Origin of the sequence: Streptomyces sp. ISL-87 (genome assembly GCF_018614095.1) — a bacterium.
GTDB lineage: Bacteria > Actinomycetota > Actinomycetes > Streptomycetales > Streptomycetaceae > Streptomyces.
The window spans coordinates 14,932-70,786 of the sequence record NZ_JAGGOY010000036.1 but is presented as its reverse complement, the minus strand read 5'-3'; the positions used below and the strand labels follow the sequence as shown (position 1 = coordinate 70,786).

Below are 55,855 nucleotides of genomic sequence, written 5' to 3'. Positions count from 1 at the left end.
TCGCTTACGAAAGCTGCTGCTTGACGACGGCGGCGACGCGGCCGCCCTCCGCCAGGCCGGCCACCTTCGGGTTCACGATCTTCATGACGGCACCCATGGCCCGCGGCCCCTCGGCACCCGCCGCCTTGGCCTCCTCGACCGCCTGCGCCACGATCGCGACGAGCTCGTCGTCGCTGAGCTGCTTGGGCAGGTACGTGTCGAGGAACGCGCCCTCCGCGGTCTCCCGCGCGGCCTGCTCGGCACGGCCGCCCTGGGCGAAGGCCTCCGCGGCCTCGCGACGCTTCTTCGCCTCCTTGGCAATCACCTTGAGGACCTCCTCGTCGGAGAGCACGCGTGCTTCCTTGCCCGCGACCTCCTCCTTGGTGATGGCGGCAAGGGTCAGTCGCAGCGTGGACGAGCTGAGCTCGTCGCGCGCCTTGATGGCGATGGTGAGGTCTTCCTGGAGCTTGGCCTTGAGCGTGGTCATGGACCTGATTCTGCCAGGTGCGGGGCCTGTGGCGCCCATTGGTTTTGCCGGTCTGCGACCATAGGGGCCATGCGTGCGCGTTACGGAGTACCTCTGAAGGTCACCGCCGGAATCGCGGCGGTGGGGGCCGCGGGTCTGGCCTATGCCGCCGGTTTCGAGGCGCGGTCATTCCGCCTGCGCCGGGTGACGGTGCCGGCTTTGCCCCAGGGGATGCGCCCGCTGCGCGTGCTCCAGGTCTCGGACATCCACATGGTCAGCGGCCAGCACAAGAAGCGCGCGTGGCTGCAGTCCCTGGCCGGCCTGCGCCCGGACTTCGTCGTGAACACCGGCGACAACCTCTCCGACACGGAGGGCGTGCCGGAGGTACTCGACGCGCTCGGGCCGCTGATGGAGTTCCCCGGCGTGTACGTCTTCGGCTCGAACGACTACTACGGGCCGAAGCTGCGCAACCCGGCGCGCTACCTCCTCGAAAAGGCCCAGGGCCGGCACGGGCTGAACGGCAACAAACCGGTCGTCGGCGCCGTCCACAACCCGTGGGAGGGGATGCGGGACGCCTTCGACGCGGCGGGCTGGCTGAACCTCACCAACACGCGGGCGCGCCTGAAGCTGGACGGGCTGGAGCTGGCCTTCACCGGCCTGGACGACCCGCACATCAAGCGGGACCGCTACGAGATGGTGGCGGGCGGCCCGGAGGCGGACGCGGACTTCTCGGTCGCCGTGGTGCACGCCCCGTACCTGCGCACGCTGGAGTCCTTCACGGCGGACGGCTACCCGCTGATCCTGGCGGGGCACACACACGGCGGGCAGCTGTGCATCCCCTTCTACGGGGCGCTCGTCACCAACTGCGACCTGGACACCGACCGGGTGAAGGGCCTCTCCACGCACGAGGCCGCCGGGAACCGCGCGTACCTCCACGTCTCGGCGGGCTGCGGCACCAACCGCTTCACCCCGGTCCGTTTCGCCTGCCCCCCGGAGGCGACCCTTCTGACACTGACCCCGAAGGCGTGACCGGCTCGCGGGCCTCCAGCGAAAACCGGATTTCGTCTCCGGCCAAGGGTCCGCTAAAGTAATCGATGTCGCCAGGGCAGCAAGACTGCAAGGCGGCGATCGGGGTGTAGCGCAGCTTGGCAGCGCGCTTCGTTCGGGACGAAGAGGTCGTGGGTTCAAATCCCGCCACCCCGACTTCGTAAGACCAGGTCAAGGGCTTGATCCGCATCGCGGGTCAGGCCCTTCCTGCGTTTACGGGCCTGTCTTGGGAGCCATCGGGGAGCCGACCTCGGAATGGGCTCCCACCTACTCCCGAAAACGTCCGCGATCTACTACAACGAACAGGCGGAGACCGACCCATCGAGGTGACCCATGTGGTCGTCCATGAGGACCTTCGCCGCGTAGAGGGCCGGACCGGATCAACGGCCCAGCCCTCTACTCCCTTCTCCGGTTCTGCCGTGCGACTCAGCCCTGCTCAGTGCGCGCCAAGTGCTCCCACTGCTCGAAGTAGGAGGCTGACCGGCGGAAGAGGCTCAGCGCCGCCCCGATCTCCCGTCCCGGGGCCCGCAAGGAACGGCTGAGCGAGGAGAAAGCCTTGAACATGGCCTCGAACAGGGTGATGGCCTCGACACCTTCCCGGACCGACGCTGACAGCCCTGTCAGCTGCTCCAGGAGATCGGCCGGGCCTTCCGTGGCATTGTCAGAAGCCTGCAAGGACATGCTCCGCTGAAAAGCGAGACCCGCCCGTACCGCGGCGTCGAGGGAACCCATCTTGTCCGCGAACCGCTGGGCACAACTCTTCAGGTCTGCGGCTGGCTCCTCGATCGCCCGCGCGAACTGGTGCAGGATCGCCTGCTGAGTGCTGGAGGGAGCATCGGGCTGCCAGAGTGTCGGGAGGAACTTCTCGGCGGCAGCGGTGATGCGCTGGAGGGCGACAGTGGCACCGTCCAAGTCCTCCGTCATCGCCTCCATCTGCTCCTCGACAACGGCCATGTGCTCCACGAGGCCGGGCGAGTCCTCATCTTCCTCGTCCTCCCCCAGGCGGGCCGGGGAGAACTGGCCGGTGGGCAGGCCACGGAGGATCCTGGCCGGCGTCAGCGGTTCGAAGGCACCACGAAGCACGGTCTCCAGGGCGGCTTCGAGCTTCTTCCGGGCATCGACCAGACCGCTTCGGGTGGTGGCCTGGAACTGGATGGTCCTGATCGGCGATATGTCGAACGGCAGCCGTCCGTGTTCGCCGATGTGGATGACCGGCTTGCCTGTGGCGTGGCGCAGCCCGAGCTCGTACATGACGTTGGGGTTGCCGCCGCCCACATCGGCGATGACGAGGTCGTCATGGAGCACGTGGCGGCAGATCTGGTCGGTAATCTCGCCCGCCTCGGCGATACCGTCCGAGCGGACCGGTGTGACCCCGTATCGGGAGCAGGCAGGCAGGACGACCTCTTCGAAGATCCGCAACGAGTGCTCGTAGGCCTCTCGTTCGGGGCTTCCCTGCTCTGCGTGCTCGTTGCCGATCGGGGTGATCACGAAGCACGACCAGGTGCGCGGGGGTTCTGGCAGGTCTTCGGTCGTGCGGACTGCGGCGGGCGTGACGGTGGTCATACGCGGTCCTCCGTTCGGGGACGGTCATCGCGGTGATTGGACGGATCGGCCAGGTCCTGCTCGAGTGGCACGGCGTACAGGGGCCTCTCCTCAATGCCGAGCGCGCGCAGGAGAAAGGCCGTCGGGATGCGGTAGCAGTGGCCGACCCTCAGGACGGGGCAGGGGAACCTGCCGAGACGGATGAGCTTGTAGGCAGTCGCGGAGCAGATTCCGAAGGCTCGAGCGGCCGTCCGCAGGTCGACGGAGAGCGGCAGGTCGAAGGCCTCTGAGAAAGACAGCGACCGTCGTGGTTCCCATGCGCTCACCGTCGTACTCCCACCGGGCGCAGAGACAGCGTGCCGATCGGCGGGCCCTCACCGGGCCTCCGAGCCCGGAACACGATGTCGCTCAGCCCCATCCGGTCCGCAAGGGCAGTGAGGCGGACCTCTTCGACCGCGCTGGACGACAGGGTGAAACGCAGCGGCGCGGAGAGGCCGTCCTCCCGGTCAAGGGGAGCCACGTAGAGGTCCCAACCTGCCTCGTCGGGCAGGTCCTCCTCAGCGGGCAGGTCCGCGGTCCGCGCCGCTGCGATCGCCGCGATATCGACGACGGGGACCTCGCGCAGCGCGCGGGCTCCATACGCCCAGAGCCGACGGCACGCCGTGTCCGCCATCACAGAGCCCAGCCGGGGGTCCTCCGGATCGGCGGCCGCCAGTGCTTCCAGGAACGCGGCCGCCGCCTCCGACTCGGCGTCCGCCGTGTCCAGGAAGAACCGGCGCACGGCGAACGCGACGGGGCCACGCAGCCTCGGCAGGGCCAGCCACAGCGCGAGCAGCGTCCAGCGGCCGGATACCTCCGCTTCTCCCTTCGCGGCACGGACGACCTCCCGCCACACTGCGACAGCCGCCTCCGCGAGCGGCTGCCGGATCAGGTCCCGGGCCGCCCACGGGGTCAGACATGCTGGTCCCCCGGCGAGGGGCGCGGTGATCAGGAGGGGGCTGCCGGCAGCAGCGGCTGCCGCGCCGATCTCCCGTTCCAGGGAGTTGAACAGGGTCATTCCCATGTGTCGTCGTCTCCTTTCGTCATGTGCGGGGGTAGGAAAAGCCGAACGGACAGGGAGGCGGTCCGACTCAGCGCGATGAGGGCCTCCAGCCAAAAATCGATTGGGCCGGACGGTGGGTGCTGCGCAACGGGGGCGGTCTGGGGCGGTGCCAGGCCGACGACGATGTGGAAGGTGTTCTGCGTGATGCCTCCGTTGACTTCGCCCTGGACGCCGATGCCGTGGCCGACCACTTGGTGCGGGAGCGTGGTCACCGGGGCGCATCGGCAGGAGGCGTGGCGCCTCGTCCCGTCTGTGGAGCCGGGCCGTTCTGGTAGCTCAGGCCACCCGAGACAGATCCCATGACCGCGACTCCGTGACCCACGTGCTGGGTTCCGGAGGTGGGTTTCGGGGCGACTTCCGGGGCTCCGTCGGGTGCAGGGGCAGCGCCGTCCGAGCGGCGCAGCCCGTCCCCCAGAAGGTCGCCGGAGGGGCTGGGTACGTAGAGCCAGGCCGGCTGCCGGAAAGCCTTGCCTGGTACGGCAGCCTCGACGCGGGTACAGCGGTCGGGGTGCAGGCCCGCGAAGCCGCTGAGGATCACGTCCTCGTAGACCCTCTGGGAGAAAACTGCCGCCAGCAACGTGGCCCCCGCGCTGGAACGGGCGAGGGCCTCCTTCACAGGCTCGGAGTCCAGAAGCCGGTGGGTGTCGTTGCGCGCCGTACCCTCGCCGTCGCCGGCGTGCCCGGCATCGGGGAGGGGGCCGACGTGCACGCTTGCACGGAGCCGGAGGCCGAAGCGGCTGTCGGCGCGTGCGTTGTGTTCGGCGAGAACGTCCTGCAGCCGGTTCATGAAGGGCCAGACGACGAAGGGCAGAAGAGCGGTGGGCACACCAAAGGCGATGCCGTCTCCGGTGTGGGTCGGAAACCGCTTGGTGCCTGTCAGTTCAGCGAGCCCGGCAGCACGCAAGGCCCGGTCGACGAGTTCCGGGATGCGGCGGCTGATATCGGGGTGTGCGAGGGCCGGGAGGCAGGTGAAGTCCTTGGCGTCGACGGCGAGGACACCGACGTATGGGTGCAACGTGCGGCTTTCGCCCCAGGGAACGAGGTGCGGTTCGGACACGGATGTCCTCCTGACGAGGGAAACGTCGGATCAGGCGCTGCTGCGACTGATCCGAGGATGCGCGGCGGCCGCCGCCCGCAAGCGGAAGAGTTTCCAGCAGGCGACCGGCTGCCTGTGCTTGCCCTCCGGTCCCCTCAGCGGACGCCGAACCCCGCGATCTCCTGGCGCAACACCCTCTCGTCCGCGATCGTGACGCGACAGCGACTACGGACGACGGCGCCGGCCTGCTCCAGGGGCTGTAGAGCCTTGTCCCTTAGAGTTCGGCCGGATACGTGGAAGAGTGCCGCCAGATGGTCTTGGTCCCAGCCCTCCAGGCGTCCGGAGGTCACTTCTCCGGCCACGGTCAGCAGGAACGCAGCCAGCTGACTCCGCAGAGGCAGGACACGCTCTTGTGCCCGCTTGAGATCCTCTCGATAAGTCCAGTCGAGCACTTGAGCGAGCAGCTGACCCGGCAGTCCAAGGCCGTTGAGGTAGTCCGTGAAAGCAGGAGCCGTGATCCGCACGGCGGTCGCATCCGTGACCGCCGTCACCCAGGCGCTCGTACGGCCGCCGCGGAGAGCCGACAGGTCACCCAGAACGCACGGCGGCTTGCGCCACGCAAGCTGCAGCTCCCGCCCGTCGGCTGTGGTGACGGTTGCGTTGACCAGTCCTTCAGTGAGGGCCAGGACGTAGCCCAGCTCCTCGTCTCCGGGGACTAGGACGTCACCCGAGCAGAATGCCTTCTCCTGCTTCGGGGCCAGCTCCAGCAGTCCGCGCCAGCGCGTGTCGTACAGCCACATGCCCGCTCCTCTCGGCGCGCGCAGGGCCGGTTGCCCTGCGCGGTCAAGAGAGTTGTATGGCTCGCGCTCCTCGCCGTGGACGCCATCTGGGGCCGATGCTCCCATCCCCCGGCGCGTGCTCCGGCGCACGATGGAGGTGGATAGTGGGCCCAATAGGGTCCGGGGTGTGTCCTCGGGCTCGATCGGTCAGGTCACGCGTCCGCTGGGTGTGAGCCCGAATCCTTCTGCACCCAGGTCATTCAGGTGTATTGCAAGGGATCACGGGCGTAACGACGTCGGCTATCGGGAGCCGGTCTGCTCCCCGAAGGCCCCCATGCCCCTCAGACCGTCCGAGGCCATGGTGCTGGCCGGGGGAACCGTCGTTTGGGGTGGTGAGGATCTTGGGTCGGCTCCTCGGGGACGAAGAAGTCGTGGGTTCAAATCCCGCCACCCCGATCTTCGTACGACCAGGTAAAGGGCTTGATCTACATCGCAGGTCAGGCCCTTCCTGCGTTTACGGGCCTGTCTTGGGAGACATCTGGGAGCCGACTCGAGGGGGTCGTCATGAGCGGGTCTCGTTCCGTTCGGAGCCGTGCGGCGAAGACGCGGACCGCACCCGGATGACCCTGCGCAACCGCGGCGAGCCGGCCGGCTTCGCGTCGGTCGCGGCGCCCGTCATGACCGCCGCCATGCGCCGCGCGCAGCGCAAGGACCTCGCGCAGCTCAAGGTCTTGCTGGAGCGGCGGTCCGCCGGCACGGGGTGATGGCCGGACCTTGCGGAGACCCGCCAGCGACCGTCACTTCGCGGCGCGGCGCGCTTGCCGCCGCTGCTCCCGTGCGGCCCGGCGCCGCGGGGCCGAGCCGTGCCACAGGCGTACGAGGAGGATCACCGCCGAGGCCCCGAACAGGGCGGCGGAGATCAGCAGCCAGCGTTCCAGGAACACCCCTGCAGGGAGCCCGGTGGCCAGGGTGAAGCCGCCGGCCTGGCGCAGGATCAGCGGCCACCAGACCAGGAGCAGAATCCCCGAGACGAAGGCCGGAACGCGGACGTAGTTGACGCTCGGCCTCGGAGGCGGCGTGGCCGTGGCCGTGCGCGTGCCCGCGTCCGCGTCCGTGCCCGTGTCCGTGTCCGTCCTCGTCCTCGTCCTCGTCCGGAACAGGGTCTGCGCGGCCCGGTCGGTCACCGCGTACAGCGGGAGCAGCACCAGGTCGTGCAGGAGCGCCGCCCCGACGAACCACAGGGCCACGCCCAGGGTGTCCCCCTTGAGCAGCCGCACGCCCGCGTAGGCGGCGAGCGCGAAGGAGGCGAGCACGAGCAGCAGGTGGAGGGGGGAGGCGCCGTAGCGGTGGCGGAAGGCGGTCGCGCTGATCACGCCGGCTCTCCGAAGGTGAGGCGGGTGACCCATTTGGTGTTGTTGACGCCGGGTGCGCCGGGAACGATGACGCGGGCCGGGTAGCCGTGGTCCGGGGACAGAACCGCTCCGTTGACGCGTACGGCCAGCAGCGAGCGGTGGTCACGGACCTGGTTGTCCCGCAGGACCACCGAGCTGAAGGACCCTCCCCGCTGCACGGATTCCACCAGCACCCGGGGAGTGTCCCTGCCCTGCCCCACGAGCGCGGCCAGATCGGTGAGCCGTACGCCGCTCCACAGCTGGTCGGGCGTCGACCAGCCCTCCACGCAGGCGATGGGCAGCGCGGCCTCGTACTGCTTCATGGCCAGCACTTCCTCCCGGGTCAGGACAACCTGGCGGCCGGCGCCGCGTACGGTCAGCCGCCAGGCGGGGCCGATGTCGCTCGCCCGGATGCCGACCGAGGCGGCGGTCTTGTTGATCTGGAAGCCGTTCGGCCCGGAGCCCGGCTCCTGACCGTGCGGGGCCAGCAGCGCCGTCTGCCGCCACCATCCGCCGATGCTCTGTCCGGCCGTCACCACCAGCAGGGCGAGCGAGCCCAGCCCGACCATGCCCACCGCCCCCCGGCGGGAGATGGTCGGCTCGGCCGGGCGGGGCGAGACCAGCCCGGCCGCCTCGTCGGAGCCGGCCTCGGGCTGGGCGTGTCCGGCGCGTACGGCACGGATCGCCCGCGGCAGCCGGAAGGTCACGTGCACCACGAAGGCGCCGATGAACACCCAAGCGCCGTAGAAGTGCAGGGTGTAGAAGGAGCCGGGGAAGATGTAGTGCAGCTGCACGTTGAGGATGCCGGTGACGAACTCGAACCCGGCGCCGCCCACCAGCAGGAGCAGGGACAGCCGCTCGATGCCGTGGCCGGCCGACCTCACGGGCGGCCACTCGAACAGCTTCGGAATGACCGACCAGAGCTTGGCCAGCAGCACGGGCACCAGCACGATTCCCAGGACGACGTGCACGCCCTGGGTGAGCCGGTAGAGCCAGTACGGCGAGGTGGGCCAGGCGAAGAGGTAGAAGCCGAGCCACCCCTTGTCGGGCGTCTGGTCGTTGAGCGCCGCCAGGTCCGGGTTGTACGCGATGTACGACAGCAGCCCCGTCACGAACAGGACCGTGATCCCCACCAGCAGGATCAGTCCGAACACGGCGGTCAGCCAGGGCCCCCGCAACGGGCTGCGCCAGAACCCGGGACGCGCCGGGCCCGGCGGAGGCCCGGCGGCGACGGCGGAATCCAGAGCCGTACGCAGCCGCGCCCCCCGCTTCGGCCGCGGCACGGCCTTCTTCCCCGCCGCCGCCGGCGTCGCGGCGCCAGGCGGCCGCTCCCCGTCACCCGCGCCCATCGGGACACCTCCCCGCATTCCGGCATTCCGGCATTCCGCACTCGACGGACATTGCCCACCGGGGAGAACATCCCGCATCGGGGCCCGGACCGGCCTTGTGACACGCGGGCGACGCGCCGTCCCGCAGGCGGCGGCGCTCGGCTCGGCACACCATGGGGAGATGGAGCGGCCTTCGCTGAGCGAGATCAGCACCCCGGCGCGGGTGGCCGGCGCAGGGGAGGGCGTCGGCCGGGACGAGCTGGCGCTGGCAGCGCGCAACCACGGACTGCCCCTGGAGGCGCTGCGCTACGAGGTCACGCCGGCCGGACTGCACTACGTACTGGTGCACTACGACATCCCCGCGGCGGAGGAGGACGGCTGGCGGGTGAGCGTCGGGGGGCGGGTGCGGACGCCGCTGGACCTCGGTCTGACGGACCTGCGGTCCCGGCCGGCCGTCACCCGGCGGGTCACCATGGAGTGCGCGGGCAACGGCCGGGCCCGGCTGTCCCCGCGGCCGGTCAGCCAGCCCTGGCTGGTCGAGGCGGTGGGGACCGCCGACTGGACCGGGGTACCGCTGCGGGACGTGCTCGCCGAGGCCGGGGTACGAACCGATGCGGTCGAGGCGGTGTTCACCGGCGCCGACCACGGCGTCGAACGCGGCGTCGAGCAGGACTACCGGCGCAGCCTGCCGCTGCCGGTCGACGCGGACGTGCTGATCGCCTACGCGATGAACGGCCGGCCCCTGCCGCCCCAGCACGGGTTTCCGCTGCGGCTGGTCGTCCCCGGCTGGTACGGCATGGCGCACGTGAAGTGGCTCAGGGAGATCACCCTGGTCAACGCCCCCTTCACCGGTTTCCAGCAGACGGTGGCCTACCGCTACCGGCAGAACCCCGAGGACCCCGGCACTCCGGTCACCCGGATCGCGCCGCGCGCCCTGCTGATCCCGCCGGGATTCCCCGACTTCATGTCCCGCACCCGCGTCGTGCGCCCCGGGCCCGTACCGCTGGAGGGGCGCGCCTGGTCCGGATACGGGCCGGTCGTGCGGGTGGAGGTGAGCACCGACGGCGGACTGAGCTGGGCCGACGCCGAGGTGGCGCCGCCGGGGCCGGACGCCGGGGCCTGGCAGGCGTGGCGGTCCGCCTGGACGGCGACTCCCGGCAGCCACACGCTGCTGGTCCGCGCCTCGGACGCCGACGGGCGCAGCCAGCCGCTCGAACAGCCCTGGAACCGGGGCGGCTTCGGGAACAACACCGTTCAGGAGGTGCCCGTGCTGTGCTGCTGAGCGGCTACTCCGCCAGGGCGGTGAGTTCGGCGCGGGTGAGGGTGACGAACGCGGTGGAGAGGGGGGTCTCGTGCACCCCTCGGTCCCGCGCCACCGCCCGGATGTGGTCGAGGACCGCCTCGACCGTGGGGAAGGGGCCGACCGGGCGGAGGAGCCACAGGCGGCCCGGCGGGCTCGGCGGCAGCCCGAGGCCGGTGAGTGCCTCCTCGGCCTCCCAGTCGAGGTCGTGGAGGTCCGCCTCCGGGAGCGGGGCGGATTCCACGTCGAGGATGTGGCCGTGGCCGTCCAGGCGGGTCTCCACCGCCCAGTGGGTGGAGCGGTCCGGGATCCAGGTACGTGCGGCCGGGGGCCAGACGTACGGGAGGAACACCCAGGTCAGCCCCTCGGGCGCGGGCTCCCAGCCGAGTGCCTCCAGCTCCCGGATCTCGGGCAGCCGGTCCGGTTCCTGCTCGCTGCGGCCGGTCCGGCGCAGGGCGAGCGGGTGCGGTGTTCCGTCCACGTCCCACGAGCCCAGCGGTTCCGGTGATTCCGGTGATTCCGGTGATTCCGGCGAATGCCCCGACATGCGCGCAGGCTACCGCAACTCGGGCCCGGGGGTCCGTGCCCGACGACGCGCCCTACGCCCTACCCCAGCGGGTTCGCCGCGATGCGTACCGCCGCGCCGCCCGCGACGTACGCCGCCGCCGCGCACTCCGGTTTGCGGGCGGCCTGGTCCTCGACCAGCGAGAGGAACTCCGCGCCGAAACCCAGCCGGGGGTACGCGCCGAGCAGTTCGTCCACGAAGGCCGGGTCGAACTCGGCCACGCGCAGCCCCGAGACGTCCGCACTCGTGCCGACCTGGAGGAGGTGGCTCTCCACATCCTCGGCCGCGGTGACGTCGTCCCGCATGTGCAGCACGATCACCTCCTCGGCGCGGGCCCGCCTGGCCGGCGTCCAGCCCAGGCCCGCCGTCAGCACCCGGGCGACATGGCCGCCCGCCTCCTCGAAGGGCAGGGTGTGGCTGTCGAAGGGGGCGGTCAGTCCCATGTCGTGCAACAGGGCGCTGACATAGAGGAGTTCCGCGTCGTACGAGAGCCCGAGCCCGGCGGCGTACTCCGCGGCGAAGGCGTAGGAGCGGACGGAGTGGTTGAGCAGGGCCGCGTCCGCGTACTCCGAGGCGACGTCGAGGGCGGCACGGGCTGAGGCGATGTCAAGGGTCCACGTTTTCATGGGCGTCAGCCTAGGCTCCGGCTGAAGTCCACCTCCGACGAACCCTCCCCCGGCCAGGACAGCCGGGTCGGAGCGGGCGGCGTCTCGGCGAGGACGCTGCCGCGCGAGACGACGTACCGCGGCCGGACCTGGCGGCGGATCGCCTCGGCGGGCGACGGGGCCGGGAGGAGGACGAAGGAGGCGGGCGCGCCTTCCGTGATGCCGTACTCCGCCTCCGACAGGCCCAGTACGCGCGCCGCACGCTCCGTCACCATCTCGAAGGCCAGCGGGATCTCGTCCGTGCCGGTGAGCTGGGCGGCGTAGAGGCCGATCAGGGCGGTCTGCAGCGGACTGGCGGTGCCCAGCGCGTTCCACGGGTCCATCACGTCGTCGTGGCCGAAGGCCACATTGACGCCCGCCGCCAGCATCTCCTTGACCTGGGTGAGGCCGCGCCGCTTCGGGTAGGCGTCGAAGCGGCCCTGGAGGTTGAGGTTCGCGAAGGGGTTGGAGACCAGGTTGATTCCCGAACGCGACAGCAGGCGTTGGAGTTTGAAGCTGTACGCCCCGCCGTAGGAGCCCATCGCCGTCGTGTGCGAGGCCGTCGCGCGCTCGCGCAGCCCCGAGCGCAGGGCGAGCGCGGCCAGTACCTCCACGAAACGGGACTGCTCGTCGTCGATCTCGTCGCAGTGGGCGTCCACGCGCAGCCCGTGCTCCTCGGCCACCGCGAAGGCGATCCCGAGCGAGGCGACCCCGTCCTCGCGGGTGTCCTCGAAGTGCGGGATCGCGCCGACGACGTCCGCGCCGCGGGCGACCGCCTCGCGCAGCAGCGCCTCGCCGTCCGGGAAGGAGACGATGCCCTCCTGCGGGAAGGCGACGATCTGCAGGGTCATGAACTCCCGTACCCGGTCCCGCACTTCGAGCAGGGCGTCCAGCGCGGTGAGCGACCGGTCGGTGACGTCGCAATGGGTACGGACGTGCAGTACGCCCTGGGCCGCCTGCCAGCGCAGTACCTCGGTCGCCCGCGCGATCACGTCCTCGCGGGTCAGGGTCCGCTTGCGCTCGCTCCAGCAGGCGATGCCCTCCCAGAGGGTGCCGGAGGCGTTGGGGCGCGGCTCACCGGCGGTCAGGGCGGTGTCCAGGTGGATGTGCGGTTCGACGAAGGGGGCCGACAGCAGCCCTCCGTGGGCCTCGATCAGCACACCGGTCGCCGGTGGTTCCTTCTGGTCGTCGTACGGGATCACCCGCGCGATCCGGCCGTCCTCGGCGACCTCCACGTCGTAGAGACCATGGCCGTCGCCGTCGGTGTGCAGCAGCCGGGCGCCCCGGACGATCATCCGCATGCGGGCACCCTACGACGGCCTCGCGCAGCTGTCCCGCTCCCCTCGCGCGGAGGGGAGCGGGATCACTCCGGGGTGGCGGCCGACGAGAAGACAGCCGGCGAGAAGGCGGCCGGCCAGAAGGGGGCCTGCCAGAAGGCGGCTACGCCTTCTCGAACGGCGAGCGGACCGGGAAGTACGCGTTGAGGAACGCGCTCAGCACGCGGTCCTGCTCGTCGACCGGAACCTCCGCGTCGGCCGACTCGCCGATGCAGAACACGCTGTGGCTGCGGGTGGCCAGCAGGCGGCTGAGCCGCGTGTGGTGCTCGTAGTTGCCCGCGTTGATGAACGAGCACGAGATCGTCGCCGGCATCGACCGCCCGGTCAGGTACCCGTAGTGGTGGTGCAGCGACGAGGTGACGGACAGGTCCGTCGTCGCACGGAACCGGCTCGACGCCGTGCCCTCGATCTCCTCCGTGCACTCCTCGGCGATCTGCTCGAGCACGCTGCGCCGCAGCGGGTGCGGGGCGTGCAGGAACCCGTGGGTGGCGGTGCGGCCGAACTTCCGCTCCAGCAGCGAGCGGTTGTTCTTCGCCGCGGCGAAGTACCCCTCGTCGCCCTCGGCCAGCGCGACGGGCGGTACGGCGGTGGGCGAACGGAAGAAGTGCGCCATGCCGTTGCTGGCGAAGAACGACCCCGGGCTCAGCGGACGGCCCATGAACACGTCGTCGTTGAAGTAGAGGAAGTGCTCCGAGAGCCCCTCGATGCGGTGCAGCTGGCTCTCGATGGCGTGCGAGTTGAAGGTGGGCAGCCAGTTCTGGTCGGCGAAGATCTCGCGGTGGCTGACGACCTTGATCCCGGGCTGCGAGGTGTCCAGCCACTCGGGCGTCTGGTCGTCGGTGACCAGGTAGATGTTGCGCACCCAGGGTGCGTACATGGCCAGCGACCGCAGCGAGTAGCGCAGTTCGTCACGGTTGCGGAACCGCACGTCCCCGCTGTCCGCGCCGCCCTCGGTGGCGATGCCCGCGTCCCGCTTGGCGGCGTCGCGGCGCTCGCGCCACGCCGGGTCGGTGTCGTCGACCCAGGTGTAGACGACGTCGATGGGGAAGTCGACGTCCCACATGAGGTCGTCGGTGAAGGCGGCCGCCGTGGGGTACTCGCGGTCGCCGACGCTGGTCGTGGCGGTGCGCTCCAGCGAGGGGAGCCGCGGGCCGACGAGCGTGGAGCCGCGGGGGGCGGCGCGCCAGCCGGGCAGCTCGGCGTCCTCGGGCTCCTCGGTCCAGAACTCCACCTGGCAGGCGAAGGCGGGGCCGTAGCGCAGGGTCCGGCTCTCGGTGACGACGGGCTTGAAGACGCGCAGGCCCGCGACGTCGCCGACCGACCGCAGCCGCTCGGCGAGCACGGCGCCGGGCGCGGCGCCGGCCGGGGTCACGAGCTCCGCGTAGACGGCCTTGCCGTGCAGGTCGGCGGCGAGCGCGGCGAGAACGGCCTCGCGGCGTTCGACCTCCACCGCGATGCGGTACGAGGTGCCGCCGTCGCGCAGCAGGATGTACGGGACGCCGTGGGCGTCCAGCGCGTCGGTGGTCAGCTCCAGGTTCCAGTCGGCCATGCGCGGCGCCAGGATGTCGTCCCGGACCTCGGCCAGCCGGCCCGCGGAGCGCACCAGGGCACCGGTGCGGTCCTGGGCCTGGATCATGACCTCGCGGGCCTTCTGCTCGTCGGCCGAGCCGGCGAGCACGCTGATCGGCGCGGCCACGTTGAAGCTGCGGGTGCCGCCGGCGGCGATCCGCAGCGCGGTGCGGTCGGCCCGCTCGGCCAGCCGGGCGGGAGAGTCACGGCGGGCCACGAGGCGCTTGAAGAGCTCCTCCCACTGGGCGGTGATCCGCTCGGCGCCGAACCGCTGGTGCACGCCCTCGCGGGCCGCGTTGCCGTAGGCGCGCCGGGTCTCGTCGTCGCCCATCAGCTTGGACATGGCGATGGCCAGCGACTCCTTGTCGCCCGCGGGGACGAGCAGACCGTCGACGCCGTGCCGGATGATCTCGGCGGGCCCGGTGACGATGTCGTAGGCGATGACCGGCACGCCGGCGGCGAACACCTCGAGGAGCACGAGGGGGAACGCCTCGTTGCGGGACGGCAGCATGGCCAGGCCCGCCTTGGCCCACTCCTGCTCCATCTCGGAGGAGCGGCCCAGGAGCAGTACGCGGTCGTGCAGTGCCAGGCCGTCGATGATGCGCCGCAGGCGGACCTCCTGGGGCCCGTCGCCGAAGATGCGCATCGTCCACTCGGGGTGCTCGTCGGCTATGGAGGCGAAGGCCTCGATGGCGTGGTCGAGCTGCTTCTCGGGCGTCATCCGGGCGGCCAGGACGATGGTCTTGCTGTCCAGGTCGGAGCGGGGCCGGAAACCGTCGGGGACGGCGTTGGGGATGGCGACGAGCTCGGGGGCGGTGGCGCCCAGCGAGTCGGCGAACCAGTCGTTGGTGCGCTCGGTGAGCGAGGCCAGGGCGTCGATCCGGGGCGCGTACACCAGCAGCGGCTCACCGCTGACGCCGCGCAGCTGGGACGCGCGGTGCTCCTGGTGCACGGTGATCACGCGGGCGGGCACGAGCTCGGCCACCGCGGCCATGAGCGCCGGGGTGGTGGTGATCAGCACGTCGGTGTCGATCGCGCCGAGGGCGTTGGTCATCTCGATGTCGGAAAGCCGGTCGAAGGTGGCTTCCCAGGCGGGTCGGATGATCTCGCTGGGGAGCGAGGTCAGCGTGCGGCAGGCCTGCTCGGTCAGGCCGCTCTCGCGCACGGGGCGCCCGTACGGGCCGGTGCGGTCGACCAGGTACCGGCGCGGGATCGCGTGACCGGCGGAAAAGAAAGGCTCAGGCCTCGTCTTGAAGACACTGATCACCTCGACCTCGTGGCGCGGGGCCAGGTGTGCTGCCTGGGTGTAGGTGGCCATCTCGGTGCCACCCATCTCGTCGCCCCAGGTGAGCAGAAAAGTGATCTTCATCAGGCGATTTCCTTGGTGGAGATGACGGTGCTGCTTACGGTGAGGTTCCCGGCGGCCGAGAGGTGCGCGTGTACGCGCAGGAGCGCGCCGCCCTCCGTGGCGATGGTCCGGAAGGGAGTACGGAAGACCTTCTTGGGATGGCGTACGTCGGTCAGCCGACGGCCGATCCTGATCCGGTTCCGTCCGGACCGCATCTGGATGTCCCAGACGCCCTTGCCGCGGCCACGGGCGGCCATGGCGTCGAGCGGCACATCGAACGCGAACCGGTCACCGTCGAATTGTGGCCGGATCGAGACGACCGCCGATCCGCGCACCGCCTCGGCCGTGAAATCGGCCGGCGAGCCGGCGGCTATCAGCCGGCCGTGCACGGATATCCGGTCCCAGCGCAGGTCGAAGCCGGTCAGCTCGGCCCCCGTCCGCGGCGGGGTCACCTTGATCATCGACTGGCCGTCGACGGACCGCATGGGGCGGAACGTGGCACCCGAGGAATCGCTGGGCGGCGAGGAGAGCGTGGGGCCGTCACCCACGTGCGCGGGCGGGGCCGTGAGCGCGAAGCGGGCCTTGCGGCCCTTGGCGTCGGTCGCCTCGATCGCCAGCCGCCACACGCCGTCCGTCAGCCGCGGCCCGGAGGCGTCCTTGGCGTCGTAGCGCGCGTGGCGCAGCGGCGCGGTCACGGTGAGCAGCACCGTTCCGTTCGGCTGCGGCTCCAGCTCCATGGGGACGGCCTGCCGCTGGTCGCGGCGCTCGAATACGAGGAGGGCCCCGGCGAGCTCACCGGCGCGGCGGGGCGAGGGCACCGCCAGGTTGAAGGTGCGGCCACCGAGAACGGAGAGGTGCACGGGCCGCAGGGTCGTCCGGGCACGCCCGGGAGAACCCAGCGCCGGGACCGTGTTGATCCGCTCCACGCGACGGCGGATGAGGCCCGCCGTGCGCCGAGCTTGCTTGACCGCCCCCACCGCATGGGACAGCAAGGTTTCACTCATGGCGCTCCAACATCTTTCCTGTGGTGATGGCCACGTTCACTCGCACATGATGCCTGGCACGACGGCCGGCTCATTCTTTGGCGACCCATGCGCCCCACTAGAATGCAGAGAAATACCCGCTACATCCCGCTCTGCGGGCCAGACTGTGACGGGTTGCATTTCCATGGAGTTTTCTTGACTCTTACCTCGCACATGGTTTCCGTTAGCTCGCCATGATATGCGACGGATCCGTACCGAGGAGCAGGGATGAGGCGCAGCACATCGTGACCGTACCGTCGCTGAAGCAGGGCACGGCTGCCGCCAAGGCCCCCGCAGCACAGGCCGCCAACGCCGGCCGGGCCAACGCCGAGGGGTCCGCTCTCGTAGGGGTCTACCGCAAGGTGATGCCCAACCGCCTGCGCCGTGTGGTCGCCGCCCGCTACTCGCCCGAGACCCGTCGCAAGATCAAGCAGTCCATCGGCGCGACCGGCGTCACCCGTGTTCCCGGCAGGGTACGCGGTGCGAGCCTGGCCACGCTGCGCCGCTCCCTCGTCTCCGGGTCGGGCGCCCTCGTCGTCACCGTCGCCGGACGCCCGCGCATCGCCTTCGTCGACGACACCCTCTCGCCGGAGACCACCCGGCGCGCCGGGCTCGGCGCGGTCACCGCCGCCCTGGAAGCCGCGGGCATCGACTACTTCTGCGTACGCAACCAGGAGCGCGGGGCCACCACGGTGGCCGTCGCCGCCGCCGACCGCGCCCGCGCCTTCACGGCCCTGCAGGAACTGTGCCGGACGCTGCCCGCCTACTTCGGCCCCCGCGGCCCGGAGAGCAAGCGGATCGTCCCCGCGTACCAGCCCGCCAACTGGCGCCGGTTCGGGCGCGCCCGCAGCCTGCGCCTGTTCTGGTACCGGACCGACCCGGGCCAGCGCGTGGTCCTGGGGCCCGAGCACGGCTGCGACATCGAGTTCTGGGCCCGCGAGGGCGACGAGCTGACCGCCCCGCGCCGCAACTCCATAACCGAGTCCGTGCCGGTCGACGGGCCCTCCGTGCAGGTCCCCGCCACCGTGTTCACCGCGCCCTGGGGCACCCGTACCCAGACCTCCATGACGGTGCGCACCCGCCCGGAGTTCACCACCACGCTCCCCCGGGACATCTCCTTCCCCGTCGACGTCGTCTACACCTGGGTGGACGGCTCCGACCCGGCGTGGCTGCGCCGCCGGTCCCAGTACAGCGGCAGCGACTACCACTCCGAAGCGGCGAACGCGGCGCGCTACGCCAACCACGACGAACTGCGCTACTCGCTGCGGTCGCTGGCCACGTACGCCCCCTGGGTACGCAACATCTACCTGGTCACCGACGACCAGACGCCCGAGTGGCTGGACACCTCGCAGCCCGGGATCAAGGTCGTCAGCCACCGCGAGATCTTCGCCGACCAGAACTGGCTGCCCACCTTCAACTCACACGCCATCGAGAGCCAGCTGCACCGCATCGACGGCCTCGCCGAGCACTTCCTCTACTTCAACGACGACGTGTTCCTGGGCCGCGAGATGGCCCCGGGCGGTTTCTTCCTCGCCAACGGGCTGACCCAGTTCTTCCCCTCCCCCGCACTGGTGCCGCTGGGCCCGCCGTCCTCCGACGACGTCCCGGTCTCCATCGCGGGCAAGAACAACAGGGCGCTGATCCAGGCGCGCTTCGGCACCACGCCCGTACAGAAGATGCGGCACGTCCCGCACGCGCTGAGCCGCAGCATCCTCAGCGAGATCGAGGACGAGTTCAGCGAGCAGCACCGGGCCACGGCCGGGCAGCGTTTCCGCAGCCCGGCGGACATAGCCATCCCCTCGTCGCTGTACCACTACTACGCCTTCCACACCGGGCGGGCGCTCGCCAGCGATCTCGAATACGTATACATCGACGTTTCGTTGCCGAACGCAGGCAACCGCTTGGACCGTTTGCTCCTCTCACGTGACAGAGACGTGTTCTGCCTCAACGACACGCTGTCCACGGAAGAGGACTTCGACAGCAGCACACTTCTCTTGCGGCCCTTCCTGGAGTCGTACTTCCCTGTGCCGAGCCGATTCGAGCGGCCCGTGTAGCCACAAGAGAGCTTCCGTGACAGCAGCACGCCCCACCCGACGCACTGTCGTCGCCGGTCTCCTCGCCCTCACTGCTGTCGGGTGCACGGCCGACAGAGACAGCGGTCCGCGCAAGGAAGCCCCCTCGAAGACCCGCTCGGCCGTGCCCGGGCCGCAGGACGGTACGAGCGGTGCGCGGGTCATGCAGATCGTCGCCCACCCGGACGACGACCTGTACTTCATGAACCCGGAGCTCCAGCAGTCCATCAACGACAACGACCTGCTGGTCAGCGTCTACATCAACTCCGGTGAGAGCGGCGGCGTCAACAAGGTCCCCGGCGAGGACCGGCCCCCCAGGCCCGACGTCCCCGGCTACGCGGGCGCCCGCCGCCAGGGGCTGCGCCAGGCCTACGCCTTCATGGTGACCAAGTCGGAGCACGCGCCCTGGGACGTGCGTGTCGACACCCTGCCCGACGGCACGCCCGTCGAGGTCAACAGCCTGGTCGGGCACCCGGGTCTGAAGCTGGTCCTGCTCGGCGTCCGCCAGCACGACTCCAACTCGCGAGGGCCCACCAACACCCTTCCGCGCATGTGGGGCGACCCGGAGATGTCGACCAGCACGCTGATCGCCACCGGCTCTCCCGTCGGCGCCACGCACGAGGTCACCCGCGAGAGCCTGATCGCGAACCTCGCCCACCTGCTCAACGAGCACAAGCCCACGCTCATACGGACCATGGACCCCGACCCGGACATGCAGGTCCACGACTCCCAGCACCGGACCCGCCACGACCAGCCCGGCTACTCCGACCACCCCGACCACACGGCCGCCGCGCTGTTCGCGTACTCCGCGCTGGAACGCTACAAGGGGCCGGGCGACGGCCGTTCGTATTCCGTCGTCGCCTACCGCGGCTACTACAACGAGCGCTGGCCGCACAACCTGCCGCACCAGCTGGTCCGCGCCAAGGCCGACATCCTCAACGCCTACGGCGGCTCCCCCGGCACTTGCACCTTCGTGGCCGGCTGCGGTGACTACGACGTCGGCAAGAACCGGTCGATAGGGCCCGGCTGGGCGCAGCGCACCTCCCAGCGCCAGCCCACCGCCGCCCCGCGCGTCGAGCAGGGGGCGGACGGACGGCTCACCGCGTTCGCCGTACTGGGCGGACAGGCGGCCATGTGGCGGGAGTCCGCGCCCGGCAGCGGCAACTGGCCCGCCCCCAAGCTGCTCGGCGGCGACGGACTGCTGCCCGGGCTGGCCGCGGTGCGCGCCAAGGACGGCCGCTGGCTGCTGTTCGCCCAGCGTGTCGCCGGCCTCGGCCCCAAGGCGGACGAGAACCTGCGCGAGATCGTCATGGCCGAACAGCAGACCCCCGGCGGTGCGTTCCGCGCCTGGGCCTCCCTCGGCAACCCCGAGCGCGATCCGGACCGCGGCCGCCGGGTCGGTGCTCCCGTCGTGACGATCGCCGGCGACGGCACCCTCCACCTCTTCGTACGCAACTGGGGCAAGGGCATCTCCACCCGGCGGCTCGACGCCGGCGGCACCTGGAGCGCCTGGCGCGACCTCGGCGGCCGGGAGGTCGAGGTACAGGAAGGCCTGGCCGTCACCACCGACGCCAAGGGCCGGGTGCACCTCTTCGGCGCCGGGCACGACACCGTCCACCACTGGACGCACGACCAGCCGGGCCAGGACCTGACCCCGGTCCGCACCGGCCTGCCCGTCCCCGCGGATCCGCCGGCCGTGCTGGCGCGCCCCGACGGCTCGCTGCTCCTGGTCCTCCGCGAGCCGGACAGCGCCCGTCCCCGCGCCTACCGTCTGGCGGCGGGCAGCGGCGACTGGGCCGACGCCCGCCTCGATCTCGCGGGCCGCGGGTACGGCCCGCTCGCGCTGCACCCCCTGGGCGAGGGGGTGCTTCTCGCCGCCCGCAACAACGACGGCGGAACGAGTCTGGCTACCATCGAGGCCGGCGGCACGCCCCGCTGGGTCAGCGTCAAGGGCTGCTCCGTGGGTCAGGTCGCCCTGGCAACCGACTCCGATGAACGCCCTGTCCTCGCCCGCCTGGCGCCAGACGCGACGCTCGTGACAAGCGCCATCCCACAGAACAGACGCCCATGACTCATCCGGCCGTCCCCGCCCCCCGCCCCGCCACGGCCTCCGCCCCGGACCCGGCTACGGCACCTGCCACGACCTCCGGTTCCACCCCTGGCTCCGGCCCCGGTTGCACCCCTGGCTCCGCCGCCGGTTCCGTTCCTCGCTCCGCCCCCCGCCCCGGCTCCGGCCGGGGCGGACGGCTTTACACCCTCGACGGCCTGCGCCTGATCGCCGCCCTCATGGTCGTCGCCTTCCACTTCATAGCCTTCGACGACAGGGGCACGCCGGTCTGGGGCGTCTCGACCTCCGAGGTCTTCCCCACCGCGCACCCCTTCGCCTCCTACGGCTGGCTCGGCGTCCAGCTGTTCTTCCTGATCAGCGGCTTCGTGATCTGCATGTCCTGCTGGGGCCGCGATGTCCGGCAGTTCGCGGTCTCCCGGGTGATCCGGCTCTACCCGGCGTACTGGTTCGCCGTCCTGGTCACCGCCGCGGTGATGCTCGTGTCCCACGGCCCAAAGCAGACCGGGATCACGGCCTCCAAGATCCTGACGAATCTGACGATGCTCCAGGAGGCCATCGGCGTCGGCGACATAGACCCCGCCTACTGGACGCTCTGGGCCGAGCTGCGCTTCTACCTGCTCTTCGCCGTCGTCGCCGCCCTCGGCCTCACCTACCGCCGGGTCGTCGTCTTCTGCGGCCTGTGGCTGCTCCTGTCCGTCCTGGGGCCGCACGCCGACAACGAGCTGATCGACCTGTTCGCGATGCCGGGCGCCGCCCCGTTCTTCGTCGCGGGCGTGGTGATGTTCCTGATGTACCGCTTCGGCCCGACGCCCGTGACCTGGCTGCTGCTCGGCACGTCCTGGCTGCTGGCGCAGAACCAGCTGCGCTTCCTGATGAAGACCGCCGAGGGGTCGGTACGGCACTCCATATCGTGGCCCGTCTGCCTGGCCGTCATCACCGTGTTCTACCTGCTGGTGCTCGCCGTGGCCCTCGGCCGTCTCTCCTTCTTCAACCGCCGCTGGCTCACCACCGCCGGCGCGCTCACGTTCCCGCTGTACCTCCTCCACGAGCAGCTGGGCTGGGAGGTCTTCCGCCGGCTCCACACCTCGGTGGCGCCCGGGGTGCTGGTCGGGGGTGTGGTCGCGGCCATGCTTGTGGCCGCCTGGCTGGTGCACCGGTTCGTCGAGCGGCCGAGCGCCAAGGCCCTGAAGAAGTGGCTGGCCCCCGCCGCAGGCGGGTGAGAATGGGGTCATGACCAGCGACACCGATGTGACCCCCGACGGCGACGGCACCCCCGACTGGGAGAAGCGGTTCCGGGCACCACGCGTCGGGCTGCCCGACTGGGCCGAGGACGCCCCGGACCGCTCGCTCTTCGTCTCCAACGCGACCGGGACCTACGAGCTCTACGCCTGGGACCGCGCCACCGGCGCACAGCGGCAGGCCACCGACCGCCCCAACGGGACCACCGACGGCACCCTCTCCCCCGACGGCGAGTGGATCTGGTGGTTCTCCGACACCGACGGCGACGAGTTCGGCACCTGGGTGCGCCAGCCCTTCACGGGCGGCCCCGACGAGCCGGCCACCCCGGGGCTGGAGCCCTCGTACCCGGCCGGACTCGCCATCGGACGGGACGGGACGGCGGTCGTCGGCCGGTCCACCGACGAGGAGGGCTCCACCATCCACGTCGTACGGCCCGACGGGTCGGCGCCCGCCGTGATCTACCGGCACCGCGAGTCGGCCGGCGTCGGCGACCTGTCCCGCGACGGCACGCTCATCGCGATCGAGCACACCGAGCACGGCGACGCCCTGCACTCCGCGATCCGCGTGGTCACCCTCGACGGCGCCACCGTCGCCGAACTGGACGACTCCAGGGGCGGCAGCGAGGAGCTGGGCCTTGAGGTGCTCGGCTTCGCGCCGGTCGCCGGGGACACCCGGCTGCTCGTCGGCCACCAGCGGCGCGGCCGCTGGGAGCCCATGGTGTGGGACGTGGTCACGGGCGCACAGGAGGACCTGGCCATCGACCTGCCGGGCGATGTGAGCGCCGAGTGGTACCCGGACGGTTCGGCCCTGCTCATCGCGCACAGCTTCGAGGCGCGCAGCGAGCTCTGGCGGTACGACCTGGCCGCGCGTGACCTCGTACGCGTGGAAACGCCCGCCGGGTCGGTGTCCGGTGCGACGGCGCGGCCCGACGGGACGGTGGAGTACCAGTGGTCCTCGGCGGCCGAGCCCGCCTCCGTACGGTCCACCGCGGGCGGGGTCGTCCTCGATCCCCCCGGTTTCCGGCCGCCCGGCTCGGTGCCGGTGGAGGACGTGTGGGTCCAGGGCCCGGGCGGGCGGATCCACGCCCTCGCGCAGCGGCCCCGGGGGCACGGCGACGGCCCCTTCCCGACGGTGTTCGAGATCCACGGCGGGCCCACCTGGCACGACAGCGACGCCTTCGCGGCGGCCCCGGCGGCCTGGCTGGACCACGGCTTCGCGGTCGTCCGGGTCAACTACCGCGGCTCGACGGGCTACGGCCGGGAGTGGACCGACGCCCTCAAGCACCGGGTCGGCCTGATCGAGCTGGAGGACATCACGGCGGTCCGGGAATGGGCGGTGGCCTCCGGCCTCGCCGATCCGGCGCGGCTGGTGCTGTCGGGCGGCTCGTGGGGCGGATACCTCACGCTCCTGGGGCTCGGCATGCAGCCCGACGCCTGGGCCGTGGGCCTGGCCGCCGTACCCGTCGCGGACTACGTGACGGCGTACCACGACGAGATGGAGGCGCTGAAGTCCCTGGACCGCACGCTCTTCGGCGGCACGCCGGAGGAGGTACCGGAGCGCTTCGAGGCCTCCTCGCCGCTGACGTACGTGGACGCGGTGAAGGCGCCGGTGCACATCGCGGCGGGCATGAACGACCCGCGCTGCCCGATCCGGCAGATCGACAACTACGTGGACCGGCTGACGGCGCGCGGGGCGGTGCACGAGGTGTACCGGTACGACGCCGGGCACGGCTCGCTCGTGGTGGAGGAGCGGATCAAGCAGGTCCGGATGGAGCTGGAGTTCACGCTGAAGCACCTGCCCCACCGGCAGTAGCAATTAGCGGCCCCGCCCCCTTTGATCCGGTGCACCCCCCGTACGGTGGTGGGGTGCACCGGTTTCTCCTGACCCCGCGCTGGTGGGGGATCAACGTCTTCGTCGCGCTCGGCGTCCCCTTCTGCCTGTTCATGGGGTCCTGGCAGCTCGGCCGGTTCGAGGACCGCGTCGAGAGCCACCGGGAGGCGACCGCCGAGCGGCCCGCCGACCAGGTCGCGGCGCCGCTGGACTCGCTCCTTCCGGTGGACAAGAAGACCTCCGGACGGCTCGCCTCCGCCTCCGGGGAGTACGGCGAACAGCTGCTGGTCCCCGAGCGGACGCTCGACGGGAAGTCCGGGTTCTACGTCCTCACCCTGCTGAAGACCGACTCCGGCAAGGCCGTCCCGGTGGTCCGGGGCTGGCTGCCGGGGACGGCGGACGCGGCGAAGGCTCCGGCCGCGCCGGCCGGGCGGGTCGAGGTGACGGGCGCGCTCCAGGCCTCGGAGAACTCCGGCACCAAGGGCGTGCACGCGGCGGGCGGTCTGCCGGCCGGGCAGCTCGGGGTGATCGGGGCGGCCTCGCTGGTCAACATCGTGCCGGACGACCTGTACGACGCCTGGCTGACGGTGCAGAGTCCGGCGGACGGGATGACTCCGGTGCCCGCGCAGGCGCCGGTCAACACCGGGCTCGACCTGAAGGCCTTCCAGAACCTCGGCTACACCGGCGAGTGGTTCGTCTTCGCCGCCTTCGTGCTGTTCATGTGGTTCCGGCTCTACCGCCGCGAGGTGGAGACCCTGCGGGACGCCGAGGCGGGGCTTCTGGCGGAGGCCGAGCCCGCCGGGACCCGCTAGCGCCCGCTGGCGCCCGCTGGCGCCGCTCGCTAAGGCTTGGGCGCTTCCAGCGGGATGACACCCGTTCGGTAGACCGTGCCCCCGCAGGCCGTGGGGATGGTGGCCTGCGTCGTCGGGGCACCCGTCAGGGGCGTGTGGGACACCGCCACCCCGTTCGGGTCCGGGGACGGGCCGCCGGTCTGCGATTCCGTGCCCGTTGCCGCTCCGCCGGCGCCGTCCTGCGTGGTCCCCGAGGAATCCGAGGTGGCGTCCGCCGGGGGCTTGGTCCCCGGGTCCGCGGGCGTCGCCGTACAGGACTCCGCCGAGGGCACCCACGCGAACTGGACCTCGTACGCCGCGTTGGGCTGGAGCATCAGCACGGGTGCCTCCGCCGACGGGTCGGGCAGCAGCCCGCTCGCCGGATCCCCCGCCGTGTGGCCCACCACGCTCACCGCCGGACCGCTCCCGGACACGGCACCGGGCGCGGCGGCCGCCGTCACGTGGTCCGGGCCGGTGATCTTGCAGCCCTTGCCGGAGACGTTGGTGATTTTGAAGCTGCCGTACACCTTGCCGTCCGCCTCGGGGGCGTGCGCGCTGCTCTGCACGCCCAGCTGCGCGGCCCCGCAGCCGGGCACGCCCGGCGCCGCGGGCGGCGGTACCGGCCTGCCGCCGGCCGGGGTGCTCGACGGGCCGGCCACCGCGCCGCCGCTCGGGGAGCCGCTGGCCCGGGGGGCCGGCTGGGCGCCGGCCGACTCCTGGCCCTTGCCGGGGGTCCTCGTGAGCGTCGGGTGGGGTCCCCCGGAACCGTTCTGGTGCGGGTCGGAGGTGCCGTCGGCCTTGCCGCCCTGGTCCTGGCCGTGGCCGGCCATGGCGGAGTGGTCGGTGGGGCTGCCCTCCGCGGCCGTCATGTGCATCGCGGCCGGGATCGACGTACCGGCCAGCAGCGCGACCGCCGCCGCGCCGACGAGCACCCTCCGGTTGCGGGCCCGGCGCGCGGGGACGGCGTACCGCAGTCGCTCCAGCGCGCCCTCGGCGGGCTCCAGGCCCTGGACGGCGCCGCTGAACAGGCTCCGCAGCGCCTGCTCCTCGCTGCCCTCACCGAGTCCGGAGGCCTCGCTCGCAGCGCCCGGCGGGTTCTTGTGGTCGTCCATCATGACTGCGCAGCCTCCATCGCCACCCGCAGCGCGGCAATGCCCCGCGATCCGTACGCCTTCACCGAGCCGAGCGATATACCGAGCGTCTCGGCGACCTGGGCTTCCGTCATGTCCGCGAAGTACCGCAGCACCAGCACCTCACGCTGGCGCCGCTGGAGTCCCCGCATCGCCTTGATCAGGTCGTCCCGCTCCAGTTGGTCGTACGCGCCCTCCTCGGCACTGGCCATGTCCGGCATCGGCTTCGACAGCAGCTTGAGGCCGAGGATGCGGCGGCGCAGCGCGGAGCGCGAGAGGTTGACGACGGTCTGGCGCAGGTACGCCAGCGTCTTGTCGCGGTCCCGGACCCGGTTGCGCGCCGAGTGCACGCGGATGAACGCCTCCTGGACCACGTCCTCGCACGAGGCGGTGTCGTCGAGGAGCAGCGCGGCGAGGCCGAGGAGCGAGCGGTAGTGCGCCTGGTAGGTCTCGGTGAGGTGGTCGACCGTCGTGCCGGCCACCACCGCCTTCTCGGCGGTGGCCGCCGCGGCACTGCTCCCGGCGGTGTCCGCGCTATCGCGGGGCGAGGGCACGCGGCCGCCCCGGGTCGGAACGGCGGACGGCGGCGCGACCGGCGACGCGCCCGCCGGCGGGACGGGAACGATCACCGGGAACCCGCCGAGCACAGGGGAGCGCCGGCGTGACGGAATGATTCCGAAGCGCGCCGGTACAACAGCGATGTCGAGCAATGCCTCTGCCACGCCAGTTGGACACGCGTCTCCCCGTCAGGGTTGTACGCGCGAGGCAGAGTCACCAGCAATATCCCCATTGCCCTCATGCGTACCTGCTCTTCCCGATTGCCCCGTCTTTCGAGACGGCGGTCGGGCCATCACCTTGATCAAGGGATCGTCACCGATCCTACAAAGTGAATTACGCGGTTTCACCCGCGATCAGTTCCGAGATCTGAGTGGCATTCAGCGCGGCGCCCTTGCGGAGATTGTCGGCGCACAGGAAGAACTCCAGCGAGCGGCTGTCGTCGAGCGAGGCCCGCAACCGCCCCACCCAGACGGGGTCCGTCCCGGCCGCGTCCACCGGGGTCGGGAACTCCCGCACCGCCGGGTCGTCCACGACGACCACCCCCGGCGCGGCCTCCAGGATCTCCCGGGCGTGCAGGGCGTCCACGTCGTTCTCGAACCGCGCCCGGATGCTCACCGAATGCCCGGTCAGTACCGGAACCTGTACGCACGTCACCGCGATCGGCAGCCCCGGCAGCTCCAGGATCCGCCGGATCTCCGCCCGTACGGCCAGCTCGTGCGAGGACCAGCCGCCCTTGCGCAGCTCACCGGACCAGGGCACCACGTTGAGCGCGAGCGGGGCGTCGAACGGCCCGGTGTCCTCGCCCACGGCACGGCGCACATCCCCGGTCTGCTCCCCCAGGGAGGTCCCGGCGACCAGCGACAGCTGACGGCGCAACACCTCGGAGCCGGCCCGTCCGGCGGCGCTCGCGGCCTGGTACGAGGAGACGGTCAGGTCTGCCAGCGCGTACTCGGCGTGCAGCGCGCCCAGCGCCGCGACCATCGTGGCGGTCACACAGTCCGGGGTGGCGACGATCCCGCGCGGCCGGATCCGTACGGCGTGCCCGTTCACCTCGGGCACCACCAGCGGCACCTCGGGGTCGGCCCGGAAGGCCGCGGACTGGTCCACGACGACGGCCCCGCGGGCGGTGACCACGGGAGCCCACCGCGCCGAAACCTCGGCCGGGGTCAGGAAGAGCACCACATCGCCCGCCCCGAGACCGTCGAAGGCGTCCTCGGTGAGGGCGAGCACCTCGGTCTCCTCCCCGCGGACGGTCAGCATGCGGCCGGCCGAGCGGGCGGAGGCGATGAGGCGGATGTCGCCCCAGACGTCCGCCCGCTGGGACAGCATCTGGAGCAGGACAGAGCCGACTGCTCCGGTCGCCCCGACCACGGCCAGCGCCGGAGCCGGGGTCGACCGGGTGGCGGTCATCGGCCGGTGCCTCCGTAGACGACGGCCTCGTCGCTGTCGGAGTCGAGGCCGAAGGCCGTGTGCACGGCGCGGACGGCCTCGTTGACGTCGTCCTGGCGGGTCACGACCGAGATGCGGATCTCGGAGGTGGAGATCAGCTCGATGTTGACGCCCGCGTCGGACAGCGCCTGGAAGAAGGAGGCGGTGACGCCCGGGTTCGTCTTCATGCCCGCGCCGACCAGGGAGATCTTGCCGATCTGGTCGTCGTAGCGCAGGGACTCGAAGCCGATCGCGCCCTTCGCCTTCTCCAGGGCGTCGATGGCCTTGTGGCCCTCGGTCTTGGGGAGGGTGAAGGAGATGTCCGTCAGCCCGGTCGAGGCGGCGGACACGTTCTGCACGATCATGTCGATGTTGATCTCGGCGTCCGCGATGGCGCGGAAGATCGCCGCGGCCTCGCCCGGCTTGTCCGGGACGCCGACGACCGTGATCTTGGCTTCGGAGACGTCGTGAGCGACTCCGGAGATGATGGCGTGCTCCACCTGCGCGTCCCCTTGCGGATTCTCGTTGCTGACCCAGGTGCCCGGCAGTCCCGAGAAGGACGAGCGGACGTGGATCGGGATGTTGTAGCGGCGCGCGTACTCGACGCAGCGGTGCAGCAGCACCTTGGAGCCGGAGGCCGCGAGCTCCAGCATGTCCTCGGAGGAGATCCAGTCGATCTTCTTGGCCTTCTTCACGACGCGGGGGTCCGCGGTGAAGACGCCGTCGACGTCGGTGTAGATCTCGCAGACCTCGGCGTCCAGGGCGGCGGCGAGCGCCACGGCCGTGGTGTCGGAACCACCGCGCCCGAGGGTGGTGATGTCCTTGCTGTCCGCGGACACGCCCTGGAAGCCGGCGACGATGGCGATGTTGCCCTCGTCCAGCGCGGTGCGGATACGGCCCGGCGTGACATCGATGATGCGCGCTTTGTTGTGGACCGAGTCGGTGATGACGCCTGCCTGGCTGCCGGTGAACGACTGGGCCTCGTGGCCCAGGTTTTTGATCGCCATGGCCAGCAGGGCCATGGAGATCCGCTCTCCGGCGGTCAGCAGCATGTCGAATTCGCGCCCGGCAGGCATCGGGGATACCTGCTCGGCGAGATCGATCAGCTCGTCCGTCGTGTCGCCCATCGCGGATACCACGACGACCACCTGGTGGCCGTTCTTCTTGGCATCCACGATTCGCTTGGCGACGCGCTTGATGCCTTCGGCATCCGCTACGGAGGAGCCTCCGTACTTCTGCACGACAAGGCCCACGTGCGCTCCTCGCTCAGTCCGTCTCATTGCTGGTGCAGTCTAACGAGCGACCGGGATCCGACCGCCTCGTACCACATCATGAGACGAAAAGATCAGGGAATGAGTTCCCCTGCCTGGTGATCCACTACTTCCGCTCGCTTGCAGCTCACTTGCAGCTCACTTGCCGCTTACTTGCGACTCACTTGCCGCTCACTTGCCGCTTGCTGCCGCTCATGCCCAGCGGACCACCGATTTCCTCCGCCATCACCCGGCCGGCCTGCTCCGCGAGGTCCTCCTCGGCCAGGTCCTCGTCCGTGTCCAGGCCGTTCAGGGCCTCCAACGGCTGGTCGAGGCGTACGTGCGCCACCAGCGACTGGAGGGCCCGCAGGGTGGCCGAGGCCGTCGGGCCCCAGTTGGTGAAGTACGAGAACTGCCACCACCACAGCGCCTCGGTCGTCCGCCCCGAGCGGTAGTGCGCCAGCCCGTGCCGCAGATCGGCCACCACATCGGCCACGTCGTCGGAGATGCGGTGCGCGACGGGCGCCTTGCGCGGCTCGTAGGGGTCGAAGACCTCGGAGTACACGTCGACCGGTTCCAGCATGTACGCGAACCGCTCGCGCAGGTCGTCCACATCCGGCTCCGGGCCGAGGTCGGGCTCGTAACGCTCGTCGGGCACGACGTCCTGGTACGCGCCCAGCCGGCCGCCCGCCAGCAGCAGCTGGGACACCTCCAGGAGGAGGAAGGGCACCGCGCTGTCCGGGTCCTCGCCCTTGGCCACCTCGCCGACCGCGACGATGAAGGACTCGATCTGGTCCGCGATCTGGACGGCGAAGTCGTCCGGATCCTGGCCCAGGGCGTGCAGCGTTGCGTCAGACATCAAGAAGTCGCCTTCCTTCAAAGGCCCGCCCGAGCGTGACCTCGTCCGCGTACTCCAGATCTCCCCCGACGGGGAGGCCGCTGGCCAGGCGGGTGACCTTCAGGCCCATGGGCTTGATCATGCGGGCGAGGTACGTGGCGGTCGCCTCGCCCTCCAGGTTCGGGTCGGTGGCCAGGATCAGCTCGGTGACCGTACCGTCCGCGAGGCGCGTCAGCAGCTCGCGGATGCGCAGGTCGTCCGGGCCGACGCCCTCGATCGGGCTGATCGCGCCGCCGAGGACGTGGTACTTGCCCCGGAACTCGCGGGTCCGCTCGATCGCGACCACATCCTTCGGCTCCTCCACGACACAGATGACCGTGGTGTCGCGGCGCGGGTCGCGACAGATGGTGCACCGCTCCTCCTGCGCCACGTTCCCGCACACCGCACAGAACCGGACCTTGTCCTTCACCTCAAGCAGCGCGTGCGCGAGGCGGCGGACGTCGGTGGGCTCGGCCTGGAGGATGTGGAAGGCGATCCGCTGCGCGCTCTTGGGCCCGACGCCGGGCAGCCTGCCCAGTTCGTCGATCAGGTCCTGGACCACGCCTTCGTACAACGGACTGCCTTCTTTCGGTTTCGGTGAGAGTCGGTTTCGGTGGGAGTCGGAGGTTACTGGAGGACTAGAACGGGAGGCCCGGGATACCGCTGCCGCCGCCCAGCCCCTGGGCCAGCGGGCCCAGCTTCTCCTGCTGGAGCGCCTGTGCATTCTCGTTGGCCGCCTGAACCGCCGCGACCACCAGGTCGGCGAGCGTCTCCGTGTCCTCGGGGTCCACGGCCTTCGGGTCGATCACCAGCGCGCGCAGTTCACCGGAACCGGTGACGGTCGCCTTGACCAGACCGCCGCCGGCCTGGCCCTCGACCTCGGCGTTCGCCAGCTCTTCCTGGGCCGCGGCGAGGTCCTGCTGCATCTTCTGGGCCTGCTGGAGCAGCTGCTGCATGTTGGGCTGGCCACCACCGGGAATCACAGGTAATCACTCCATGCCGTCGAGCCTGCGGAACGCTTGGTCAATCCGAGCCTACGTGCTCCCCGGCCGGTGCGCCCTACGCCGTGAGGACCAACTCTTTCGAGTGAGAGACGGGACGTGCGCGTACCTGCTGGAGACCTCCTTGCGAGCGGAAAACCGGGGATTCGTCGCCCATGGCCCGTCATTCAAAGGTAGGAAGAGCATGCGCACCATTGCGCACACGCGCACCACCACACGTCAGCGCAGGCAGAGGGAGTGCCGGGTGAGCCAGCCGGAGATGCAGCCCGAGGGGCCACCCCGGGATCCCCGGGATGAGGGCGGCGGGCCGATGGCGGCGGGCGATCTGACCAGCCGGCCGTTCCCCCTCGGTGACTGGGGCGAGCCCGCCGAGCGGCTCGACGAGCTCTACCGGCGGGTCGAGGCCGATGCACTGCGCACCGCGGAGTGGTATCTCTCCGACCGGGCATGGAAGCGCCGCGGCGCGCGGATCCTGCGGGTGGGCGCGGCGGCCGGGGCGGTCACCGGCGCCGCGATGCCCCTGCTGGAGCTCACGGGCTCGGCCCCGGGCACCGCGTCGTACGGCTACCTCTCGCTCCTGCTGGCCGCGGCCTGCCTGGCCTGCGACCGGTTCTTCGGCCTGACCTCGGGCTGGATGCGGGACGTAGCGACGGCTCAGGCGGTGCAGCGGCGACTGCAGACGCTCCAGTTCGACTGGGCCTCGGAAAACGTACGGGAAATCCTGGGCCCCACGGAGGGCACGGCGAGCGAGGCCGCAGAACGCTGCCTGACGGTGCTGCGCCGGTTCTCGGAGGACATCACGGAGCTGGTCCGCTCGGAGACGGCGGACTGGATGGTCGAATTCCGCGCCGGCCCGGCCCCCCTGGTGATGCAGTCCTTCGCCGCCTCGACCACCCGCGCCGAAGGCGCCAACCCCCCGTCCCGCTACCCCCTCCCCCCAGGCACCCGCCCCAACATGCCCCGCCAACGCCCCCCGGAACAGCCCCGCTGAGAAACCCCCGGCCAACCACCCCGGCAGGCCCAAACCAGCCCCGCCGCCCCAAGCATCCCCGCGGCCCAAAACAACCCCGCCGGCGCTTGAGGCGCGGGGTCCGGGGCGGAGCCCCAGGGCCCTTCAGCCCCGCCGGCGCTTGAGCCGCCGGGTCCGGGGCGGAGCCCCAGGGCCCTTCAGCCCCGCCGGCGCTTGAGGCGCGGGGTCCGGGGCGGAGCCCCAGGGCCCTTCAGCCCCGCCGGCGCTTGAGGCGCGGGGTCCGGGGCGGAGCCCCGGGATACGGAGAAAGGGCGGGGCGGGGAGAAAGCTCCGCGCAGCGGCACCCCGAGCCCCGCCCCACCCCACCGGCCCGGCACGGCACGGCACCGGCACCGGCCCCCGCTCAGCTGAAAATAATCATCGAGCCCTGCCCAAGGCACCGCGTCGCCGCCGCATGCAACCCCAGCCAGACATACCGCTCCCGCGCAAAAGGACTGTCGTCGTACGGAACCGGCCCCGCCGGCTCCTCCAGCGACGTCGGCCGCCCAGGCGGCGCCGGCGCCGCAGGCGGATTCCCCGGGTCGATCCCGATCGCCGCGGCGACAAAGGCCAGCTCCCGCAGCAGCCCCTGCGCGGACCCCAACGGCCCGCCCCCGGCCAACAGCTCCTCGTTCGCCAGCGGAGCCGCGAAGTCGACCGGCACGTACGCCCCGGCATGGTCGTAGTGCCACACCAGATGTGACTGCTGAGCCGTGGACTCGAACATCTCCAGCAGCTGCTCGTAGTCCCCGCCCAGCTCGTCCACCGGAGTCACCGGCAGCCCGCAGATCTGCAGAAGGTACGCCCGCCGCAGGAAGTGCAGGGCGTCGTAGTCGAACCCGGCCACCGGGGCGACATCCCCGGAAAGCCCCGGCATGTACGCGAACACGGGCACCGACGGGAGTCCCGCCTCGCCCAGCACCTTGTCGTAGGAGGCGATCTCTTCCGCGAAGGGGTTGTCGGGGCTGTGGCACAGCACGTCGACAAGGGGGACCAACCACAGGTCACAGGCCACGCGGGCTCCGATCAGTCGTTGCCGCCGATCCGGTCAGCGTAGTGCGCCGAACACCCTCCGCGAAGGGGTGCGCAAAACCAGGTCGCGGAGACCCGGAACTCAGGGAGGGATCAAGCGGCTCACGGAGCCAGCGGCTCAACGGCTCAACGGCTCACGGAGTCAGCGACGGCCCACGGAGTCAGCGACGGCTCACGGAGTCAACGGCTCCAGCCCCGCCGCCCAGTCCAGCCCATGCTGGTTGTACGCCCGAACCATCCGCCGTACCTCCTCAACATCGGCCCGCGTCACCGCCTCCACCAGCTCGCGGTGCCCGCCCCACAGCGCCTCCCGCATCCGCAGCGGATCCCGCTGAAGGTGCGGCACGGCGAACACCCAGCACTGCACCCGGATCCGGTGCAGGAACTCGGTGATGTACGTATTCGCGACCAGCCCGCTCAGCTCCCGCCAGAAGCGCAGGTCGTAGCCGATCAGCACTTCGAGCGACCCGCTCTGCGTCGCCCGCCGCGCCTCCTCCGCCCGGCGCCGCACCGACACCAGCATCTCCGCGGCCCCCGGCGCCGCTCCGCGCTCGACGAGCCGGCGGAAGATCCCGTCCACGATCAGCGTGCGGGCCTCGATCATCCCCACGTAGTCGCCGACGGAGTAGACCCGCACCCGGAACCCCCGGTGCTGGACCGACTCCAGCAGCCCCTGCGCCGAGAGGTCCACCAGCGCCTCGCGCACGGGGGTCGCGGAGACCTCGTACTGCTCCGCGATGTGCTTGACCGTGAACTCGGTCCCCGGCGGCAGGCGTCCCGCGAGCACCTCGTCACGCAGCGCGTCCGCGATCTGCTGGCGAAGTGTGTTCCGGGTGACAGCGCCGCTGCCTGGCATAGGGGTCCGTCTCCTCTGTAGAGCTTGGGACACCTTAGGCCAGACAGCGAGGCCGAAACCGATCGATTTATGGCCGCTATACGGACATACCGCCCGTTATACGGGCACCCGCACCACCCGCGCCGTCGGCGTACCGGTCCGCGACCGTCAGCGCCTCGTCGAGCAGCGCCAGCCCCTCCTTCGCCTCGGCCTCCGTGACGGTGCACGGGGGGACCACGTGAGTCCGGTTCATGTTGACGAAGGGCCACAGGCCGGACGCCTTGCATGCCGCGGCGAACTCACCCATCGGCGCGTTGTCGGCCCCTGAGGCGTTGTACGGAACGAGCGGCTCGCGCGTCTCCTTGTCCCGTACGAGTTCCAGCGCCCAGAAGGTGCCCAGCCCCCGGACCTCCCCGACCGACGGGTGCCGCTCGGCCATCTCGGCGAGCGCCGGCCCGATCACGTCCTCCCCGATGCGGCGGGCGTTCGCGACGATGCCCTCCTCCTCCATGGCGTTGATCGTCGCCACCGCGGCGGCGCAGGCCAGGGGATGCCCGGAGTACGTCAGCCCGCCCGGATAGGGACGCGTGGCGAAGGTCTCGGCGATGGCGGCCGAGATGGCGACACCGCCGAGCGGCACGTAGCCGCTGTTCACGCCCTTGGCGAAGGTGATCAGGTCAGGGGTGACCCCCCAGTGGTCGGCGGCGAACCACTCGCCGGTCCGCCCGAATCCGGACATGACCTCGTCGAGGATGAAGACGATGCCGTAGCGGTCGCAGAGCTCGCGCACGCCCGCGAGGTACCCGGCCGGCGGGGTCATGATCCCGGCGGTGCCGGGCACGGTCTCCAGGATGATCGCGGCGATGGTCTGCGGCCCCTCGAACGCGATGGTGTCGGCGAGGTGCGCCAGGGCACGCTCACATTCCTCGGCCTCGGTGGCGGCATGGAAGGCGGAGCGGTACAGATACGGGCCCCAGAAGTGCACGACACCGGCCGCGGCCGTGTCGGAGGGCCAGCGTCGCGGGTCGCCGGTGAGGTTGATCGCGGCGGCGGTGGCGCCGTGGTACGAGCGGTACGCGGACATCACCTTGGGCCGCCCGGTGTGCAGCCGGGCCATCCGTACGGCGTTCTCGACGGCCTCGGCGCCGCCATTCGTAAAGAAGATCTTGTCGAGGTCTCCCGGGGTCCGCTCGGCGATCAGCCGGGCCGCGTCGGAACGCACGTCGACGGCGAAGCCGGGCGCCAGGGTGCAGAGCTTGGCGGCCTGCTCCTGGATGGCGGCGACGACCTTGGGGTGCTGGTGGCCGATGTTCGTGTTCACCAGCTGGGAGGAGAAGTCGAGGAAGCGGTTTCCGTCGTAGTCCCAGAAGTACGACCCTTCGGCACCGGCGACGGCGAGCGGGTCGATCAGGGCCTGGGCGGACCAGGAGTGGAAGACGTGAGCGCGGTCGGCGGCCTTGACGGTCGCGCCGGTGACATGAGGGGTCATGCCCGTCACGCTAAAAGTGCGCAGGTGGGGAGGGATATCGGCGGATTGTATGGGGGTCGGGGGCCGCCCTCGGCAGTCTGTCTGCGCGCACGGTCCTCGCACCTCCTGGGATTGACAGCATCCTGTCGAAATGACAGCCTTATGTCATACACCTCTCTCCGAATCCGGCGAGGAAGCCCACAGAGACCCACCCAGGCACACCCCACCAACGCTGGAGGCGACCACCATGACCACCGCGGGCACCACAGGCACCACGGGCACCACAGGCACCACAGAGACCGAAACCCCCCGCAAGGCGGTCCACCTCGCCGTCTACGACACGTACGCGGACTGGGAGACCGGCCACACCACCGCCCACCTGACCCAGCGCAGCCACGTGATCCATACGGTCGGCTTCGCCGCCGGGCAGCCGGTCACCACCATGGGCGGCATCCGCATCCAGCCCGACCTGGCCCTGGCCGGCCTGCGCCCCGAAGACTCGTCCCTCCTCATCCTGACGGGCGCGAGCCTGTGGGACAGGGGCGACGACCTGGCACCGTTCGCGGCGAAGGCCCGGGAGTTCCTGGCGGCCGGAGTGCCGGTCGCGGCGATCTGCGGAGCCACCGCAGGCCTCGCCCGCGAAGGCCTGCTGGACGCCCGTACGCACACCAGCGCGGCCTCCTTCTACCTCGCGCAGCAGCCCGGCTACGGGGGCGCGGCCCACTACACCGAGGCCGACGCGGTCACGGACGGCAACCTGATCACGGCGGGCCCGACCGAACCCGTGGCCTTCGCCCGCGAGGTCTTCGCCCTGCTGGACGTCTACAAGCCGGACGCCCTCGACGCCTGGTACCGCCTCTTCCACGACTCGGACGCGAGCGCGTACCCGGCCCTCATGGCGGCGACGGAGCCCGACAATGCCTGACCCACTACCGCGGGGGGAACAGAACCACCAGCCGGAACCGCTGCCGCGGGAGGGCAACACCGCGCACCCACAGCCAGAGCCTCTGGAGGAGCGAGAGCAGCACCCTCGGCCGGAGCCGCTCTCGCTCCGGGAGCGGCAGGACCTGCTGAGCCGGACGGCGCTCGGGGTCTTCCGGCTGAACGGCCAGTTCCTCGCCGTCTCGGAGGAGCTGGCCAAGCCGGCCGGGCTGACCGCAGCCCGGTGGCAGGTACTGGGCGCCGTGCTGCGGGAGCCGCTGCCTGTCGCGGGGATCGCCCGGGCCATGGGCATCACCCGCCAGAGCGTTCAGCGCATCGCGGACCTGCTGGCCGCCCAGGGACTCGCCGAGTACGTGCCGAACCCGGCCCACCGGCGCGCGAAGCTGCTCCGCCCGACGGAGGCCGGCCGCGCCGCGGTCGCCCGTATCAACCCGGGCCACGCGACGCTGGCCACCCGCCTCGCGGAGGAACTCGGCGAAGCCGCCTTCGCCGAAACAGCCCGCGTCCTGGAGCGTCTCAGCGCAGCCCTCGGCACCCTGACCGACGCCACCACCCCCTGACCCCGTTTGTGTCGAAGTCAATAAGCCTGCAAGCAAAGCTTGTTGCGCACGACACCGCCATCGCACACTGCGGCACATGGAGCCCTTGAACGTGGTGGCACAACTCTGGGAGCGAATCGAGGCAGGCGACTGGGACGGCGTGGCCAAGCTCATCGCCGAGGACGCCGTCATCGAATGGCCCGTGAGCGGTGAACGCATAGTGGGCCGCGCCAATTTCATCGCCGTGAACCACGACGACGGCTACCCAGACGAGAGATCCGTAGAACTGCTGCGCATACTCGCGGACGGCGACCTCGTAGTCACGGAGGTGGAGATACCGCAGGACCACGTCGTCTACCGGGCCGTCTCCCTCTGGACCGTGCGCGACGGGGAAATCGTCGGGGCCAGGGAGTACTGGACCAGCCCCGGCCAGGACCCGGCTCCGCGCTGGCGGGCGGGCTACGTCGAACCCCTGGTGGCAGACTGAGCCGCGTGCTCACCCAACTCACCGCCGCGACCGGGGTCCTGGCACTCCTCACGCTCGTCCCGGGTCCTGACATGGCCATCGTGACGAAGCGGGCCGTATCGCGCGGCCGGGCCGACGGGCTGCGCACGGTCGGCGGGATCGCCGTCGGGCTGCTGCTCTGGGGCGCCCTCACGGCGGCCGGGCTGGCGGCGCTGCTCGCCGCGTCCGCCGGGGTGTACCTGGTGGTGAAGCTCGCGGGGGCGGCGTACCTGGGCTGGCTCGGCATCCAGTGCCTACGCCACGCGGGCGCGGAGGCGCCGCCGCCGTCACCATCACCGTCACCGTCTGCGAAAGGTCATGACGGCGCGAGCGTCCCGACCCGCTCGAACAGCACGCGCGACGCGACCGCCGGCAGCGCCTGGCGCACGGGCCTGCTCGCCAACACCCTCAACCCGAAGATCGCCGTCTTCTACACAGGGTTGCTGCCCACCCTCGCCCCGCCGGACCTGCCCCCGGCGGCGGGCATGGCCCTCCTCGTACTGGTGCACGTGCTGCTGACCCTGCTCTGGCTGGGCACATACGTGTACGTCCTCTCGCGCGCCCGGCACTTCTTCGCGCGGGCACGCGTCCGCCGGGCCCTGGACCGCGTGACGGGCATGGTCCTGATCGCCTTCGGCATCCGAGTGGCGACGGCGGCGTCCGCGCCCTAGAACAACCCGTCGAGCTCCTCACCGATGGCCGCCCGCAGCGCGTCGTGGCGTGGAGCGAGCGCGTACTCCTCACCCCGCCAGTACTCCACCTCCTCGTACAGCCAGACCGGCAGCCGGACGAGGTCGGCGGGCTCCCATTCGTAGCGGGGCCAGATGTGGGCATGGAGATACGGGTCGGTGTTGCCGAGGATCTCGATGTTCACGCGGCGGAAGGCGGGGTCGAGCCGCTTGCAGGCCCGCTCGACGGCCTCGGCGAGCCGCTCCATGCCGGTGAGGTACGCGATCCTGCGCGGCCGGGTCAGATCCGAGAGCCGGGTGACGGCGGGGTCGTCGGTCAGCAGCACCGAGTACCCGGGCAGGAACTGCCGGTCCCCGATCGCTGCGAAACCGGAGTCGAGGCGGCGCAGGACGGTGGGGTTCTCCCCCCGGTGCGCGCTGCCGATGCGGTCGTGGCGCCAGTCGGTGTCGATCACCCCGGGACCCTACACGCAGCCCCGTTCCCAACTCCTCCCAGCCCAGCCCCCCTTACCGCCCTCCCCCGCGACACCTCCGCCACACGACCCGACACCCGAACACCTCCCCTTGCCCTTCAACACGGTTCGCGGACACGGCACTACGACGTGGGGGGGGTGGCCGGGCCAACTCCCCCCGGCTGGCCGCCACCTGACCTGCCCGCACCCACAACCACCACCCCGTCCCCGGCCGCGCCCCCACCCCCGCCCGCCGTGCACGCGCCCCCGGTGCCGGGTAGCCCGGGTGATACCTGAGAGCCACCCACTAACGCAGCTCCCCAGCGGGACGCCAACCACGCACCCCGATTTCTAACTTCGGTACCAGAGACGAACGAACCCCCCTCCGGACCGAAGGAACACACCATGACCCGTGGCCGCCGCCTGCACCGCACCCTGCTGGCCAGCCTCGTAGGCGCAGCCGTCGTGTTCCCCGTATCCGCCGCCGCCTCCCCCAACATCCCCGCCCCTGCTCCCGCGCCCTTCGCGGCGCACACCGACCCCCAGGCCCGTTACACCGCCAACCGCGCGGCCCTCGGCGAGGCGGCACGCATGGCGCAAGACGCCGGCCGCACGGGCCGGGCCGAGAAGCTGCGGGCGATGGCGGCAGGCACGGCCGGGGCCCCGGCGGCACCGCAGTTCCTCGCCTTCGACGGCCGCGGCAAAGGCCGCGCCGTCGAGGTGTTCGGTGACGTGGAAACCGCCGACCGGGTCACGGTCCTGGTGCCCGGGTCCGACACGACCCTGGACACCTACCAAAGGTTCCGTGCCGGGGCTGTCGCCCTTCAGCAGCGCCTCCAGGCCGAGCATGCGCGCTCCGCCGTGGTCGCCTGGCTCGGGTACGACACCCCCGGCACGGTCAGCTCGACTGTCCTGACCACCGACCGCGCCGACGAGGCCGCTGCCCAACTGTCGCCCTTCCTCACGCAGTTGCAGGACTTCACCCCGCCCGATGCCCGGCTCTCCCTCTTCTGCCACTCCTACGGTTCCGTGGTCTGCGCCCGGACCCCGACCGGGCCCAAGGTCACCGACATAGCCCTGTTCGGCAGCCCGGGCACCGGGGCCGGCTCCGCCCGTGACCTGCCGACCGGCGCCCGCGTGTGGGCGGGGCGAGGCAGCGGCGACTGGATCGGGAACATCCCGCACGTCCGGCTGGCCGGGATCGGCTTCGGCACCGACCCAGTGGATCCCGCTTTCGGCGCCCAGGCGTTCGGCGCCGGCGCCGCTGGCCACAGCGACTACCTAAAGCCCGGCACCGAGTCCCTGAACAACCTGGCCCACATCGCCCTCGGCACCACCGCCACCGCCGGCACCCCCACCGGCACCGCCGCCCCCACCGCCGGCACCGCCACCACCACGCCCGCCACCGCCCCCACACCCACCGCGACCACCCCCACCCCGGAGGCATCCCATGCCTAGGCTCCGCGCCCGCTGGGCCGCCCTCGCGGACCGGATAGACGCCGGGACACCGGCCGACCGGGACCGTTCCGTGGACGCGCTGCGGGCCCTCGCAGTCCTCGGGGTGGTGCTGGGCCACTGGCTGGTCACCGCGCTGACCACCGCCGACGGCGGCCTGAGCACCACCAGCCCGCTGGCCCACATGAGCCGGCTCGCCCCGGTCACCTGGGTGTTCCAGACCCTGTCCGTCTTCTTCCTGGTCGGCGGCCATGTCGCGGCCCGGAGCCACGAGTCGGCGCTGGCGCGCGGGGGGTCGTACCGCACCTGGGTCGTTCAGCGGCTGAGCCGGCTGTTCCGCCCGGTCGCCGCGGTGCTCACCCTGTGGGCCGTCGCGGCGGGCGGGATGCTGCTCGGCGGGGCGGAGCTGAACACGGTCCAGACCCTGCTCAGGCTGGTCCTGTCCCCGCTGTGGTTCCTCCTGGTGTTCACCGCGCTGACCGCGGCCACCCCGCTGGTGGCGCGTCTGTCCCCGCTGTGGCCACTGGCCGTGGTGGCGGGTGTGGACGTCTGGCGGTTCGGCTTCGGCGGGCCCGAGTGGATCGGCTGGGTCAATGTGGCCGCCGGCTGGCTCGTCCCGTACTCCCTCGGGGCCGCCTGGTCCCGAGGCGTGTTCGCCCGGCGCACCCCGGCCGCACTCCTGCTCGGCGCGGGCGCTGTCGCCACCGCCGCGCTGATCCTCTGGGGCGAATACCCGGCGTCCATGGTGGGCGTCCCCGGGGCCCGGATATCGAACCTGAACCCGCCGACGCTGGCCGCGGTGGCGTTCGGCGCGGCCCAGTGCGGGCTGGCCCTGCTGCTGCGCGAACCGCTGGCCCGGGCCATGCGGCGGCCACGAGCCTGGGCGAAGGTGGCCCTGGTGAACGTGTCCGCCATGACGATCTTCCTCTGGCACCAGACCGCGATGATGGCCGTCACCGCCCTCGGGCTGCTGGCCTCGGTCGACCTGCCCGGTCTGCACACCGTGCCCGACTCCCCGGAGTGGATAGCGGCCCGCCTGCTGTGGCTGCCCGTGTTCGCTGCCGCGCTGGCGGTGTGCTGGGCCGCGTTCCGTATCCACGAACAGGGCGGCCGGCGCCCGAAGTCCGCCCGCACCACCCGTATCACCGCCCGCTCCCACACCGAGGCGGCCCCCGCCAAGGAGATCACCCATGCCTAGGCTGGACGACGTGAATCAGCAGAACGATCAGAGCGTGCCCGTAGCCGGAGGTCCGGCCCCTGCCCCGGCCCTGCCTGCGAGCGCCACCCCCGACCGCGGCCATTCTGCCTGGCGGGCCCTCGGGCTGGAGCTGCTTACCCTCCGGCGGGACCCGCTGCCCCGGATGACGCGGCCGCGCTGGCTGGCCTGGCTGCCGCATGTCGCCGTCGGCTATCTCGCGCTCTTCTTCGGCTTCCTGACGAACCTGCAGTTCGACGACAACTACAAAGTCACCGGCGGCATACCCGTGGTGGTGTCGATCCTGGTCGGAGCCTCGATCGCGCTAGGGATGTTCCGTCCGATCCCCGCCTGGTGGCTCGGCCTGACGGCGGCCGGGCTGGTCGCCTGGGCGATCCGCGATCACGTGGGCCCCGATCAGACCTGGCCCTGGATGCCGGCCGGGATCTTCGGCTTCGCCCCTGTGCTGCTGCTGGTCGCCCTGCGGGTGCCGCCCCGGGTGACGGTCGCGGTCGTCGGCGGCTCCCTCGCCCTCACCGGACTGGCCGAGACGCTCCTCAAGCCGGAGCACAGTGCGAGCACCGTTCTCCCAGCGGCCCTCCTCTTCGGCCTCGTCGGCCTCCTCGGGTACGCACTGCGCGCCACCCGCCTGGCCCGCGGCAAGCTCGTCGAGCAGGAGACGCTCACCGAAGAGGAGCGGGCCCGGCGGACCCTGCTGGAGGAGCGCAGCCGGATCGCCCGCGAGCTGCACGACGTCGTCGCGCACCACATGTCGGTGATCTCCATCCAGGCGCAGGTCGCCCCGCATCTGGTGGAGAACCCGTCCGAGGAACTCAAGGAGAACCTGGCGGGCATCCGGCAGAACGCGCTGGAGGCCCTGACCGAACTGCGCCGCGTCCTGGGCGTGCTGCGTTCCGAGCAGCCCGACGATCCGGCGAATCCGCACCACCCCCAGCCCACCCTCGCCGAGCTGGACGGCCTCGTGGACAATGTGCGCGGGGCCGGGCTGGAGGTCACCACCGAGATCGCCGGCATCCGGCGTCCGCTGACACCGGGCGTCGAACTCACCGCGTACCGGATCGTGCAGGAGGCGCTGAGCAACTGTCTTCGCCACGCGCCCGGTTCACGGGTGGAGGTCGGCATCGCGTACGGGCCGCGCGAGCTGCACCTGTGCATCGCCAACAGCGTGCCGACCCGTCCGGCCCCGCCGTCCCACGGTGCGGGGCACGGGCTGCTGGGAATGCGGGAGCGGGCAGGCATGCTGGGAGGTGAGCTGGCCGCAGGCCCGCGCCCCGACGGTGGTTACGAAGTGAGCGCCGTACTCCCCATGGATCCGCCCGGAGGGTCCTCCCCCGAAACGGAGAAGCAACGTTGAGCGACCCGATCAAGGTGATGATTGCCGACGACCAGATGATGGTCCGGCAGGGCTTCACCGTGCTCCTCAACGCCCAGCCCGACATCGAGGTGATCGGCCAGGCCGTGGACGGAGCGGACGCCGTCGCGAAGGTCGCCGAACTCGGGCCGGACGTGGTCCTGATGGACATCCGCATGCCGGGGATGGGCGGCATCGAGGCCACCTCCGTCATCACCCGCGACCCCGCCGCCTCCGTGAAGGTGCTGGTGCTGACCACCTTCGACCTCGACGAGTACGTGTACGAGGCGCTGCGCGCGGGGGCCTCCGGGTTCCTCCTCAAGGACGCGTCGGCCGACCAACTCGCCGAGGCGGTACGGGTGGTGGCGGCCGGCGAGGCGCTGCTGGCGCCGAACATCACCAAGCGGCTGATCACGGAGTTCTCCCGGCTGGGGGCCCCGCGGGGGCCTTCGAAGGCGCGGATCGACGAGCTGACCGAGCGTGAGACTGAAGTGCTGTCGCTGATCGCCCAGGGCCTGTCGAACGCGGAGATCGCGGGGCATCTGGTCCTGGCCGAGCAGACGGTGAAAACCCACGTGGGCCGGATCCTGGTGAAGCTGGGCCTGCGGGACCGTACGCAGGCGGCGGTGTTCGCGTACGAGACGGGCCTGATCCGTCCGACGGGCTACTGAAAACCCCGGGTAGTACTTGAGAGGGACCCTGGGATATCCCCATCAGCGGCGACGCGGACCACAACCGGCCGGGCCTACCGTTCTGTATGTGAGCGAGACGACCACCGGGGGGACAGCCCGGACACCGGAATTCAAAATGGCGTCAGGGTTGCTTGAGACCTTGCGCCGTGACCTCATCACCGATGCCTTCGCCTACCGCCCGCTGGCGCCGGTCGGTACTGCCGGCCCGTTGGCCCGGTTTCTCCCCGAGGGGATACGCCGGCATGCGATGTGGAGCCGGCATGCGCTGGTGGGGGCTCTGGCTGCCTTCATCGTGTTCGTCACGGCCGCCACCCAGTACTCCTTCTTCGACGATCTGGGCCAGCTCACGTCGGGGCTGATGGCCGCGGTTCCGGTGCTGATGACCCTGGTCCGGCCGATCGCCGCGTGGTGGGCGGCGGTGGCGATGACGCTGGTGCTCGCCGTCGGGACCGCACGCAGGCGGCGGTTTTCGCCTACGAGACCCGGCTGGTGACACCGGCGTAGTGGCGCCGGGGAGCGCCGAAGGCGACGCCGCGGCCCGGTGACCCCGGTGGCATCGCTGGCCCTGGTGCATCGGTGGCCCTGGAGCATCGGTGGCGCCGGAGCCGTGGGCGCCGCCGGGGATTCCCCTCCCCGGCGTGCCGGAGGCCTAGGGTGCGGGGATGGGATTTGATCCGTGGGATGCCGCGTTTGTCGCCGATCCGTACCCCGCCTACCGGGAGTTGCGGGAGCAGGGGCGGGCCGTGTGGTCGGAGGCGACCGGACAGTGGCTGGTGCCGCACTACGCCGATGTGAGCGCGCTGCTCCGTGACCGGCGGCTGGGGCGGACCTACCTGCACCGGTTCACACACGAGGAGTTCGGGCGCGAGGCGCCCCCGGCCGAGCACGAGCCGTTCCATGTGCTCAACGGGAACGGCCTGCTGGACCTCGAGGACCCCGCGCACGGGCGGGTGCGGCGGCTGGTGGCCAAGGCGTTCACCCCGCGGACCGTGGAGCGGCTCGCGCCCGCCGTGCACCGGTTGGCCCGGGAGCTCGCGGGGCGGCTGCTGGCCGACGGCGGCGGGGACCTGCTGACCGCCGTCGCCGAGCCGCTGCCGGTGGCGGTGATCGCCAAGCTGCTGGGGGTGCCGGAGGCGGACCGGGGGCTGTTGCGGCCCTGGTCGGCGGACATCTGCGGGATGTTCGAGCTCCGGCCGGACGAGGAGACCGCGCGCAGGGCCGTACGGGCGAGCGTGGAGTTCAGCGACTACTTGCGGGCGCTCATCGACCAGCGGCGCAAGCAGCCCGGCACGGATTTGATCTCCGGGCTGATCGCCGCTCACGACGAGGAGGGGAAGCTCAGCGAGCAGGAGATGATCTCCACCTGCGTGCTCCTGCTCAACGCCGGGCACGAGGCGACCGTCAATACGACGGTCAACGGGTGGTGGGCGCTGTTCCGGAATCCCGGGCAGCTGGCGGCCCTCCGCCGGAATCCCGAAAACTTGTCCACAGCTGTGGATGAACTCATGCGGTACGACACACCGCTCCAGATGTTCGAGCGCTGGGTGCTCGACGACATCCAGGTCGGGGACACCACGATTGAGCGTGGGGCCGAGGTCGCGCTGCTCTTCGGGTCCGCGAACCGGGACCCCGCGCGCTTCGAGGACCCCGATGAGCTGGACCTCGTACGGGCCGACAATCCGCATCTGGCCTTCGGGGCCGGGATCCACTACTGCCTGGGGGCGCCTCTCGCCCGGCAGGAGCTGACGGCCTCGTTCGGGGCGCTGCTGGCAGACGGAGTCCCGCCACTGCGGCTCGTACGGGAGCCGCAGTGGCGGGACGGGTATGTCATCCGGGGGCTGACCGAGTTGCTCGTGGAGTTTTAGACGGCCAGGTTCTACACGGCCAGGTTCTACACGGCCAGGTCCCGGCGGCGCATTGCGGTCAGGCCCGCCCCCAGCAGGGCCGCCGCCAGGACGGTGAGGGTCGCCATCGGGGCCCACGCCAGGGACTCGGCGCCCGGCAGCTTGGGCAGGTGGGCGAAGGGCGAGAGGTTCATGACCGCCTGTGGGAGGTTCAGCGCCGGGCCGATCCAGCCCAGGACCAGCGCGGTCCCGGCCACCGCCCAGGCGGCCACCGCGAACCTCGGCGCCGCGCCGTGCAGGAGCGCCGCCAGCGCGCCGATCACCCACACCGCGGGGAGCTGCGCGAGGGTGGCGCCGATCGCCGCGGCGGTGCCCCCGGCGGACTGGCCGTGCCCGATGCCGAGGCCGAGCCCCGCCACCAGCAGGATGAGCGTCGAGCCGCCGAAGGCGACGGCCAGATGGCCGCCCGCCCACTGGAGCCGGCCCACCGCGTTCGCGAGGAGGGGCTCCGCGCGCTGCCCCGATTCCTCGCCGCTCAGCCGCAGCACCGCCGAGACGATGTACAAGGCGGCGATCATGCCGAGCATCCCGGCCATGGTGGCGAGGAAGGCGTCCGCGAGCCCGCTCTGCCCGCCCATCCGCTCGATGATCTCGCGGGTCTTCTCGTTGTCGCCGACCAGCTCGGTGGCGCCGTCCGTCATCCCGCCGAAGGTCAGACCCGCGGCGAGGAATCCAAGGCTCCAGCCGGCCAGGCTGCCGCGCTGGAGCCGCCAGGCGAGCGCCCCGGCCGTGCCGAGCCGGCCCTCCGCCGGGCCGGGGCGGGCCGGCAGGAAGCTCATGCCCACGTCCCGCCGCCCGGCCAGCTCGTACGCGGCCGCCACCTGCGCCGCCACGGCCGCGGCGAACAGGCCCAGCACCCACCAGCGTTCGTCCGCGAAGGCCCGTACGTGCTCCAGCCAGCCCAGCGGCGACACCCAGGTCAGGGTGGAGGCACCCCCGGTCGAGCCCGCGTCACCGGCGGCGCGCAGCGTGAAGGCCGCGCCGATCAGTGCTCCCGTGAGCCCCTTCGCGAGCCGCGCGCTCTCGGTGAGCTGAGCGGCGATCGCGGCCAGGGACGCGAACAGCATGCCGGTGGCGCCGATGCCGAGGCCGAGGGCCGCCGCGCCGACGGTGCCGCGCCCGGCCAGGCCGCCGGTGATGAGGAGGGCGGCCAGCGCGTTGGCGGTCAGGGCGGCGAGCAGGGCCGCGGTCAGCGGGGCCCGGCGGCCCACCATGGCAGCGGAGAGGAGTTCCTGACGGCCCGTCTCCTCCTCTTCGCGGGTGTGCCGGACCACGATGACCAGGCTCATGATCCCGGCGAGCAGCCCGGCGAAGATCCCGCCGCGCCATGCGGTCAGGGCGCCGGTCGAGTCCCCGAAGACCGGGCCGTACAGGGCGCGCAGCGAGCCGTTGGTGTTCATCGTGGCGAGCAGGCGGCCCCGTTCGGCGGGCGTGCCGTACACCGACTCCAGCGAGGCGGGCAGGCTGAGCACCATCATCGCCACGACCACGATCCAGACCGGCATCATGACGCGGTCACGACGCAGGGCGAGGCGCAGCAGGGCGCCGGTTCCGGCCAGTTGGTTCTTCATCGCGATGCGCCTGCCTGGGTTCCGGTACCGGTTCCGGTGGCGGCGTCAGCGTCGGCGCCGTCCGCGTAATGGCGGAGGAAGAGCTCTTCGAGGGTCGGCGGGGTCGAGGTCAGCGAGCGCACGCCCGACGCGACGAGGGAGCTCAGTACGGCGTCCAGCTTGTCGGTGTCCGCCTGGAGTCGGACCTTCAGCCCCTCCACCTCCACGTCGTGCACGCCCGGCAGGTGGGCGATGCCGTTCGGCGGCCCGGCGAGCTCGGCGCTGATGGAGGTACGGGTGAGGTGGCGGAGTTCGGTGAGGCTGCCGGTCTCCACGGTGCGGCCGTTGCGGATGATGCTGACGCGGTCGCAGAGGGCTTCGACCTCGCTCAGGATGTGCGAGCTGAGGAGGATGGTGCGGCCGGCGGCGCGGGCCTCGGCGACGCAGCTCTGGAAGACCTCCTCCATGAGGGGGTCGAGGCCCGAGGTGGGCTCGTCGAGGACGAGCAGCTCGACGTCGGACGCGAAGGCGGCGACGAGGGCGACCTTCTGCCGGTTGCCCTTGGAGTACGTACGCCCCTTCTTGGTCGGGTCGAGTTCGTACCGCTCGATCAGCTCGGCCCGGCGGGTGCGGTCGAGGCCGCCGCGGAGCCGCCCGTAGAGGTCGATGACCTCCCCGCCGGAGAGGTTGCGCCACAGGGTGACGTCTCCGGGCACGTAGGCGACGCGGCGGTGGAGCTCGACGGCGTCGGCCCAGGGGTCGCCGCCGAGCAGCTCGGCGGCGCCGGAGTCGGCGCGCAGCAGACCGAGGAGGACCCGGATGGTAGTGGACTTGCCGGAGCCGTTGGGCCCGAGGAAGCCGTGGACCTCGCCGGTCGTGACCGAGAGGTCGAGTCCGTCCAGTGCGTGGGTGCGGCCGAACGATTTGTGGAGTCCGGCGACGCCTATTGCCTTCGTCATGCTTCTGAACGTACGCTACTTTCACAAACTTGTGAAGATAGGGAATCGCGTAAAGTCTGGAGGGTGGCTGACGACATGGATGTACGGGACGACGCGCGGGACGCCCAGGAGGACGCGCGGGACGCGGTACGGGATGAAAGTGCGGTCTCCCGCTTCGTGGAGCGGTTCGCCGCGCAGCTGACCGAGGCGGGCATGCAGCGCATGGCGGCCCGGGTCTTCGCGCAGCTGCTCGCCAGCGACGGCGCCGCGATGACGTCGGCCGAGCTGGGCGAGGCGCTGCGGATCAGTCCGGCGGCGGTGTCGGGGGCGGTCTCGTACCTGACCCAGGTCAACATGGTCAGCCGCGAGCGCGAGCCGGGGTCCCGGCGGGACCGCTACGTCCTGCACAACGAACTCTGGTACGAGACCTTCACGCGCCGGGACCAGGTCCTGACCCTGTGGGAAAAGACGCTCCGGGAGGGCGCGGCCAGCCTGGGCCCCGACTCCCCGGCGGGTGCGCGGATCGCTGAGACGGCGGCGTTCTTCGAGTTCCTGCAACACGAAATGCTCGGCCTGCTGGACCGCTGGCGCGCCCACCGGGCAACGCTGGACCTGGGGTAGCTCGCCCCGGCCGGGACGCTGCCCGGACCCGGCAGGGCGGGCGGGCAACCCGACAGGCCGGACGGACAGGGGCCAGGCCGGGCAAAGCACCAGCCAGGCCGGGCAAGGGCGACGGCACGGTGACCAGCGACTTCGGCGGCGGCAGCCAGGCCGGGCAGGGCACCGCGACACGCCCGGGTGGCCGGGCCGGGGACCAGGCTGGGCGCGGACCCGGCCCGGCCCGGCCCCGCCATGCCAGGCGTCAGCGGGGCAAGGTCAGGGACCAGGCTGCTGGGTGGAGGGTCCAGGTGCGGCGGCGGACCGGGCCCGCTGGGGACTGGTCGGCGCGGTAGCGGAAGTCGGAGCCCGACACCGTCACCGTGGACGCACGCTGCGTCACCCGGCGGGAGCCCGACAGCCGGATGGTGACCTCCGCCAGGCCCGCGGCCCCGGCACCGGCTCCAACCCCGGCCCCGGCGGCAGCACCGGCACCGGCACCGGCACCGGCACCGGCGCCGACACCGGCCCCGGCGCCACCGGCACCGCCCCCGGACCCCGACGCGTCGCGCGTGGTCACCGAGACGTCCTCCACCGCGTGGTCCACATCCGCCAGGACCACCCCGTCCGCCTCCACCCGCAAGCGGTGCGGCGTACGGGAACGGGAACCCCGCGATCGGGAGGCCCCCGACGGCAGAAACAGGGTCCGCAGCAGGGAGCGGCGTACGGCGCCTTGCCCGAGCGGGGGAATGCGCAGCCCGCCCAGCACCACCCCGTCGCTGTCGTCCACCAGCAGGTCCCTCGCGTGGACCACGCCGTCCAGGGCCGCCCGCGCCGCCATGACGGCCGACAGCGGCACGCCCAGGGAACGGGCCAGCCCGAGGGATCCCACCGGGCCCACCGGGATCAGCGACAACGCCTCCCCCGACAGGTCACGCGATCGGTGGAGCAGCGTCACAGCGCGTACCAGCGCGCCGTCGTCCCCGACGATCACGGGCCTTCGATGACCCCTGCGGGCAAGAGCCCGCGCAAACTCCTCCGGCGAGTCGGGCAGGCAGATCTTCGCCGCTGCCCCGGCTGACAACACATCTTTCGCGATCCGCACAGACTCGCCGTCCAAACGGCGGGCGACCGGGTCGACGAGCACAAGCAAGCCGCCTACCGGCGCGCCCGCATGGCTCATGGTGGGCTCTGGAGCCGACACCTCGGTCCTTCCTCGGGTAGCATCTTTGTGCAAGAGGCCCTTGCGCTATTGCGCCAGGGCCTTCGTCTATTCCGGGGTACCGGTCCGACGGCTCAGCCTGCGGTGTACATCGTCGTACGCCCCCTGACCTTGGACATGCCCCATCCGGAAGAGGTGTACGCCTGTGCCCGCTCTTGTGCTGCTCGGAGCTCAGTGGGGTGACGAGGGCAAGGGAAAGGCCACCGACCTGCTCGGTGGATCCGTTGACTATGTAGTGCGCTACCAGGGCGGCAACAACGCCGGCCACACGGTTGTCGTAGGCGACCAGAAGTACGCACTGCACCTTCTCCCTTCCGGCATCCTCTCCCCCGGATGCACCCCGGTCATCGGCAACGGTGTCGTGGTCGACCCGTCCGTACTGCTCTCCGAGCTGCGCGGCCTGAACGAGCGCGGAATCGACACCTCCAAGCTGCTCATCAGCGGCAACGCGCACCTCATTACGCCGTACAACGTCACTCTCGACAAGGTCGGCGAGCGATTCCTCGGCAAGCGCAAGATCGGAACGACCGGTCGCGGCATCGGCCCGACCTACGCGGACAAGATCAACCGCGTCGGCATCCGCGTCCAGGACCTCTACGACGAGTCGATCCTCATCCAGAAGGTCGAAGCCGCGCTGGAGGGCAAGAACCAGCTCCTCGCGAAGCTGTACAACCGCCGCGCGATCGACGCCGCCCAGATCGTCGAGGAGATGCTCCAGTACGCAGAGCAGATCAAGCGCTTCGTCGCAGACACCACCCTGATCCTCAACAACGCGCTGGACGAGGACAAGGTCGTGCTCTTCGAGGGCGGCCAGGGCACCCTGCTCGACGTCGACCACGGCACGTACCCCTTCGTCACGTCGTCGAACCCGACGGCCGGTGGCGCCTGCACGGGTACGGGCGTCGGCCCGACGAAGATCTCGCGCGTGATCGGCATCCTGAAGGCCTACACCACGCGTGTGGGTGCGGGCCCGTTCCCGACCGAGCTGTTCGACCAGGACGGCGAGGACCTGCGTCGCATCGGTGGCGAGCGCGGTGTCACCACCGGCCGCGACCGCCGCTGCGGCTGGTTCGACGCCCCGATCGCGCGCTACGCGACGCGGGTGAACGGCCTGACCGACTTCTTCCTGACCAAGCTGGACGTGCTGACCGGCTGGGAGCAGATCCCGGTCTGCGTCGCGTACGAGATCGACGGCAAGCGCGTCGAGGAGCTCCCGTACTCGCAGACGGACTTCCACCACGCGAAGCCGATCTACGAAAACCTGCCCGGCTGGTCCGAGGACATCACGAAGGCGAAGACCTTCGCCGACCTGCCGAAGAACGCGCAGGCGTACGTGAAGGCGCTGGAGGAGATGTCGGGCGCCCCGATCTCCGCGATCGGCGTCGGCCCCGGCCGCACCGAGACGATCGAGATCAACTCGTTCCTCTAGGACGATCCGCGGACGACGAAGGGGTGAGGCGCGCCTCACCCCTTCGTCGTACCACGGGGTGTCTTACGGGAGGCCCGCCCGGCCGAGCCACTCGGGGCGTTCGGGCACGTCCGCGTCCCACGCCTTCGGCGGGGGCGGGGGGAGCGGCGGCGGAGGTGGCGGGAGTTCCGGCTCGGGGGCGGGTTCGGGAGCGGCTTGAGGGCGGCGCTGTCGTAGAGCTGCTCCGCCACGGTGAACCGGCAGTGGAAGGCCTCCCACATACCGTCGAGCACCAGCAGGAACCCGTCGCCGTCCCGGTACAGCACCCGCCGCTTCGGCTTCGCGGGATGCAGGGGCTCGAAGCGCTCGGCCCGCCGCCGAAGCTCCGCGAGTGCCTCGTCCCGCGTCCCGTCTACGTGGCCCAGTACCCCGGCGGACCATGTCCGCCCCCCGTGGCCGTAACCGAGATTCTGCTCGACGAGCAGCCCCCACCTGGTCATGCACCCCGCCCCTCACCAGTGCCCGGCATCCATTGTGCCGGGCGGGGCCCGGAGGCGGGCCGCCGAACGGGATCAAGCAGCCGAGGTGTTGGGGCCGCCCAGGGGGACTTGTTCCCGACCGAGCGGCGCCAGTCATTCCCCCCGGACGCAGCGCGAAAAGCCGCCCCAGATCGCTACCCGCTCCTGCCGAACGGGCGCGCCATCGACGCCTTGTCGCCCTTCCTGCAGTTCATCGGGATGACGCGGTCCTGAACACGGTGCAGTTCCCCAAAGCGCCGGCGTACGGACTCGGCGTGCAGCGCATGGACGTGCGATGTGGCTCGGAGCCGGACACCAAGCCGGTCGGTGTCTGGGAGACCGACGGCGCCGGACCCGGTTTCACCAGCGTGGCCCTCACCACCGCCGACGGTGAGCGACAGCTGGTACTCGCCGTCAATGTCTACGACCTCGGCGCGGACCTGAAGGATGAGCGGCCCGTCCCGCTGAGCGAGGGACTGATGAAGGCGCGGACGGCAGCCCTGTGCGACTGAGGAGGCGTCATGTCATCGCGGGTGACGTCGCACCGCGCGCGGCGCAGGACCCGCCAGGAAGCGGGACGCGATGACGGTCTTCGAGCACAACGTGCTCGCACCGGTCCTCCACGGCTCCGGCTACGAACGCATCTCCACAGCCGGATACTCCGACCCGACGATCCGACGCCGCGTCAAATGATCCATTTGCCGGTCGGTCTAAGCCGCCTCAGATCGCTACGCGCTCCTCGCCCTCAGCGTCTGCGGGCCGTCTGGGCTGGTCATGCGTAGAGCTATCACCATTCGGTGCGTGGCACCTTCGTGGTGGAGGTACGGAACCGCCCCGGCCACCTCGCGGTGGCCGGGGCGGTGTGCGCCGTGGGTCGGTCAGTTGACCGAGACGACCTGGAAGTCACCCCAGCTCTGCGTGGTGTCGATCCAGGCAGAACGGGTGTAGAAGCGACCGCCACCACAGTTGTTGTAGGTGTAGGCGGTGACCTCTACGGAGCCCTTCCACCACCAGCCGCCCAGTGGCGTGGTGGAGTCCCGGTTCACGTTGAAGCAGTGCCCCACCGTGACGCCGTTCTGGTTGGGCCCCTTGATGTAGACCGACTGGGCCCGACCGGACGCGTCGTCGATCTGGATCTGCTGGCCGTTGGTCCCGGCCCAGGCCGACCCGGTCCCGGCGATCAGGCCGGTACCGGCCACAGCCATCGTCACGGCAGCTGCGGCTATCTTCCTGCGGATCTGCACAGTCTTCCCCCTGTGTTCTGGTGCCGTAGACACCATGTTGATCTTGGTTCTATGAACCCTCCCCCGAGAACCCCCACGCACCAAGCCGACTCGCCGCCGAGCCGCAGCCGCCGAGTTGGAGGAGCCCCGCAGCGATCGTTGGCGGCTTATGTCCGGCCACGGACGGGCCGCAGGCGCCGGGCAACAGGAGCGCGTAGCGATCTGGGGCGCCTGACCACAAAGGGTGCGGGAGGGGACGGCGGAGGCACGGCCGGTCCCCCGGGGGGCGTGTGCGATACCGGATCCGGGAACCCTGCTCCCGCAACCCCGAACGGCCGAGCGCGCGCGGCTCGCACGCGATGCCGGGCGTGCTTCGCGCGCCGTGGCGGCCTCCACGGCCCGCATCCCGGCCCGGGCCACGATCGACCGGGCCCGCCCCGACGAGCCTGGGAGCCCCGTGCGACGACAACCCCTCTCCGCCGCCCCGATCACGAGACGTTCGGCGCTGCTGGCGCTCGCCGCCACGCTGGCGGCTCCGCCCGCCGTAGCGGCCGGCCTGGACGGTGAGGAGGTCCGGCTCATCCCCACCGAGCAGCGCATCACCGCCCTCACGTTCAACGCCGCCTGGAACGAGGACGGCCTCGACAGCGTCCTCACGGTCCTGCGAGGTCACCGTGCGCCGGCGACGTTCTTCGTCACGGGTGAGTTCGCGCAAGCCCACCCCCAGGCCCTGCGCGCCATCACCGCCGCCGGGCACGGGATCGGCAACCACTCCCACACCCACCCCGACTTCCGGGACATCACCCGTCGGGAGGCCGAGCAGGAGATGGACCGCGCCGACCAGGCCATCCGCACCGCGAGCGGCACCACCCCGGCGCCGTTCTTCCGCTTCCCGTACAGCGAGACCACCGAGCAGGGCATCGCCGCCGCCAACGCCCGTGGATGGACGAACGTCGAGTTCACCACCGACACCCGTGGCTACGTCGGCACCGAGGGCGGTATGACCACGGCCGAGGCGGTCACCCGCGTGGCGGACACCCTGGTCCCGGGGCAGATCGTGCAGATGCACATGGGCACGCCGGAACGACACGGCGACGTCATCGACGCCCTTGCCCTGCCGGACATCATCGACCTCATCCACACGCGGGGCTACGAGATCGCGGACCTCCGCGCGGCCTTGGCCTAGGGTCATAGCCCGCTCACCGGTGCCCACGCCCGTCGGGCCGCCCGGGACCACACCGGCCGTGGTCCTGGCCGACAAGGCGTATTCGTCCCGCGATCCGATCTCATCTGCGTCGGCGCGGGATCCGGGCCGTTATCCCGCAGCCCGCCGATCAGGCCGCGAACCGAAAGCGGCTGGGCAGCCGCGGAGGTCGCCCCCCGGCCTTCGACCGCGAGGAGGTGGCGGCGGTGCGCTCGCCGGGACCGTCGTACGGCGATGCCACAACGGCCCCGGCACATTCACACGCCGGGGCCGCCCTTCCAGGCCGCCACACGTGAGAGTGCAATGGCCCATCTCTCATGTTACGCCTGGGGCTCATCTCTGACATAAGGAACTTTTCGTGACGATGTGGGCCGGGCAGCCGGCGTCGTCCGGCGCGCCCCGACCGACAGGACCGTGACGGCGATCGCGACAAGGGCAAGGTCGAAGCGGGGCAGCCGGATCACATGGGGCAGCCTCGCCGACGCTTGCACATTGCGCAGAAAGCTGTATCGAATTGCGGTTCATCCGCTTATTTATTGCAACCGGAAAATACGGTCAGCCGGGTGAGATGCAATACGAAGTTCAGGTCGCTCTGCGCCCGGCGCGAATCGCCCTGCATGACACGGGGGGCCAAGACGGATCCAGCTGCTCTGGCCGTGGCAATCTGCTCGCCAGCGCAAGGTTCTTGAAGCGGAGGTACACGCCCCGTGGGTGTCACTGTCAATCCCACCGTCAGCAGGCGCCGACTGGGGGCGGAGCTGCGTCGGCTCCGGGAGGTCAGCGGTATGACGACGCAGCAGGTGGCGGCACGCCTGCTGATCTCCCAGCCCAAGATCAGTCTGCTGGAGAACGGCCGCCGACCCATCAAGCCGCGCGATGTGCGAGATCTCTGCGAGCTGTACGGAGTCCGGGATCAGCGGCGCGTTGACCATCTGCTGCAGATGGCCAGGGAATCGGGTCAGCAGGGCTGGTGGAACGCCTATGACGACATCCCGTACGGCGCCTACATCGGCCTGGAGGCCGAGGCGGCCGCGATCCGGTTCTACGAGCCCCTGGTGGTCCCCGGCCTGCTGCAGACCCCCGCCTATGCACGGGCGGTCATCGCAGGAACGATCCCTCACGCCACTGCCGAGCAGGCCGCCACCCGCCTCCAGGTGCGGATGCGGCGCCAGGACCGGCTGCGCGCCCCGGGCAACCCGCTGCGCTTATGGGCCGTGCTGGACGAATCGGCGCTGTGGCGCGTCGTGGGCAGCCGCGAGGTCATGCGCAAGCAGCTGGACCATCTGACCCGCCTCAGCGCCCAGCCGCACATCACCATGCAGGTTCTCCCTCACGATGTGGGTGCGCACCCAGGCGTCTCGGGACAGTTCTCGCTGCTCGAGTTCGCCGACACCACCGATGTGAGCGTGGTGTATCTGGAGAGGTTCACCAGCGACCTCTATCTGGAGAAACGATCCGACGTGCGACGCTACAGCGACATGTATGCGCACTTGCAGGCCAAGGCGCTGAGCCCGGACGGTACCCGGCATTTCATCGAGGAAGCCATCAGGGCGTACGCCGGCCCAGAACCGTGGCCAGATGCCCGCGCGCTGTCCCTGCCGAGCCCGTGAGCGCCACTGAGCCCCCGGACGATGTGTCCAGGGGCTCAGCTGCCGAATGGCGGATCGGACGGCCTATGTGGTTGGCCGAGCGTCAGCCCTTACCTGTGAAGGGCTAGTCCTGTCGGTTTGCTGCACCTCCCCGGGTCCGCCTAATGGCGAAGAAGGCCGAGCCTCCGACGAATGCCAGCGCGGCTGTAGTGGCGGCCATGATGCCGACCTCGCTGCTCGAGTCGGTCGCGGCGAGGGCCGGCGACGTCTCCTTCGACTGCAGGCCGGTGGCGGCGCTTACGGGGGTGAAGTTGACGTTCTTGGCGGTGCGCCCGGAACCGATGTGGCCCAGAGCATCGCCGAGGCCGCCCGGCAGGAAGTCGGCCCACGGGGGCTTGCCCTGGTCGGGACCGTCCTGACCGTGCCCGGGCTTGCCGTGGTCGTGACCGTCGTGACCGTGGCCGGGCTTGCCGTGGTCGTGACCGTCGTGACCGTGGTCGCCCTCGTCGCCCTCGTCGTCGTGACCGTGGTCGCCCTCGTCGCCCTCGTCGTCGTGACCGTGGCCGTCATCGCCCGAGTCACCCTTTTCACCCTTGTCGCCGCGAGGCCCCTTGGGCCCTGCGGGTCCGGCCGGTCCGGCGGGTCCGGCCGGTCCGGCCGGTCCTACGGGTCCGGCAGGTCCGGCGGGTCCGGGGGAGCCGACGGGGCCAGGAGAGCCGGTCGGGCCGGGGGCGCCGGGGCTGCCGTCAGGGCCGGGGGCACCGGGGGAGCCGGTCGGG

General features: G+C 71.2%; 53 protein-coding genes, 1 tRNA gene and 2 pseudogenes. 26 read left to right on the top strand and 30 right to left on the bottom strand.

Annotated elements, in window-relative coordinates; translation table 11 throughout:
* Window positions 1-4: 4 nt before the first annotated feature.
* On the bottom strand, window positions 5-466 hold the full coding sequence (locus J7I97_RS14095) for a GatB/YqeY domain-containing protein (protein ID WP_214934651.1): 462 nt from the start codon (window positions 464-466) through the stop codon (window positions 5-7).
* 69 nt (window positions 467-535) lie between these two features.
* Between J7I97_RS14095 and J7I97_RS14090 the strand changes: the two genes are divergently transcribed.
* Window positions 536-1,474, top strand: coding sequence for a metallophosphoesterase (locus J7I97_RS14090; RefSeq protein ID WP_214934648.1), 939 nt, complete (start codon window positions 536-538; stop codon window positions 1,472-1,474).
* Between the two features lie 100 nt (window positions 1,475-1,574).
* Window positions 1,575-1,648, top strand: a tRNA-Pro gene (locus J7I97_RS14085).
* Window positions 1,649-1,918: 270 nt separating this feature from the next.
* On the opposite strand, the gene J7I97_RS14080 is transcribed toward J7I97_RS14085, so the two are convergent.
* From J7I97_RS14080 to J7I97_RS14060, 5 genes are all read right to left on the bottom strand, one after another.
* A complete protein-coding gene (locus J7I97_RS14080; protein ID WP_214934645.1) occupies window positions 1,919-3,055 on the bottom strand; it encodes a hypothetical protein in 1,137 nt (378 codons plus the stop codon).
* Entirely contained in the window at window positions 3,052-3,360 is a 309-nt protein-coding gene (locus J7I97_RS14075) for a DNA-binding protein (protein WP_308369139.1), read from the bottom strand. The genes J7I97_RS14080 and J7I97_RS14075 overlap by 4 nt, the downstream gene beginning before the upstream one ends.
* Window positions 3,357-4,097, bottom strand: coding sequence for a hypothetical protein (locus tag J7I97_RS14070; RefSeq protein WP_214934643.1), 741 nt, complete (start codon window positions 4,095-4,097; stop codon window positions 3,357-3,359). Before J7I97_RS14070 ends, J7I97_RS14075 begins: the two co-directional genes overlap by 4 nt.
* A gap of 247 nt (window positions 4,098-4,344) precedes the next feature.
* Complete coding sequence (locus J7I97_RS14065; RefSeq protein WP_214934640.1) at window positions 4,345-5,193, bottom strand: hypothetical protein; 849 nt, start codon at window positions 5,191-5,193, stop codon at window positions 4,345-4,347.
* 134 nt (window positions 5,194-5,327) lie between these two features.
* The gene (locus J7I97_RS14060) at window positions 5,328-5,972 is read right to left on the bottom strand and encodes a Crp/Fnr family transcriptional regulator (RefSeq protein ID WP_214934637.1); all 645 of its coding nucleotides are present in this window, start codon (window positions 5,970-5,972) and stop codon (window positions 5,328-5,330) included.
* 599 nt (window positions 5,973-6,571) lie between these two features.
* Between J7I97_RS14060 and J7I97_RS14055 the strand changes: the two genes are divergently transcribed.
* The gene (locus J7I97_RS14055; protein WP_214934634.1) at window positions 6,572-6,715 is read left to right on the top strand and encodes a hypothetical protein; all 144 of its coding nucleotides are present in this window, start codon (window positions 6,572-6,574) and stop codon (window positions 6,713-6,715) included.
* A gap of 33 nt (window positions 6,716-6,748) precedes the next feature.
* On the opposite strand, the gene J7I97_RS14050 is transcribed toward J7I97_RS14055, so the two are convergent.
* Together J7I97_RS14050 and J7I97_RS14045 are read right to left on the bottom strand one after the other, a co-directional pair.
* Window positions 6,749-7,357 (bottom strand): hypothetical protein, encoded by a 609-nt coding sequence (locus J7I97_RS14050; protein ID WP_214934632.1) that lies wholly within the window; start codon window positions 7,355-7,357, stop codon window positions 6,749-6,751.
* Window positions 7,321-8,691 (bottom strand): molybdopterin-dependent oxidoreductase, encoded by a 1,371-nt coding sequence (locus tag J7I97_RS14045; protein WP_214934629.1) that lies wholly within the window; start codon window positions 8,689-8,691, stop codon window positions 7,321-7,323. Before J7I97_RS14045 ends, J7I97_RS14050 begins: the two co-directional genes overlap by 37 nt.
* A gap of 160 nt (window positions 8,692-8,851) precedes the next feature.
* On the opposite strand from J7I97_RS14045, the gene J7I97_RS14040 reads away from it, so the two are divergent.
* Window positions 8,852-9,952: a sulfite oxidase gene (locus tag J7I97_RS14040; protein ID WP_214934625.1), complete on the top strand. Its 1,101-nt coding sequence runs from the start codon at window positions 8,852-8,854 to the stop codon at window positions 9,950-9,952.
* A 4-nt stretch (window positions 9,953-9,956) separates the two neighbouring features.
* On the opposite strand, the gene J7I97_RS14035 is transcribed toward J7I97_RS14040, so the two are convergent.
* The 5 genes from J7I97_RS14035 to J7I97_RS14015 all read right to left on the bottom strand — a co-directional run bounded on the left by J7I97_RS14035 (window position 9,957) and on the right by J7I97_RS14015 (window position 16,437).
* The gene (locus tag J7I97_RS14035; RefSeq protein WP_214934622.1) at window positions 9,957-10,517 is read right to left on the bottom strand and encodes a DUF5956 family protein; all 561 of its coding nucleotides are present in this window, start codon (window positions 10,515-10,517) and stop codon (window positions 9,957-9,959) included.
* 59 nt (window positions 10,518-10,576) lie between these two features.
* Window positions 10,577-11,161 carry an HD domain-containing protein gene (locus J7I97_RS14030; protein WP_214934619.1) on the bottom strand — a complete coding sequence of 195 codons (585 nt, stop codon included), beginning with the start codon at window positions 11,159-11,161 and terminating at the stop codon, window positions 10,577-10,579.
* 5 nt (window positions 11,162-11,166) lie between these two features.
* Window positions 11,167-12,480 carry a cytosine deaminase gene (gene codA / locus J7I97_RS14025; RefSeq protein ID WP_285441001.1) on the bottom strand — a complete coding sequence of 438 codons (1,314 nt, stop codon included), beginning with the start codon at window positions 12,478-12,480 and terminating at the stop codon, window positions 11,167-11,169.
* Window positions 12,481-12,619: 139 nt separating this feature from the next.
* Window positions 12,620-15,454: a stealth conserved region 3 domain-containing protein gene (locus J7I97_RS14020; RefSeq protein ID WP_214934616.1), complete on the bottom strand. Its 2,835-nt coding sequence runs from the start codon at window positions 15,452-15,454 to the stop codon at window positions 12,620-12,622.
* On the bottom strand, window positions 15,454-16,437 hold the full coding sequence (locus tag J7I97_RS14015) for a hypothetical protein (RefSeq protein ID WP_214934614.1): 984 nt from the start codon (window positions 16,435-16,437) through the stop codon (window positions 15,454-15,456). The genes J7I97_RS14020 and J7I97_RS14015 overlap by 1 nt, the downstream gene beginning before the upstream one ends.
* A 383-nt stretch (window positions 16,438-16,820) precedes the next feature.
* On the opposite strand from J7I97_RS14015, the gene J7I97_RS14010 reads away from it, so the two are divergent.
* From J7I97_RS14010 to J7I97_RS13990, 5 genes are read left to right on the top strand one after another with little or no spacing between them, the layout of a single operon-like run.
* Window positions 16,821-18,509 carry a stealth family protein gene (locus J7I97_RS14010; RefSeq protein ID WP_251049308.1) on the top strand — a complete coding sequence of 563 codons (1,689 nt, stop codon included), beginning with the start codon at window positions 16,821-16,823 and terminating at the stop codon, window positions 18,507-18,509.
* 16 nt (window positions 18,510-18,525) lie between these two features.
* Window positions 18,526-20,598: a PIG-L family deacetylase gene (locus J7I97_RS14005; RefSeq protein WP_214934608.1), complete on the top strand. Its 2,073-nt coding sequence runs from the start codon at window positions 18,526-18,528 to the stop codon at window positions 20,596-20,598.
* Window positions 20,595-21,815 carry an acyltransferase gene (locus J7I97_RS14000; protein ID WP_214934605.1) on the top strand — a complete coding sequence of 407 codons (1,221 nt, stop codon included), beginning with the start codon at window positions 20,595-20,597 and terminating at the stop codon, window positions 21,813-21,815. Before J7I97_RS14005 ends, J7I97_RS14000 begins: the two co-directional genes overlap by 4 nt.
* Before the next feature lie 10 nt (window positions 21,816-21,825).
* Window positions 21,826-23,646, top strand: coding sequence for a prolyl oligopeptidase family serine peptidase (locus tag J7I97_RS13995; protein WP_214934601.1), 1,821 nt, complete (start codon window positions 21,826-21,828; stop codon window positions 23,644-23,646).
* Between the two features lie 53 nt (window positions 23,647-23,699).
* Window positions 23,700-24,476, top strand: coding sequence for an SURF1 family protein (locus tag J7I97_RS13990; RefSeq protein ID WP_214934598.1), 777 nt, complete (start codon window positions 23,700-23,702; stop codon window positions 24,474-24,476).
* 29 nt (window positions 24,477-24,505) lie between these two features.
* On the opposite strand, the gene J7I97_RS13985 is transcribed toward J7I97_RS13990, so the two are convergent.
* The 7 genes from J7I97_RS13985 to J7I97_RS13955 all read right to left on the bottom strand — a co-directional run bounded on the left by J7I97_RS13985 (window position 24,506) and on the right by J7I97_RS13955 (window position 30,720).
* Window positions 24,506-25,609, bottom strand: coding sequence for a hypothetical protein (locus J7I97_RS13985; protein WP_214934594.1), 1,104 nt, complete (start codon window positions 25,607-25,609; stop codon window positions 24,506-24,508).
* Complete coding sequence (locus tag J7I97_RS13980; RefSeq protein ID WP_374103534.1) at window positions 25,606-26,271, bottom strand: SigE family RNA polymerase sigma factor; 666 nt, start codon at window positions 26,269-26,271, stop codon at window positions 25,606-25,608. The genes J7I97_RS13985 and J7I97_RS13980 overlap by 4 nt, the downstream gene beginning before the upstream one ends.
* Window positions 26,272-26,515: 244 nt before the next feature.
* The gene (locus J7I97_RS13975) at window positions 26,516-27,592 is read right to left on the bottom strand and encodes an aspartate-semialdehyde dehydrogenase (protein ID WP_214934588.1); all 1,077 of its coding nucleotides are present in this window, start codon (window positions 27,590-27,592) and stop codon (window positions 26,516-26,518) included.
* Complete coding sequence (locus J7I97_RS13970) at window positions 27,589-28,863, bottom strand: aspartate kinase (RefSeq protein WP_214934585.1); 1,275 nt, start codon at window positions 28,861-28,863, stop codon at window positions 27,589-27,591. Before J7I97_RS13970 ends, J7I97_RS13975 begins: the two co-directional genes overlap by 4 nt.
* Before the next feature lie 178 nt (window positions 28,864-29,041).
* Complete coding sequence (locus J7I97_RS13965) at window positions 29,042-29,719, bottom strand: DUF5063 domain-containing protein (RefSeq protein ID WP_214934582.1); 678 nt, start codon at window positions 29,717-29,719, stop codon at window positions 29,042-29,044.
* Entirely contained in the window at window positions 29,712-30,311 is a 600-nt protein-coding gene (gene recR / locus J7I97_RS13960; protein ID WP_214934578.1) for a recombination mediator RecR, read from the bottom strand. The genes J7I97_RS13965 and recR overlap by 8 nt, the downstream gene beginning before the upstream one ends.
* A gap of 64 nt (window positions 30,312-30,375) precedes the next feature.
* Entirely contained in the window at window positions 30,376-30,720 is a 345-nt protein-coding gene (locus tag J7I97_RS13955) for a YbaB/EbfC family nucleoid-associated protein (RefSeq protein ID WP_214934575.1), read from the bottom strand.
* Window positions 30,721-30,982: 262 nt separating this feature from the next.
* Between J7I97_RS13955 and J7I97_RS13950 the strand changes: the two genes are divergently transcribed.
* A complete protein-coding gene (locus J7I97_RS13950) occupies window positions 30,983-31,729 on the top strand; it encodes an SLATT domain-containing protein (RefSeq protein WP_214934572.1) in 747 nt (248 codons plus the stop codon).
* A 382-nt stretch (window positions 31,730-32,111) separates the two neighbouring features.
* Here J7I97_RS13950 and J7I97_RS13945 read toward each other — a convergent pair whose 3' ends face one another.
* The 3 genes from J7I97_RS13945 to J7I97_RS13935 form a co-directional block, all read right to left on the bottom strand.
* The gene (locus J7I97_RS13945; RefSeq protein ID WP_214934567.1) at window positions 32,112-32,762 is read right to left on the bottom strand and encodes a hypothetical protein; all 651 of its coding nucleotides are present in this window, start codon (window positions 32,760-32,762) and stop codon (window positions 32,112-32,114) included.
* 189 nt (window positions 32,763-32,951) lie between these two features.
* Window positions 32,952-33,635: a GntR family transcriptional regulator gene (locus J7I97_RS13940; protein WP_214934564.1), complete on the bottom strand. Its 684-nt coding sequence runs from the start codon at window positions 33,633-33,635 to the stop codon at window positions 32,952-32,954.
* A 76-nt stretch (window positions 33,636-33,711) separates the two neighbouring features.
* Window positions 33,712-35,103 (bottom strand): aspartate aminotransferase family protein, encoded by a 1,392-nt coding sequence (locus J7I97_RS13935; protein ID WP_214934562.1) that lies wholly within the window; start codon window positions 35,101-35,103, stop codon window positions 33,712-33,714.
* A 226-nt stretch (window positions 35,104-35,329) separates the two neighbouring features.
* Between J7I97_RS13935 and J7I97_RS13930 the strand changes: the two genes are divergently transcribed.
* The 4 genes from J7I97_RS13930 to J7I97_RS13915 all read left to right on the top strand — a co-directional run bounded on the left by J7I97_RS13930 (window position 35,330) and on the right by J7I97_RS13915 (window position 37,739).
* Window positions 35,330-36,007, top strand: a complete 678-nt coding sequence (locus J7I97_RS13930) for a DJ-1/PfpI family protein (RefSeq protein WP_214934560.1) — start codon at window positions 35,330-35,332, stop codon at window positions 36,005-36,007.
* 82 nt (window positions 36,008-36,089) lie between these two features.
* The gene (locus J7I97_RS13925) at window positions 36,090-36,584 is read left to right on the top strand and encodes a MarR family winged helix-turn-helix transcriptional regulator (protein ID WP_374195471.1); all 495 of its coding nucleotides are present in this window, start codon (window positions 36,090-36,092) and stop codon (window positions 36,582-36,584) included.
* 76 nt (window positions 36,585-36,660) lie between these two features.
* The gene (locus J7I97_RS13920) at window positions 36,661-37,050 is read left to right on the top strand and encodes a nuclear transport factor 2 family protein (protein WP_214934556.1); all 390 of its coding nucleotides are present in this window, start codon (window positions 36,661-36,663) and stop codon (window positions 37,048-37,050) included.
* Window positions 37,051-37,055: 5 nt separating this feature from the next.
* Complete coding sequence (locus tag J7I97_RS13915) at window positions 37,056-37,739, top strand: LysE family translocator (protein WP_214934554.1); 684 nt, start codon at window positions 37,056-37,058, stop codon at window positions 37,737-37,739.
* Here J7I97_RS13915 and J7I97_RS13910 read toward each other — a convergent pair.
* A complete protein-coding gene (locus tag J7I97_RS13910) occupies window positions 37,736-38,209 on the bottom strand; it encodes an HIT family protein (protein WP_214934740.1) in 474 nt (157 codons plus the stop codon). The two genes, J7I97_RS13915 and J7I97_RS13910, sit on opposite strands and share 4 nt — an antisense overlap.
* A 405-nt stretch (window positions 38,210-38,614) precedes the next feature.
* Between J7I97_RS13910 and J7I97_RS13905 the strand changes: the two genes are divergently transcribed.
* The 6 genes from J7I97_RS13905 to J7I97_RS13880 all read left to right on the top strand — a co-directional run bounded on the left by J7I97_RS13905 (window position 38,615) and on the right by J7I97_RS13880 (window position 44,788).
* Window positions 38,615-39,667, top strand: a complete 1,053-nt coding sequence (locus tag J7I97_RS13905) for an alpha/beta hydrolase (RefSeq protein ID WP_214934552.1) — start codon at window positions 38,615-38,617, stop codon at window positions 39,665-39,667.
* A complete protein-coding gene (locus J7I97_RS13900) occupies window positions 39,660-40,862 on the top strand; it encodes an acyltransferase (protein ID WP_214934550.1) in 1,203 nt (400 codons plus the stop codon). The genes J7I97_RS13905 and J7I97_RS13900 overlap by 8 nt, the downstream gene beginning before the upstream one ends.
* Entirely contained in the window at window positions 40,855-42,234 is a 1,380-nt protein-coding gene (locus J7I97_RS13895; protein ID WP_214934548.1) for a sensor histidine kinase, read from the top strand. The genes J7I97_RS13900 and J7I97_RS13895 overlap by 8 nt, the downstream gene beginning before the upstream one ends.
* Before the next feature lie 17 nt (window positions 42,235-42,251).
* Window positions 42,252-42,902: a response regulator transcription factor gene (locus J7I97_RS13890; RefSeq protein ID WP_214934738.1), complete on the top strand. Its 651-nt coding sequence runs from the start codon at window positions 42,252-42,254 to the stop codon at window positions 42,900-42,902.
* A gap of 88 nt (window positions 42,903-42,990) precedes the next feature.
* Entirely contained in the window at window positions 42,991-43,416 is a 426-nt protein-coding gene (locus tag J7I97_RS13885; protein WP_214934545.1) for a hypothetical protein, read from the top strand.
* 169 nt (window positions 43,417-43,585) lie between these two features.
* The gene (locus tag J7I97_RS13880) at window positions 43,586-44,788 is read left to right on the top strand and encodes a cytochrome P450 (RefSeq protein ID WP_214934542.1); all 1,203 of its coding nucleotides are present in this window, start codon (window positions 43,586-43,588) and stop codon (window positions 44,786-44,788) included.
* A 26-nt stretch (window positions 44,789-44,814) separates the two neighbouring features.
* Here the strand turns inward: J7I97_RS13880 and J7I97_RS13875 are convergent, their stop codons facing one another.
* Entirely contained in the window at window positions 44,815-46,398 is a 1,584-nt protein-coding gene (locus tag J7I97_RS13875) for an ABC transporter permease (protein ID WP_214934539.1), read from the bottom strand.
* Window positions 46,395-47,336 (bottom strand): ABC transporter ATP-binding protein, encoded by a 942-nt coding sequence (locus J7I97_RS13870; protein WP_214934536.1) that lies wholly within the window; start codon window positions 47,334-47,336, stop codon window positions 46,395-46,397. The genes J7I97_RS13875 and J7I97_RS13870 overlap by 4 nt, the downstream gene beginning before the upstream one ends.
* Window positions 47,337-47,411: 75 nt before the next feature.
* On the opposite strand from J7I97_RS13870, the gene J7I97_RS13865 reads away from it, so the two are divergent.
* Window positions 47,412-47,936 carry a GbsR/MarR family transcriptional regulator gene (locus tag J7I97_RS13865; RefSeq protein WP_214934735.1) on the top strand — a complete coding sequence of 175 codons (525 nt, stop codon included), beginning with the start codon at window positions 47,412-47,414 and terminating at the stop codon, window positions 47,934-47,936.
* Between the two features lie 241 nt (window positions 47,937-48,177).
* Here the strand turns inward: J7I97_RS13865 and J7I97_RS13860 are convergent, their stop codons facing one another.
* Window positions 48,178-49,095 carry a diacylglycerol kinase gene (locus tag J7I97_RS13860; protein WP_214934733.1) on the bottom strand — a complete coding sequence of 306 codons (918 nt, stop codon included), beginning with the start codon at window positions 49,093-49,095 and terminating at the stop codon, window positions 48,178-48,180.
* Between the two features lie 184 nt (window positions 49,096-49,279).
* On the opposite strand from J7I97_RS13860, the gene J7I97_RS13855 reads away from it, so the two are divergent.
* Window positions 49,280-50,563 carry an adenylosuccinate synthase gene (locus tag J7I97_RS13855; protein WP_214934533.1) on the top strand — a complete coding sequence of 428 codons (1,284 nt, stop codon included), beginning with the start codon at window positions 49,280-49,282 and terminating at the stop codon, window positions 50,561-50,563.
* Window positions 50,564-50,598: 35 nt separating this feature from the next.
* Here J7I97_RS13855 and J7I97_RS13850 read toward each other — a convergent pair whose 3' ends face one another.
* Complete coding sequence (locus J7I97_RS13850) at window positions 50,599-51,042, bottom strand: hypothetical protein (RefSeq protein WP_374195469.1); 444 nt, start codon at window positions 51,040-51,042, stop codon at window positions 50,599-50,601.
* A gap of 257 nt (window positions 51,043-51,299) precedes the next feature.
* Here J7I97_RS13850 and J7I97_RS13845 point away from each other — a divergent pair, with 257 nt between their 5' ends.
* Window positions 51,300-51,572 (top strand): hypothetical protein, encoded by a 273-nt coding sequence (locus tag J7I97_RS13845; RefSeq protein ID WP_214934530.1) that lies wholly within the window; start codon window positions 51,300-51,302, stop codon window positions 51,570-51,572.
* 366 nt (window positions 51,573-51,938) lie between these two features.
* Here J7I97_RS13845 and J7I97_RS13835 read toward each other — a convergent pair whose 3' ends face one another.
* Entirely contained in the window at window positions 51,939-52,271 is a 333-nt protein-coding gene (locus J7I97_RS13835; RefSeq protein ID WP_251049293.1) for a hypothetical protein, read from the bottom strand.
* 469 nt (window positions 52,272-52,740) lie between these two features.
* On the opposite strand from J7I97_RS13835, the gene J7I97_RS13830 reads away from it, so the two are divergent.
* From J7I97_RS13830 to J7I97_RS13820, 3 genes and pseudogenes are all read left to right on the top strand, one after another.
* Window positions 52,741-53,469, top strand: a complete 729-nt coding sequence (locus J7I97_RS13830; protein WP_308369138.1) for a polysaccharide deacetylase family protein — start codon at window positions 52,741-52,743, stop codon at window positions 53,467-53,469.
* A 34-nt stretch (window positions 53,470-53,503) separates the two neighbouring features.
* Window positions 53,504-53,681: pseudogene (locus tag J7I97_RS13825) on the top strand (IS5/IS1182 family transposase); the annotation flags it as partial.
* Between the two features lie 513 nt (window positions 53,682-54,194).
* Complete coding sequence (locus J7I97_RS13820) at window positions 54,195-55,097, top strand: helix-turn-helix transcriptional regulator (protein WP_214934527.1); 903 nt, start codon at window positions 54,195-54,197, stop codon at window positions 55,095-55,097.
* Window positions 55,098-55,200: 103 nt separating this feature from the next.
* Here J7I97_RS13820 and J7I97_RS38475 read toward each other — a convergent pair.
* Window positions 55,201-55,855: pseudogene (locus J7I97_RS38475) on the bottom strand (hypothetical protein); the annotation flags it as partial.

Excerpts from the sequence above, each read along its gene's own strand:
- J7I97_RS14015 (WP_214934614.1), bottom strand. The coding sequence starts at position 16,437 with ATGAGTGAAACCTTGCTGTCCCATGCGGTGGGGGCGGTCAAGCAAGCT.
- J7I97_RS13975 (WP_214934588.1), bottom strand. The coding sequence starts at position 27,592 with ATGACCGCCACCCGGTCGACCCCGGCTCCGGCGCTGGCCGTGGTCGGG.
- J7I97_RS14035 (WP_214934622.1), bottom strand. The coding sequence starts at position 10,517 with ATGTCGGGGCATTCGCCGGAATCACCGGAATCACCGGAATCACCGGAA.
- J7I97_RS13875 (WP_214934539.1), bottom strand. The coding sequence starts at position 46,398 with ATGAAGAACCAACTGGCCGGAACCGGCGCCCTGCTGCGCCTCGCCCTG.
- J7I97_RS13940 (WP_214934564.1), bottom strand. The coding sequence starts at position 33,635 with ATGCCAGGCAGCGGCGCTGTCACCCGGAACACACTTCGCCAGCAGATC.
- J7I97_RS13965 (WP_214934582.1), bottom strand. The coding sequence starts at position 29,719 with ATGTCTGACGCAACGCTGCACGCCCTGGGCCAGGATCCGGACGACTTC.
- J7I97_RS14055 (WP_214934634.1), top strand. The coding sequence starts at position 6,572 with ATGACCCTGCGCAACCGCGGCGAGCCGGCCGGCTTCGCGTCGGTCGCG.
- J7I97_RS13935 (WP_214934562.1), bottom strand. The coding sequence starts at position 35,103 with ATGACCCCTCATGTCACCGGCGCGACCGTCAAGGCCGCCGACCGCGCT.
- J7I97_RS13850 (WP_374195469.1), bottom strand. The coding sequence starts at position 51,042 with ATGACCAGGTGGGGGCTGCTCGTCGAGCAGAATCTCGGTTACGGCCAC.
- J7I97_RS14080 (WP_214934645.1), bottom strand. The coding sequence starts at position 3,055 with ATGACCACCGTCACGCCCGCCGCAGTCCGCACGACCGAAGACCTGCCA.
- J7I97_RS13890 (WP_214934738.1), top strand. The coding sequence starts at position 42,252 with ATGATTGCCGACGACCAGATGATGGTCCGGCAGGGCTTCACCGTGCTC.
- J7I97_RS14045 (WP_214934629.1), bottom strand. The coding sequence starts at position 8,691 with ATGGGCGCGGGTGACGGGGAGCGGCCGCCTGGCGCCGCGACGCCGGCG.
- J7I97_RS14000 (WP_214934605.1), top strand. The coding sequence starts at position 20,595 with ATGACTCATCCGGCCGTCCCCGCCCCCCGCCCCGCCACGGCCTCCGCC.
- J7I97_RS13930 (WP_214934560.1), top strand. The coding sequence starts at position 35,330 with ATGACCACCGCGGGCACCACAGGCACCACGGGCACCACAGGCACCACA.
- J7I97_RS14060 (WP_214934637.1), bottom strand. The coding sequence starts at position 5,972 with ATGTGGCTGTACGACACGCGCTGGCGCGGACTGCTGGAGCTGGCCCCG.
- J7I97_RS13920 (WP_214934556.1), top strand. The coding sequence starts at position 36,661 with ATGGAGCCCTTGAACGTGGTGGCACAACTCTGGGAGCGAATCGAGGCA.
- J7I97_RS14010 (WP_251049308.1), top strand. The coding sequence starts at position 16,821 with ATGCCCAACCGCCTGCGCCGTGTGGTCGCCGCCCGCTACTCGCCCGAG.
- J7I97_RS13880 (WP_214934542.1), top strand. The coding sequence starts at position 43,586 with ATGGGATTTGATCCGTGGGATGCCGCGTTTGTCGCCGATCCGTACCCC.
- J7I97_RS13985 (WP_214934594.1), bottom strand. The coding sequence starts at position 25,609 with ATGATGGACGACCACAAGAACCCGCCGGGCGCTGCGAGCGAGGCCTCC.
- J7I97_RS13995 (WP_214934601.1), top strand. The coding sequence starts at position 21,826 with ATGACCAGCGACACCGATGTGACCCCCGACGGCGACGGCACCCCCGAC.
- J7I97_RS14095 (WP_214934651.1), bottom strand. The coding sequence starts at position 466 with ATGACCACGCTCAAGGCCAAGCTCCAGGAAGACCTCACCATCGCCATC.
- J7I97_RS13860 (WP_214934733.1), bottom strand. The coding sequence starts at position 49,095 with ATGAGCCATGCGGGCGCGCCGGTAGGCGGCTTGCTTGTGCTCGTCGAC.
- J7I97_RS14020 (WP_214934616.1), bottom strand. The coding sequence starts at position 15,454 with ATGAAGATCACTTTTCTGCTCACCTGGGGCGACGAGATGGGTGGCACC.
- J7I97_RS13900 (WP_214934550.1), top strand. The coding sequence starts at position 39,660 with ATGCCTAGGCTCCGCGCCCGCTGGGCCGCCCTCGCGGACCGGATAGAC.
- J7I97_RS14070 (WP_214934643.1), bottom strand. The coding sequence starts at position 4,097 with ATGGGAATGACCCTGTTCAACTCCCTGGAACGGGAGATCGGCGCGGCA.
- J7I97_RS14040 (WP_214934625.1), top strand. The coding sequence starts at position 8,852 with ATGGAGCGGCCTTCGCTGAGCGAGATCAGCACCCCGGCGCGGGTGGCC.
- J7I97_RS13905 (WP_214934552.1), top strand. The coding sequence starts at position 38,615 with ATGACCCGTGGCCGCCGCCTGCACCGCACCCTGCTGGCCAGCCTCGTA.
- J7I97_RS14030 (WP_214934619.1), bottom strand. The coding sequence starts at position 11,161 with ATGAAAACGTGGACCCTTGACATCGCCTCAGCCCGTGCCGCCCTCGAC.
- J7I97_RS13865 (WP_214934735.1), top strand. The coding sequence starts at position 47,412 with ATGGATGTACGGGACGACGCGCGGGACGCCCAGGAGGACGCGCGGGAC.
- codA (WP_285441001.1), bottom strand. The coding sequence starts at position 12,480 with ATGCGGATGATCGTCCGGGGCGCCCGGCTGCTGCACACCGACGGCGAC.
- J7I97_RS13895 (WP_214934548.1), top strand. The coding sequence starts at position 40,855 with ATGCCTAGGCTGGACGACGTGAATCAGCAGAACGATCAGAGCGTGCCC.
- J7I97_RS14090 (WP_214934648.1), top strand. The coding sequence starts at position 536 with ATGCGTGCGCGTTACGGAGTACCTCTGAAGGTCACCGCCGGAATCGCG.
- J7I97_RS14050 (WP_214934632.1), bottom strand. The coding sequence starts at position 7,357 with ATGGGTCACCCGCCTCACCTTCGGAGAGCCGGCGTGATCAGCGCGACC.
- J7I97_RS13870 (WP_214934536.1), bottom strand. The coding sequence starts at position 47,336 with ATGACGAAGGCAATAGGCGTCGCCGGACTCCACAAATCGTTCGGCCGC.